Here is a 56,295-nt window from a genome sequence, read left to right as displayed (position 1 = left end):
GCATCGCAAACGTCAACATCGGCCCCTCGGGCGCCGAAATCGGTGGCGCCTTCGGTGGTGAAAAGGAAACCGGCGGCGGCCGCGAATCCGGCTCGGACAGCTGGAAGGCCTATATGCGCCGCCAGACCAACACGGTGAACTACGGCCGCACTCTGCCACTCGCCCAGGGCGTCAAGTTCGACATCGAGTAAAGCTATGGAGGGGTCGGCAGCCAACCGCCGGCCCTTCTTTCCTGCGACAATGGTCCATGCGCCAGGCGCTGGCCTTTGATCATCGGATGAGTGAGACTGAAGCAACCGTCAGACATGAGGGATGCATGACAGTCGAGGACCAGTCCGCCGCCATCGCCTTTCTCCGCGATCCCGAGAGCCATGGCATCACCTCGTCTGTCGAGGTGATCGAAACCCATATCTCCCTCATCTTCCTGGCCGGCGACAAGGCCTACAAGCTGAAGCGCGCGGTGAAGCTGCCCTATGCTGACTTCTCGACACTCGATCTCAGAAAACGCTACTGCCACAGAGAAGTGGAGCTGAACTCGCGAACCGCGCCGGAAATCTATTCCGGCGTCAGGGCGATCGGCCGCGACACGACCGGAAAACTCGCTTTCGACGCCGAAGCATCACCCATCGACTACGTGGTCGAAATGCACCGCTTCTCCCAGGACAAGCTGTTCGACAGGATGGCGGAAGCCGGCAACCTGTCCAAGACCTTGATGGAAGAAACGGCCGAACGCATCGCGGACTTTCACGGCATAGCGGAGGTGCTGCACACAGGCAGCGGCCGGGCCAACCTCGCCGCCGTTCTCGATATCAACCATGCCGCTTTTTCCGCGGTGTCTCTGTTTTCGGCCGACGAGACCAATCTGGTGAACTGCCTCTTCCGTGAGGCCCTCGACCGCCACGCTTCATTGCTAAACGAACGTGAGCGCCAAGGCATGATCCGTCACTGCCACGGCGACCTTCATCTGCACAACATCTTCCTCGGGCCCGAGGGTCCGCGCATGTTCGACTGCATTGACTTCAACGAAAGCCTTGCAACGACCGACATCCTCTATGACCTGGCTTTCCTGTTGATGGACCTCTGGCATCGAAACCTGCCGGATTATGCCAGTGCCGTGGTCAATCGCTATCTTGACCGAACGGGCGACGACGCCGGCTATGGGCTCATGCCTTTCCTCCTCGCCTTAAGGGCCGCGATCCGCGCTCATGTCGGCGCGACACTGGTGCGCGACCTCGGAGACCGCTCCGGGCACGACGCGGAGGAAGCGATTGCCTATCGCAATTTGGCGCTCGACCTGCTGCAGCGAAAGGAGCCGGTACTGGTCGCGATCGGGGGACTGAGCGGCTCTGGCAAATCCACCCTCGCCGAAGCCATGGCGCCCCGTCTGGGGCTCGCTCCCGGCGCGCGCCTGCTCGAGAGCGACCGCCTGCGCCGCGTAATGCTCGGCCATCCTCGGGGACATCCCATGCCTCAGGAAGCCTACAAGCCGGAAGTATCAGCACGCGTCTATGCGACCCTCGCTGAAAAGGCGGATGTGGTTCTGAGGTCGGGCGGCTGCGTCGTCGCCAATGCCGTCTTCGCCCATGCTGACGAGAGAACGGCAATCGAGGCGGTCGCGCGGGCGAACCATGTGCCGTTCGTTGGACTGTGGCTGGAGGCGGACCCGGCTGTTCTCAGAGCCCGCGTCGAGGCCCGACCGGTTGTCGACTCGGACGCCACAGTGGGCGTGCTCGACAAGCAATTGCAGAGCGGTACCGGTCTGATCGACTGGCATCGTATCAATGCAGCGAGACCAGCGGCATCTGTTGCCCAGGACGCGCTTGGTTTGGTTGCCGCCTGCAAACTCAGCGAAGGTTGAAGCGCACGGGCGCCGTGATCGTCTTGTTCACGCCGACAGGAGGGGCCGGCACCGGCGAAGCCGCACGCACCATGTCGAGAACCGCGTTGTCGAGCGTCGGATAGCCCGATGAGCGAGACAGGGAGACGGAAAGAACATTGCCGGAATCGTCGATCCTGAACCGGACATAGACGGTGCCTTCTTCCCGGTTGCTGCGGGCAGCACTCGGGTAACGCTTGCGGCGCTCAAGATGCGACATCAGCCGAGACTGCCATCTCGCCGGGGAGACACTGCGACCGGCACCGCTGGCAGTGGCAGCGGCCGCATTGCGGGCCGATTGAGCGACCTCCGCCTTGGCCGTTCGGGCCGCCTGCGAGGCGGGAGGCGTGGCCTGCTTCTTGACCACTTTCTTCGGTGCCGGTTCCTTCTTCTTCTCGATCTCCGGTTTCGGTACCGGCGGACGCAGCATCGGGATCGGAACCTCGACATTCTCCAGTTCCGCCATCAGCATCTGCTCGATCGGATCGATCTCCGGCAGAGGTTCCGGTAGCGGCTCGGGCTCGATCAGCGGCGGGACTTCGGGCTGAAGCTCTGCGACCTCAGGCTCCGGTTCTGGCTCCGGAGGCGGCGGCTCAGGGAGGGGCTGCTCCACAGACTCCGGAATGGGCTCCGGCAGCGGCTCGCTCGTTGCGGTCTTCACCTCTTCCGCATCGACCTGTTCGGTCGAGATCTCGGTCTCGTCGGTGATGACGGCCTCGGGTTCCGGCGCAAGTTCGATCATGATCGCCGGCGGCGGCCCACTATCGGCCATCACCATGTCCGGTTCGCGCAACAGAACAGCCACCGCACCCGCATGGGCCGTGGCGATCAGCACGCTGGCCGTTGTCCACAACAGCCCCTCACCAAGGATCCGTTTCGTGGAGCGAGGCTCGATCATGGTGCGGGTCCTACGGGCTCTGCCGCTGCTGCAGCACCGTCAGGCGCCGGCGTGGCAGCAACCGCTTCAAGCCCCACCAGAGCGATCTTCAGGTATCCCGCATCCCGCAAGAGGTTCATGACCTCCATGAACTGACCGTAATCGACCGTCTTGTCGGCACGCAGGAAGATGCGCGCGTCCTTGTTACCTTCGGTCATCCGGTCGAGCGACGTGCCGAGCGTCTCGCGTGCGACGGTATCGTTTCCAAGCGCCAGACTCATGTCTTCCTTGAGCGTGACATAAACTGGCTCGTCGGGACGTTCGGCCGGCTTCGCCGTGGACGCCGGGAGATCGACATTGACATCGACCGTCGACAAGGGTGCCGCGACCATGAAGATGATCAACAGCACCAGCATGACGTCGATGAAGGGCGTCACGTTGATCTCGTGGTTCTCCGCCAGATCGTCGCCAGAACCGTTTTCCCTGATACCACCGGCCATTGGTTTACTCCGCCGCCATCGCCATGGACTTGGTCGCCTGGGCGATGCGGGCACTCTTGCGGAAGTCGAGATCACGGCTCACCAGTCGCTCGATGCCGGCACCGGCATCGGCGAGAAGCTGGCGATAGCCCGTCACGGATCGTGCAAAGACGTTGTAAATGATGACAGCCGGAATGGCCGCGACGAGACCGATGGCTGTGGCCAGCAGCGCTTCTGCGATACCCGGCGCGACGACGGCAAGATTGGTAGTCTGCGTCTCGGCAATGCCGATGAACGAATTCATGATACCCCAGACCGTGCCGAACAGACCGACAAAGGGTGCTGTGGAGCCGATGCTGGCGAGAACGCCCGTGCCCTTCGACATGCGGCGTCCTGCACCGGCTTCGATCCGCGCCAGCGCCGAGCCAACGCGCTCCTTGACGCCTTCGCCACCCACCTGATCGATCGCCGCATCGGAAAGGCTGACCTCATGCTGGGCGGCACGCACCATGGTCGCCACCACGCCACCGCGATTTTCGAGGGCTTGGAGGGCGTCACGCAATTGGCGGGCATTCGCGACGGCCTTGAGCCCGCGCTTGGCGCGCGCCCGCGCACCGAAAAGCTGCAAAGATTTCGCAAGCCACACCGTCCAGGTCAGAACCGAAGCCACAGCCAGCGAAATCATCACTGATTTAACCACCCAATCGGCAGCCATGAACATGCCCTCAGGCGAGAGATCATGCGGCATGGTCTTCATCGGCGGTACATCCGTGCCCGTGTCGGCGGGGACCGCATCGACCTCGGAGGGAAGAGCATCCGTCGGAGATTGCGCGGCTTCGACGCCGGTGGCAGCAGCATCGGCCGGCTGCACGGGAGAAGGAGGCGTGGCAGCGTCGGAGACTGGGACCTGCGGGCTCGGAGTAGCAACGGCCTCAGGTGCTGGTGGAGAAGCCTCACTGTTGGGGTTCGCAGGCGAAACGGGAGCGGCCGTCGCTGCCGGAGGCGTGGAAGCGTCGGGCTGCGTTACGACGCGAGGCGACGTTGCAGAGCTTTCACGTGTAGCCGGCGCAGCTGTCGCGCCAGTCTGAGGCGAGACGACAGGTGTTTGCGTGGCCGCCGGAGCCGGCTGCTGCGCCTGCACCAGTGATGCAGACAGAAGAAAAGTAAGAAGAAGGCCAAATCGCTTCAGCGAAGGTCCCGAATGGTTGAGCGACATTGGGAGCTCCTTATGAACTTGTGATACAAAACAGGCGCTCATCCCGCGCCGTCACGCTGCCTTCCCCATATAAAACTTGATAAACGGTGACAAGTAATAAAACAACCAAAGCGCGGTTTTCCCGGCGTCGCAATCGCTCCTTGGCGATCAGCTGCCTTTTTGCCGCTCGCGCTCGTAGAGATCGACGACATCCTTCTGGCGGCAGAGCTCCGTGCCCGGCGTCATGACAGCCGCAGCACCGGCCGCCTGGCCGAAACGGAAGGCGTCGCCGATAGCGTAGCCCTGGGCCAGTGACCACACCATGCCCGCGACAAAGCTGTCGCCAGCCCCAGTCGCAGAATTGACCGGCACATCGATCGCCGGCAGGCGAATGATCTCGTCGGCAGAGGCAAGGATCGCACCGTCGCCCCCGAGGGTGACGGCGATATGTTCGGCAGCGCCCGTGCGGACATGCGCCTGCGCTGCTGCCCCCACCTCCTCATGCGCCAGCTTACGCCCCAGGATGGCTTCGAACTCACCGAGGCTGGGCTTTACCAGGAACATCCGCGATCGCGACAATGCCTGCGAAAGCGGAGCTCCGGACGTATCGAGGACGAACCTGCCACCCCGCGCCGCGACGAGATCCGCAAGACGCACATAGGTGTCATCAGGCACGCCCCTCGGCAGGCTGCCACTTGCGACGACATAATCGGCATCGCTAGCTGCGACCGCATCGAATACGGGCTCGAGCTCTGCCTCGGTTACCAGCGGGCCTTCCGGCACGAAACGATATTCGAGATTGGTCGAGGTCTCATGCACGGCAAAAGCCACCCGAACGGGATCGTGAATCCGGAATGTTCGCTCCATGATCGGCAGGGGTTTCAACATGGCCTCAAGCAATTCGCCCGTGGCCCCGCCTGACAGGAACATCAGCTCGCATGTCCCGCCGAGGGTGACGATGACGCGGGCGACATTGATCCCGCCGCCACCTGGAAATTGCTGTTGATTATAGGTTCGGGTCTTGTGGGTGTGACGCACCACCTCCGCGTCGCTGGAGATGTCGATCGCCGGATTGAGTGCGAGGCAAAGGATTTTGGTCATAGAAGGGGCCACCATGGAAAAGTCGGAGTGCCAGACTGCAACAAAGCTACGACAGATCTAGGACAGCCAGGGACCTGTCCGCAACCCGATCGAAAGCCGCAGGTGCTCAACTGATGGGAGATCACCGCGTTCCCGATTGCCCAGATGGTGAACACTGAGGTATTGCCGCGGGGCATTGTCTTTGGCGCCTGAGACATTACCTTCCCAACGCATTCACCGAGGAAAGCAGCATGTATACCGGCATCGTCCAGACAGTCGCCCCGATCAAATCCGTCATCCGCCATGATGGCTACACGACGTTCTACGTCGAATTCCCTGAGCGGCTGATGGTGGATCTGCAATTGGGTGCAAGTGTTTCGGTCGAAGGCGTATGTCTCTCCGTAACCTCGATGGAGGGCACTGTCGTCACTTTCGACGCCATGGACGCAACGCTCGAGCGCACCAATCTGGGCACGCTTCAGGCCGGGGACCGCGTCAACATCGAACGCTCGGCCAAGCCGACCGACGAAAATGGCGGCCACAACATTGCCGGACATATCGCGACAACTGCCGAACTCGTGGCGTCGAAGATGGAAATGCCGGGTGCGTTCATCCGTTTCCGCGTGCCCGAGGAATGGGCGAAATATGTCTTCAAGCGGGGCTATCTTGCCGTGAACGGCGCAAGCCTTACGGTGGCGGAGGCCGAAGACGACACATTTACGATCAACCTCATCCCGGAAACGCTGCGCCAAACCACGTTTCCACGTTACAAAGCTGGCGATGCCCTGAACATCGAGGTCGATCACCAAACCATGGTGATGGTTGATGTGGTTGAGCGCACGCTCGAACGCTTGATGTCCAAGCGCGCCTGACGCGATATTAGTGCTGCCCACCCGGTCGCGGCGGCGGCACGTCGTTCAGGATGGAAACCAGAACCTTCCCGTAGTCTGCAGGCTTCGGTGCGCAAAGCTCCGGCGGTATGCCGTTCTGCTCGATCTCCCGGATGGCTGATCCCGAGACGATGCGAAACGGTATTCCGCTGCGGCGCAAGCGCTGAACGATCGGCGTCACGTCCCCATCACGAACCTTGAAGTCAAGGATCGCCCCAGAAATGTGCTCGTTTTCGAGAATTTCGAGCGCGTCTCGGACCGTTTCGGTCGTGATGACATTGACCCCGGCGCGCGCAACCGCGTCGGCGGCGTCCATGGAAATGAAGACATCGTCTTCGACAATGAGGATCGTATCGATGGCAAGGGGCTGTCTTGGTCTCATCTTCGTTCTCCTTTTGCCACCACAACGCCCACAACCCCTGTTTGTTCAGATTTTCATAAATTGCCAAACGATATGGTAAACATAGACTTAACAGCCCAAGCAAAGCACATGTTACTCGCATAAATGGAACCTGCGGCCCGATGGAACATCCCTGCGAAGCCACGCGTTTCCCATGCCGGAAACCACGGGAGATCATCCATGCAGATCATCGGAACGGAAGTCATTGAAGGCCACGATGCAAAAGGTGGCTTTGTCGTCGAATTCCTCGGAGACGGTGGCGAGAAGGTATCGGTCCATATGGCACAGTCTGAAAACGGCGGCCTGAACCGAGACAACGCCCTGCAGAAGGCACAAGTTCTGCTCGTGCAGGCGAGCCGCTTCGGCGCAACCGCCGAAAGCGAAGGCGGTGACGGCGCCGATGAACCGAGCGATGCGGTCGAAAGCCTGCGTCAGGAGCAGCACGAAAAGGTTGACAGCAAGAATAGCGAGTCAGCACTGCAGGAGGGTCTCGAAGATACCTTCCCTGCAAGTGATCCCGTATCTGCGTCCTATACATCCACCATTGCCAGCGACCGGAAACATTGATCCTGAAGGAAATCGGTACCGTCAGGAATTCGGCAAATGCCCTCTGAACTGAACAGCTTCGGCACCGCGACCACTCTGGAACTGTCGGCCATCGTCATCAGGCTACTGATCGCGATGGTCTGCGGTGCCTGTATCGGCCTGGAGCGCGAATGGCGCAGTCACGCTGCCGGCTTGCGGACCCATATTCTCGTCTGCCTGTCGGCGGCGATCGTGGCAATCCTGACGATCGAGATCGCCCATCACGGCGCCTTCGATCGGGAAGAGATCCGACTTGACCCGCTCCGTCTGGTCGAAGCAGTCACCGCAGGTGTCGCCTTCCTTGCGGCTGGAATGATTGTCTTCAACAAGGGAGAAGTGAAAGGTCTGACGACGGGCGCTGGCCTCTGGTTTGCCGGTTCCATTGGCCTCTCTTGCGGTCTCGGTTTTTGGCAGATCGGCTTTATTGCAAGCGGTTTTGCGCTCGGCGTGCTTTGGCTATTGCGGCTGATTGAACACCGACTGCCGCTTCCTCCCGAGCGCGACTGAAGTCGCGCTCGGCAAGGCGATCCTACCTCAACAGGCTCTGGCCACCATCGACCCAGATCGGCGTTCCGGTCACATGGCGCGATGCATCAGACGTGAGAAAGCCAATCACATCGGCCACCTCCTCTATCGTGCCGGGTTCCCCACCCGTCAAAGGAATGTCGCCGTCAGGGAAGGTCACCGGCACCTCGGTCTGATCCTTCTTGCGAATACGCGTATTGTCGTCGATTTCGGTCTCAATCGCGCCCGGGCAAACTGCATTGATCCGGATGCCATGGCGCCCGAGCTCGAGCGCCAACTGCTGCACCATGGCAAGTTGGGCGGCCTTGGTCGCCGAATAGGCTGTTGCACCCGGTGAGGTGAACGTGCGGGTCCCATTAATCGAGGAAATCACCACGATCGAGCCACCGTTCTTCTTCATATGCGGCACAGCGTGATGCAGGGTGAGATAGGTGCCGCGCAGGTTGATCGCGATCGTCTTGTCGAATTCCTCGGGCTTGAGGTCATCGATCGGCGCCCAAGTGCCGTTGATCCCGGCATTTGCGACGACGATGTCCAGCCACTTTCGTTCGTTGACCAGTCGCGCCAGCGCCTCTTCCATCTCCTTGTGATCGCTCACATCGGCAACCAGCACCATCCCCTCGCCACCGGCCCCACGGATTTCGGCGAGCGTTTCGTCCAACTCCTCTCGGGTCCGCCCTAACAAGCCGACGAAAGCTCCACTCTCGGCCAGATTGAGAGAGGCTCCCTTGCCGATCCCGGAGCCTGCTCCAGTCACCAGGGCGGTTCTCCCTTTAAGTTCGTCGCGGCTCATGACTTGCCCTCGACATGCTCAGGCTTGCCCTGACGCTTCGTCGAGGCGAGCTCTTCAAGCTCTTTCTTGCTCATGCTCTTTTCCATGCTGCGCGACGCGCCCTTGAGATCGGACACCTTTGCCTCGCCCCGTTTTGCGGCCAGTGCTGCGCCAGCCGCTTTCTGCTGCGCCTTAGATTTCGCAGGCATCTTTGCCCCTCCTGTTCGGTTCAATCTCGCTGCGAGGCAAACCGGCCAAGGAGCTGAAAGTTCCTGCCGGAGAAGGGCTTGGAACAAAGCTTCGCGTTCGGGAATTAAGCTGCGCAACTCCAGACATCAGAGGATCAGATGGACGCCATGAGCACGCATTTTCATGTCACGCCGGGCGAATGGCACAGTCTCGGCGCGTGCTTCGATGGAGAGGGCACGAACTTTGCCCTCTTTTCCGCCCATGCGGAACGCGTTGAGCTCTGCCTGTTCGATGACAGCGGCAGCGTCGAGATCGCTCGCCTCGAGCTTCCGGAATACACGAACGAGGTCTGGCATGGCTATGTGCCGGGCGTGAGGCCTGGCCAGCTTTATGGCTACCGAGTTCACGGACCCTACGAGCCGGAAAACGGTCATCGTTTCAATCCGAACAAGCTGCTCCTCGACCCCTATGCCCGGGAAATCGTCGGCGATTTCGCCTGGTCGAAGGCCCATTTCGGCTATGATTTCGACGCGGAAGAAAAGGATCTCTCCTTCAACGCACTTGACAGCGCGTCATGCTCGCCGAAATGCCGGGTCATTGATCCGAACGAAAGCCGCATTTCAAACGGCTTCGCCCGTATCCCCTGGGCCGAAACGATCGTCTACGAGACCCATGTCAAAGGCTTCACCAAGCTTCATCCCGCGATCCCTGACAATCTCAGGGGCACGTTCGAGGGACTCGGCCACAAGGCAGCGGTCGACTACGTAAAGAGCCTCGGCATCACCTCGATCGAACTCCTGCCGGTGCATGCCTTCCCGGACGACAGCCACCTGATGGACAAGGGGCTTCATAACTTCTGGGGTTACAACACGATCGGTTTCTTCTCGCCCGCGAGCCGGTATTACGGTCCCAAAGGCCTGCTGGGCTTCCGCGACATGGTGCGCGCTTTCCACGATGCCGGGATCGAAGTCATTCTCGACGTCGTCTACAACCACACGGCTGAAGGCAATGAACTCGGCCCGACGCTCTCCTTCAAGGGCATCGACAATTTCTCCTACTACCGGACGATGCCGGACAACCATCGTTACTACATTAACGACACGGGCACCGGTAACACGGTCAACACGTCCCATCCGCGTGTCCTGCAGATGGTGATGGACAGCCTGCGTTACTGGGCGGAGGAAATGCATGTCGACGGCTTCCGCTTTGATCTCGGCACCATCCTTGGCCGAGAGCCGGAAGGTTTCGACCAGCGCGGTGGCTTCTTCGACGCCGTCACCCAGGATCCGGTCCTGTCGAAGGTGAAGCTCATCGGCGAGCCCTGGGACATCGGCCCCGGAGGCTATCAGGTCGGTGGCTTCCCGCCGGGCTGGGCCGAATGGAACGACAAGTATCGCGATTCAACCCGCGAGTACTGGTTAAACGCCGACAACACCTCTCAAGACTTTGCTGCCCGCCTCCTCGGCTCAGGCGACATCTACGACCTGCGCGGCCGTCGCCCTTGGGCAAGCGTCAACTTCATCACCGCCCATGACGGCTTCACCCTGAACGACCTTGTTTCCTACGACCAGAAGCACAACGAAGCGAATGGCGAGGACAACAACGACGGCCATGACCATAATCGCAGCCACAATTACGGCCACGAAGGCCCGACGGACGATGCGGAGATCAATGCGATCCGTGACCGCCAGAAGCGCAACCTCCTGGCCACCCTGTTCTTCTCCCACGGTACGCCCATGCTGCTGGCAGGCGACGAATTCGGCCGCTCGCAGATGGGCAACAACAACGGCTATTGCCAGGACAGCGAGATCAGCTGGCTGCACTGGGAACACCTTCCGCAGACCTGTGAAGACCTTCGGGAATTCACACGCCGGCTGATTGCTCTCCGCAAGGAGCAACCTCTGCTGCGCCGCTCGAACTGGCGCGATGGCATGATCATCGACTGGTACCATGTCGAAGGCGGCCATCAGGAAGCCGAGCACTGGTACGATGGCAACCCGCTGGCATTGAAGCTCCTGAGGCCGGACCTCGAAAGCGAAGAGGGTGTATGGCAGGAGGTGCTTTTGCTCTTCAATCCGGTCGCCGAGGACATTGATTTTGTCCTTCCTGAAACCGGCGGCGGGAATTGGCAACTCGAGCTCACGACCTTCGACGTGGAGAGACACGGCGATATCGCGGAAGAGGGCAAGGCCTTCAGGCTGGAGGCGCGGTCGCTGGCTCTACTCAGACGCGCCTGACCGACACGTTCAGTCGTCAGAAGCGCGCTGAAGCACCTCGAAATCATAAAGCTGCCCGGCAACGGAAATGCGCCGGGCAGAAATCATCACGGGGACGACCTCTCCGGACGAATGGCGGATCTCGCCACGCATGCCCGCATAGCCGCCATCGCGATCGAGCAACGTGAGACGCTCGGCACGAGCCTCGCTTCCCGAGACGACGCCGGACGCGACCATCTCGCTGCCGCGGATCTCGTCCCATGTCTTGCCGATGAGATCGAGATAGGCCTGGTTCACTCTGACATAGCGGGAGCTTTTCTGGCCGATGCTGGAGATCGAAAACGCAACGGGCGAGAGTTCGAAGAGAGCCTGGATGACGGGACCAGAGAGCGCATTGGTCTCGGCCATTTCGATCGTTTCGCGGGACGGCAATCTGTCCTCGCCGGTTGCCATCATCTCGTAGTCGGCCGGCATGGCCAGCTCGTCACGCAGCACGGCCACCAGCCGCCACAGGTCGACTTCCATGAAGAATGATTTATGGGCTTCGTCGACCTGCTCCAGACGCGCGGGCAATGACGCAACAGCATCCGACAGTCGTTGCATCTCGCGCGGATTGCGGGCCGCGTCGCGCAGGGCTCGTAGCTTGTCCAAAGCGATGCCGTGAAGGGTCTCATAGGCTCCCTGCAACGCCGTTGCACGCTCGGCTTCGACATCGTCGAGCGGACGTGTTCCATCCGCGACCGGGAGTGATTCAAGCAAGGCCCAGACCGTGCGCTCCTCGGGACATTCCTCCACCTCGGCAGTCCCCTGCGGAGCATAACGAATGAGACTGAGAACGGTGTCGATGCCGAACCGGTTCACGTCGGCAGGCAGGACCTTTCCATCGCTGCCCTCTTCGAGCGCGGTCAGCCGGGTCGGTCCACCATTGTCGTCGAAGTAGATGCAGACCTCTGAGATCGCATCCGGGAAATCCAGCCAGGGGTGTTCGCTCCGGAACGCCGCGAGCGCAGAGTGGTCGAGCACTGTTAGAGCATACATGACGCGTCCTCCACAACCGGCCGTAGCGTACAGCAAAAGGCATCCTGCCTCATAGGTCAGGAATCGCCAAACACAAGCATAATGCAAACATCGCGGCTTCTGAATGTGTTTCTAGCCACGGACAAGTATATGAATGTTTAAGCTGAAATCTTGGAGTTTCGGAGGTGGCGCAAGAATGCGACAGTCCGGCGCCCAAACCCATAAATAGTCAGGGACGCCGGACTGCTGGAGCTCGATCGAGCAATCAGAAGAAAGCCTGGATACCGGTTTGCGCACGTCCAAGGATCAGCGCATGCACGTCATGCGTGCCTTCATAGGTGTTCACGGTCTCCAGGTTCTGCGCATGGCGCATCACGTGATATTCGATCTGGATGCCGTTGCCGCCGTGCATGTCGCGGGCCATGCGGGCGATGTCGAGCGCCTTGCCGCAATTGTTGCGCTTGACGATCGAGATCATCTCAGGCGCGAACTGGTGTTCGTCCATCAGACGGCCGACGCGCAGCGATGCGAGCAGGCCAAGCGAGATTTCAGTCTGCATGTCGGCCAGCTTCTTCTGAAAGAGCTGCGTGCCGGCGAGCGGCTTGCCGAACTGCTTCCGGTCGAGGCCATACTGGCGGGCACGGTGCCAGCAATCTTCGGCCGCGCCGAGAACACCCCAGGAGATGCCATAGCGGGCGCGGTTGAGGCAGCCGAAGGGGCCCTTGAGGCCGGATACATTTGGCAGAAGCGCATCTTCGCCAACTTCGACGCCATCCATGACGATTTCGCCGGTGACGGAAGCGCGCAGCGAAAGCTTGCCGCCGATCTTCGGCGCCGACAGACCCTTCATCCCCTTTTCGAGAATGAAGCCGCGGATCTCGCCGCCATGCGCTTCCGACTTCGCCCAAACGACGAAGACGTCGGCGATCGGCGCATTGGAGATCCACATCTTCGAGCCGCGCAGGCGGTAGCCGCCCTCGATCTTCTCGGCTCGGGTCTTCATGCCACCCGGATCGGAGCCGGCATCCGGCTCGGTCAGGCCGAAGCAGCCAATGAGCTCGCCGGAAACCAGACCTGGCAGATACTTGTCCTTCTGCTCTTCCGAACCATAGGCATAGATCGGATAGATGACGAGCGAGGACTGCACGCTCATCATCGAGCGATAACCGCTGTCGATCCGCTCGATCTCCCGCGCCACGAGGCCATAGGACACATAGTTGGCGTCAGCGGCGCCATACTTCTCGGGCAGCGTGACGCCGAGAAGACCGGCCTTGCCCATCAGGCGGAAGAGTTCAGGCTCGACCGTTTCACCGAGATAGGCGTCCGCAACCCGCGGAGCAAGCTCGGCTTCGGCAAAGGCCGCGGCCGCATCCTGGATCATCCGCTCGTCCTCGCTGAGGATCTCGGACATCAGGAAAGGATCACTCCAGGAAAAGGGTCGCATCTCGCTCATCGGTCTCATCCATTTGTTTCGTTATGCCAGATTGCTCATGTCGGAGCGCAATTCAAGCCATGTTTACTCATGTTGCTATTAGGTCTATTCATATCGCATGCTCACACATCAACGCCGCTTTCTGCCCTCGACAAGTGCGCTCGCCGCCTTCGATTCCGTCGCCAAGCTCGGCAGCTTCTCGGCCGCCGCCAACGAGCTGGCGCTGACACAAGGGGCGATCAGCCGCCAGATCGGCCTTCTCGAAGACCAGCTCGGCGTCAAGCTCTTCGAACGCACCAATCGCGGTGTTGAGTTGACGCCCATCGGCCGCACATATGCGAAGGGCATCGGTGATGCGCTGGCCACGATCCGCACGCTGTCGCTGGAGGCCATGGCGACGCGCGACGACACCCATCTGCGCCTCGCCATCCTGCCGACATTCGGCACCCGCTGGCTGATGCCGCGCATGCCGGACTTCCTCGCAAAGAATCCCGCCATCATCATGGACTTCGCCACCCGCATAGGCCAGTTCGATTTCGAAGGCTCCGGTCTCGATGCCGCGATCCATATCGGTGAACCAAACTGGCCAGGCACCGATTGCCAGTTTCTGATGCACGAACTGGTCGTCCCAGTGTGCAGCCCCTCGTTCCTCGCCGACAACCCGGTGAACCGGCCGGAAGACCTGCTCGCGAAACCGCTCTTCGACATGGCGTCCCGCCCGCGGGCCTGGGAGCACTGGTTTTCAAGCCTCGGCATCAGCGAGGGTCGCGGCGGCGGCATGCGCTTCGAGCAGTTCTCCAACGTCGTCCAGGCCTGCCACGCAGGTCTGGGGATCGCGCTCGTCCCGACATTCCTGATCGAGCCGGAACTTTCAAGCGGGCAGCTGGTCCGCGCCTGGGATCACGAGGTGAAAAGCGCAAGCGCTTACTACCTGGTCCGACCGCTCTCGAAGATGGCCTATGGGCCGGCCAGCACCTTCGCAGCATGGATCCTGGAGCAGGCAAGAAGCTTCAGCGAGCGGCGCCCCGCGAGTGCTTGAGGACCACCCAGAAATGACTCAGCACCTGTGTCCTGTGCCGATTGACAAGCCCCTGTCATGAGCAAAGACTACCCTTCGAAGCCCATGATCAGGCTCGGAGGGGACCATGTTCAAGCACCGTTTTTCGGGATTTCTCGCACTCGCGCTGGCTCTCGTTCCCCTATCTGCTCCCGTCGGCGCCCAGGACATCAGGACGGTCGAGCGGGTCGAGAATGCCGACTATTTCGGCTTCGATCTCAGGACGGAGAAGAGCGTCTCCATCGACGAATGCGAGGCGAGCTGCATTGGCGACGCCTCCTGCCGCGCCTTCACGTACAACCCGAAGGTCAACTGGTGCTTTCTCAAATCGGACTACGACCAGCTGAACAGCTTCCCGGGCGCGATCGCCGGTCGCATAGTCGTGCAGACGGCGGAAGAGGATATCGGCGCGCCACCAGCGCTGACCTTCGTCTCGGACTATCTGAGATCGGAAGCCCGCAATCGCCGCGACACTCTATCGGTCGCGGCTGAACAAGAGGGTTTGGGACGTGATGCCCTGATCGAGACAGGGCGCGCAGCCTTTGCCAGTGGCAACAACGACTATGCCATTCTCTCCCTGAAGGGTGCGTTGGCGATCGACGCAGACGACGCATCCCTCTGGCTCGAAATGGCCCGCATGGCCAATACCGTCGTCAACAATTACGGCATGGCCAATGAGGGTGCGACGGCAGCCATCAACGGCTATCTGCTGACCCGGGGTGCCTCGACCCGCGCCGACGCGCTTGCCACGCTGGCGAAGTCTCTCGAGAACAGCGAAAACTGGCGCCCGGCGCTGAGCGCCTACAAGGCAAGCCTCGAGCTCGCATCGAATGCGCAGGTGCGCGCCGCCTTCGAAGACCTGCGCTCTCGCCAGGGTTTCCGCGTCGTCAACAACACGGTTGATTCCGACAGCGCCTCGCCGCGCGCCTGCGTCGAATTCTCCGAACAGCTGGTCAAGCGCGGCGTCGACTACTCGTCCTTCGTCACCCTCGACGGCAAGACGCCGAAGGCGCTCGAAGCGAAGAACAACCAGATCTGCGTCGAGGGCCTGGAGCATGGCGGACGCTACCGCCTCGCACTCCGTGCCGGCCTGCCCTCATCGGTGGACGAAAACCTGGAAGCCCCGGTCGAACTCGAGGTGTATGTCCGCGATCGCAGCGCAACCGTGCGCTTCACCGGCGACAGTTTCGTTCTCCCCTCCTCCGCTCGTCAGGGCATTCCGCTCGTCTCTATCAACACGGACAGCGCCAACCTCGAACTCTATCGGATCGGCGACCGCAACATCGCTCCGCTGCTGGCATCCTCGCAGTTCCTCACCCAGATGGACGGCTACACCGCCGGCCGCGTGAAGGATGAACTGGGCGAACTCGTCTGGCAGGGCTCGGTCGAGATCGCCAACGAGCAGAACAAGGAGATCGTCACCAGCATTCCGCTGCAGGAAGCGCTGCCGACCCGCAAACCCGGCATCTATGTGATGACTGCGGTCTCCCCGACCGGTGTCACCGAGAACTGGGACAGCCGCGCGACGCAGTGGTTCGTGGTTTCCGACATCGGCCTCTCGACCTTTGCCGGCACCGATGGGCTGCATGTCTTTGCCCGCTCGCTGGCATCGGCCAGCCCACTTGCCAATATCGAGCTGCAGCTGATCGCCAAAAACAACGAGATCCTTGCGACCGCGACCACCGACGCCGAAGGTCGTGCCCGTTTCGACGCCGGCCTCGTGCGCGGTGGCGCAGCGCTCGCTCCGGCCGTCATCGCGGCCCGCAGCGGCGCCGAAGACAACGTGTTCCTCGACATGACCCGCGCCGGCTTCGACCTCTCTGACCGAGGCGTCACGGGTCGCCCGGCACCGGGCCCGGTCGACATCCTCGCCTGGACCGAGCGTGGCATCTACCGTCCCGGCGAGACAGTGCACGCGGCAGCGCTGGCCCGCGACACCAATGCCGATGCCATTGCCGGCCTGCCACTGACTTTCCTTTTCTCACGGCCCGACGGGGTCGAGTTCCGCCGCATGGCAGTGTCAAGCGAGACGCTGGGGGGGTATGCCGTCGAACTGCCGATCCTCGCCAACGCCATGCGTGGCACCTGGAAAGTCGCAATTCACACAGATCCCGAGAAGCCGGCCATCGCCCAGTTGACATTCCTCGTTGACGATTTCGTGCCGGATCGGCTCGATCTCAAACTATCGAGCGAGGCTACGGCAATCTCGACCGAGGAGCCGGTGACCGTCTCCGCCGATGGCCGTTACCTCTATGGCGCGCCGGCGGCCGGCCTCACGCTCGAAGGCGAAGTCGTGATCCGCCCGACGACGAGCCATCCGGACTTCGACCGCTACAGCTTCGGCCTGGCGGACGAAGAAGGCATCGAAGACATGCGTTTGCCGCTTGAAGGGCTTGACCCGCTGGATGAAGATGGCCTCGCCGAAATCGAGGTTGCCCTGACCGATCTGCCCTCGACGACACGCCTCCTGAACGCGGATATTGTCCTCCGTCTGCGCGAAAGTGGTGGCCGCGCGGTCGAACGCAAACTAACCCTTCCCGTCACGCCGCAAGGGTCCGTCATCGGCATCAAGCCGGAATTCGAGGGCGAGGTCTCCGAAAACTCGAATGCTGCCTTCAACCTGATCGCGCTTGGCCCCGATGGCCAGCGTCAGGCCTTGGCCGGTGCGAACTGGAAGCTGATCAAGCTGGAGCGAAACTACCAGTGGTATCGCGATGGTTCCTCTTGGCGTTATGAGCCGATAACGACGACCAAGCTCGTGGCCGATGGCACCGTCGATATCGTGGCGGAAGGCACCCCACTTTCAACACCGGTGACCTGGGGCGCCCATCGCCTGGAGGTCGAGCAGGGCGACGCCGTCACCAGCGTCGACTTCGATGCTGGCTGGTTCGTCGCTGCAAGCTCAACCGAGACACCCGACGCGCTGGAGATCGGCCTCGACAAGCGGGCCTACAAGGTCGGAGATACAGCAAAACTGAAGATCTCGCCGCGTTTCGCAGGCCAGGTGATCGTAACCTCCGGCACGGATGCGCTGATTTCCACCCAGGTTGCCGAAGTCCCGGCCACCGGCACGGAAATCGAAATTCCAGTGACTGCGGATTTCGGCGCCGGGGCCTATGTGACCGCGACCCTTTTCCGCCCCGGTGACGCCGAGGAAAGCCGCATGCCGGCGCGTGCGATCGGTATTGCCTGGCTCGCCGTCGATCCGGGCGCCGACAAACTCGCGATCAAGCTTTCGCCGCCGGAAAAGACCCTGCCCCGCCAGCCGCTGGAAATCCCCGTGGAAGTCACCGGCGCCGGCATCGGCGAAGAAGCCTATGTCATGGTCGCCGCCGTCGACGTCGGCATTCTCAACCTCACCCGCTATGAAACGCCGGACCCGGAAGCCTATTATTTCGGCCAGCGCCGTCTAGGCCTTGAACTGCGCGACCTCTATGGCCGCCTGATCGATGGCTCGCTGGGCGCAACCGGACGTCTGCGCACCGGTGGTGACGGCGGCCAGATCGCCCTGCAAGGCAATCCGCCGCGCGAAAAGCTCGTGGCCTTCTTCGCTGGACCCGTGAAGCTCGGTGCAGATGGCAAGGCAACAATCTCCTTCGACATCCCACAATTTAACGGCACAGCCCGTGTCATGGCCTGGGCCTGGTCGAAGACAGGCGTGGGCCACAGCGAGACGGACGTGATCATCCGAGATCCGATCGTCATCACGGCAAGCCTGCCGAAATTCCTCGCCCCTGAGGACGAAAGCAGTCTTCGTCTGGACATCGCCGCGACGGACGCTCCATCCGGCACTTATACGCTGGCCGTGACAGGCAACGGTCCCGTCAGTATCGGAGGATCGGAAAGCCAAGAGGTCACGCTGACGGCGGGTGAAACCACCACCGTCACGCTGCCGCTCACGGCCAACACGCCCGGCGACGGCGCCATCGACATCGCGCTCTCGGGTGCCGACGGCATTGCTATCAGCCAGTCGCTCGACCTGCCGGTTCGTCCGGCAACGCTGCCGATCACCGAGCGTCAGGTCATTGCGCTGGCACCCGGCAAGAGCCTGACCATCGATGGCGACCTGCTCGCCGACAGCCTGCTGCAGGGCGCCTCTGTCAGCCTCAATGTCGCCCGTGCCGATGGCCTCGACATTCCGGGCCTGCTGATGGCGCTCGACCGCTATCCCTATGGCTGCGCCGAACAGACCACCAGCCGCGCGCTGCCGCTTCTCTACTTCGATGAACTGGCCAAGCTATCCGGCCTGCCGGAGGACGAGGCGATCAACAAGCGCGTTCAGGACGGCATCCTGCGCGTGCTGGCCTATCAGTCCTCGAGCGGATCCTTCGGCCTCTGGGCACCCGGTTCCGAAAGCCTCTGGCTCGACGCCTATGTCACCGACTTCCTGACCCGCGCCCGCGAGCAGAAGTTTGACGTGCCGGAAGAAGCACTCGTCCAGGCGCTGCAGAACCTGCAGAATCGCATCGCCTATGACAACGACATCCGCACGCGCGGAAACGAGATCGCCTATGCGCTATACGTGCTGTCCCGCAGCCGCAAGGCTTCACTCAGCGATCTGCGCTACTACGCCGACACGATGCTCGGCGACTTCCCGACGCCCCTGTCGAAAGCCCATCTGGCAGCGGCACTCTCGCTCTACGGTGACAGCGAGCGAGCCAACGCCGTTTTCCTCGATGCCACCGGCATGAGCGAACAGGCCCGTATGACGCCGGTCAGCTTCTCCCGCTCCGACTACGGCTCGGCGCTGCGCGATGCAGCAGGCGTTCTGGCACTTGCCGCCGAAAGCCGCCCGGTTCCGCCTGTTGTCCCGATCCTCGCAAAGGTCGTGGCCCACGAGTGGAAGGCGAAGCAGACACTCAGCACCCAGGAACAGACCTGGATGCTGCTTGCCGCCCGCGCACTCCAGCAGGACGACGAGGGGCTGACGCTTGAGGTTAATGGTGCCGAAAAGACCGGCGCCTATGCCGCCACGATCCCGGGCGACGCGCTCCTTGAGGCGCCGCTGACGCTGACCAATACCGGCCTTGATCCGGTGAGCGCAGCGGTCACCACGGTCGCAGCCCCGGCTCTGCCACCGGCAGCCGGCGGCGAAGGCTTCGAGATCAGCAAGACCTACTACAGTCTGACCGGCGAAGAGGCCAACATCACCGAGGTTACTCAGAACGAACGCTATGTCGTGGTGCTGGAGGTGACGGAAGCGGATGACTGGCCGGCCCAGCTTCTGGTGACCGATCTGCTTCCCGCCGGCTTCGAGATCGACAATCCGAGCCTGGTCGACAGCGCCGTCCTCGCCAACTTCGACTGGATCGGCGAGACCGAAACGGCGCATCTCGAATTCCGCAGCGACCGCTTCGTGGCGGCGATCAATCGCGGCGAAGGCGAAAACGGCACCATCACGCTGGCTTATGTCGTTCGCGCCGTCACCCCCGGCACCTATGACATCCCCGCAGCCAGCGTCGAAGACATGTATCGCCCGCAGTTGTCGGCGCGCACGGCAGCCGGTGCGATGACGGTCTCGGCCTTACCCTGATGGGCCGTTTGAGGCGCATAGGGATCAGCATCGGGGCGGTCGCCATCGCGGCCACCGCTTTGCTTGTTGCGCTCGATTGGGCAGACAGAAACTACCCTCCCCCGCTGGACGCAGCGCGGGAGGTATCGACCGAAATCCTCGATCGTGACGGCCAGCTCTTGCGCGGCTTCGCGACCCGAGAGGGCCTGTGGCGATTTGAGACCACAATCGATGACGTCGATCCCGCCTTGCTGAAGATGCTCATCGCCTATGAGGATCGCCGCTATCAAAGCCATTCCGGCGTCGATGTCCTGGCGCTCGGTCGCGCCGCCTGGCAGCTTGCCGCGAACGGTCGCATCGTTTCCGGTGCCTCGACGCTTTCCATGCAGGTGGCCCGCCTGATCGAACCGCGCAGGGAACGCTCGCTCAGCGCCAAGCTCATTCAGATTGCGCGTGCCATTCAGATCGAGCGGCGCCTGTCGAAGACGGAAATCCTCAACCTCTATCTCACCCACGCGCCCTATGGCGGCAATCTGGAAGGCGTGCGCGCGGCAAGCCTTGCTTGGTTTGGCAAGGAACCCAAACGCCTGTCGACCGCAGAGGCTGCTCTCCTCGTTGCCCTGCCGCAGCTGCCCGAAAAACGCCGCCCGGACCGCTACCGCGACAATGCACTCGAAGCCCGCAAGCGGGTTCTGGAGCGCGCACGCGAGGCCGACGTCGTCGACGAGACGGAAGTCGAGCTGGCGCTCAACGCCTCGCTGCCGACCATGCGCCGTCAGTTACCTGCGCTGGCGCCCCATCTCGCCGAAGCCGCTCGGCGCAAGGCACCCGAGGCCAGCTCCCACCAGACCACCATTCTACGCCCGGTCCAGGAGATCCTGGAAAAGGTGGCGCTCGAAGCAAGCCGCAAGCTCGACCCCAAGGTCTCGCTCGCTCTGCTGATGGCCGATGCTAGTACCGGGGAAATCGTCGCTGAAGTCGGCGCCGCCGACTATTTCGATGCATCCCGCTCCGGCTGGATCGACATGACACGGGCAGAACGCTCGCCCGGCTCGGCGCTGAAACCCTTCATCTACGGCCTCGCCTTCGAGCAGGGGCTGGTGGCGCAGGAAACAATCATCGAGGATCGTCCTGCCGACTTCTTCGGCTACCGCCCGAAGAATTTCGACATGCAGTATCAAGGCGACGTCAGCATCCGTCAGGCGCTGCAATTGTCTCTCAACGTACCCGCTGTCCGTCTTCTCGATGCTGTTGGTCCCTCGCGCCTGATGGTGCGCCTGCGCCGCGCCGGAGTGAAACTAAAGCTGCCGCCGAACGAAGCGCCGGGCCTGGCGATTGCGCTGGGCGGTGCAGGGATCACACTGAAAGACCTCGTGCAGCTTTACGCCGGTCTCGCAAACCGCCAACAGCCGGTCCGGCTGGGGGACGGCATCCGCGACTTGGCCGAACAGATGGACGAAGAGCCACTTTTCGAACCCTCTGCGGCCTTTACCGTCGCAGACGTGCTTGGCGACGTTCTCCCGCCGACCGGAAGCCCGCCTGCCGGCATAGCTTACAAGACGGGCACCAGCTACGGCTATCGTGACGCCTGGTCGGTCGGCTATGACGGGCGCTATGTGCTTGGCGTCTGGATTGGCCGCCCCGACAATGCCGCCGTCCCCGGCATATCGGGTTATCAGACCGCAGCCCCCATCCTCTTCGAAGCCTTTGCCAAATCCGGCCTTGCCGGAACGCCCCTGCCTCGCGCCCCGACTGGTGCAAACCGCCTGGCGGCATCGGATCTGCCGCAATCGCTTCGCCGCTTCTCGGTCAACGCCAACGGCCTTATCACCGTCTCCGCGCGAGAGCGGCCGCCCCAGATTGTCTACCCCCTGGAGGGTTCGGTTCTCGAACGCGGCAAGGGCGCGGATGGTGAGGCTTTACCGGTCGTCATGAAGATGCAAGCCGGACGCGCGCCCTTTCGGTGGTTGGTCGATGGCAAACCGATGCGTGAATCCACGCGCCGCAGAACCGGCGAATGGCATCCGGAAGGCATCGGGCAATCGACCCTGACCGTAATCGATGCGGAAGGGCGCGCTGCTTCAGTCAATGTCTTCGTCCTGAATTGACGCATCTGTTGCTGCCAGCCGTGATCCGCCGCAGGACAGCTCGCGTAGAGGTTCCCGTTAACCCATTTGAACGGGAGATCTTCGTTATGACCAGCAGCATGCGTGCCGGACTGATCACGCTCCTGACGATCGCGTTCATCGCCCCGGCAGCGATGGCCAATGAACGCTTCACAGCATCCGCCATTCAGGATGAAATCATCGGCAAGAGGATCTACCTTGCCGTACCCTTCGGCGGCGAATTCCCGCTGAACTATCGTCCCAACGGCCAGGTAGACGGTTCGGGCGAAGCCCTCGGCCTCGGCCGCTTCGCCAAGCCCAATGACAAGGGGCGCTGGTGGATCAATGGCGATCGTCTCTGCCAGCAGTTCACCAGCTGGTACAAAGGCGAGCCCATGTGCTTCGAGCTGATCCGCACCGGCGACAAGCGCCTGAAATGGATCCGCGACAACGGCCAGACCGGCACGGCGCGCATCGGCAACAGCATCTGACGCGGCTTGTCGCACCATCCCCCGGTCCCTATTTTGAACCTTGGAACAGAATGGGGACTGGAATGGCAGATCTGCGGAGCCGCCCGATCGGCGCGACAGCGACACTGGGGCGAAGGGGTTATCCGGTCATCAGTTCCGCGACCGGTGGCGCGCTCGAAATCGTCACCGGACCGACCGAGGCCGGCTTCAACCCACTCGACCTGCTCTTTGCCTCGCTTGCTGCCTGCATGAGCATGAGCGCAAGGATCGCGGCCCGGGAACTGGGTTTAACAGGTGATTTCGAGAGCCTGCAGGTCGCAGTAACAGGAGAGAAGGCGCCAGACGAACCCTCGCGCTTCGCTTCCATCATCGTCTCGCTGACGTTTCAGGGTGCTCTTGATCCTCATGACCAGTCGAGGATTGCGCATCGCGCCGAAGAAATCTGCACTGTCAGCAATAGCCTCGCAGTTCGCCCCCAATTACGGATCGGCTCCGCCTAGCGCGAGACGCTCTAACGTGATGGCATCAGGCTCTCCGCCACAGAACACATCGAGAGCCTCGCGGAAGATGGCAGCGTCGTCAGGATCGGCAGCGGCGGCAAAGAGCGTCATGGACGATCGAAACTTCATGTCGTCGGGTTGCCCGAAAATCTTCAGAAGGCTTTGGTCACGATGCGCCAGAACGGCCCGGGTGGCGTCTCGTAGACGCACTCCGAGGATCGGATGCACGAGATAGGCACGCGCCTCATGGAGCGACCTCAAGGCAAAATGCTGCGCAGTGGGCGATCGGCCCAAGCCCTCCAACTGAGGGAAGATGAACCACATCCAGTGACTGCGCTTGCGGCCACCCTGCAGTTCCCGAAGCGCCTGCGCGTAGGTGTCCCGCTGCGCGTCCATGAAGCGCTGCAAGTCGACGGGAGAATGATCTTCATCCATATAAGCCTTCCTCCTCTAGCTTCCGCGGTGATCGGCAAGGCCATCGCCAATGCCTGATGCGATCAACTATTCCGCCCTACGCGCCTTAAATCTTGACGTCGGACCAATGTTCGTTAACAAGAATGTGAGGCGCCGTGATTTCAGCATCACCGCGCCCGAACCTGGTGCCGGGCCCCTCTGGCGAGAGTTTACGGCGCTCTCGTGATGTCGGTACCGCCAGCAATTTCAGCCGGCGGATTCTAGAACAATGAACACTTGGATCATGCTTCATGCGAAGGCGTGCAGGACGCTTCGCACCTCCACCACTTCTGTGTCCTCTCATCTGGAGGACCGCACATGAGTACGTCAGCAGCAACAGGTGCCAACTCTACGCTCGGCTACTTCCGCTGGGCCTTCATCGTCACCGCAATCGGACTTGTCATGGGGGCGGCTCTCGGATGGCAGATGAGCGGCACCGTCACCGGCATGATGACCATCTTCTTCATCTGCTCGGTCCTGGCCGTGCTTGAAATCTCGCTATCCTTCGACAATGCGATCGTCAACGCCAACAAACTCAAGGACATGACGCCCGTCTGGCAACGGCGCTTCCTGACCTGGGGCATCCTCATCGCCGTCTTCGGCATGCGCATCATCTTCCCGCTGTTGATCGTTGTGATCGCGGCGCAGATCGGCCCGATCGAAGCGGTGATCCTCGCCGCCCGCGAGCCCGCGGAATATGCTCGCATCATGAACGATGCGCATCTGCCGATCGCGGCCTTCGGTGGTACCTTCCTGATGATGGTCGGCCTCACCTACTTCTTCAACCAGGAGAAGGACATCCACTGGATCGAGTGGCTCGAAAGCCATATGGCGCGCTCCGCCTCCATCAAGGGCATCGAGATCGCACTCGTGCTGCTGCTGATCCTGCTGTTCTCGAACCTCCTAGAAGGAGAGGAAGCGACGACCTTCGTCTATTCGGCGATCTATGGTCTGGTGACCTTCCTCGCCGTCGAAGTTCTCGGCGGTCTGCTCGACGCCTCGCAGCGGGCCATGAGCGAAGCCGCAAAGGGCGGCCTTGGCGCTTTCATTTATCTCGAAGTGCTGGATGCCAGCTTCTCCTTCGACGGCGTCATCGGCGCCTTCGCTCTGACGCAGAACCTATTCATCATCGCGATCGGCCTTGGCATCGGCGCCATGTATGTGCGCTCCATGACCATCATGCTCGTCGAAAAGGGCACGCTCGCCGAGTATCGTTATCTCGAACACGGCGCCTTCTACGCGATCCTGATCTTGTCGGTGATCATGTATGTGCAGACGCTGGTCCACATCCCTGAAGTCATCACCGGTCTCGGTGGCGCGGCACTCATCGGCATCTCGCTCTGGTCCTCGATCAAGTACAATCGCCATGAGCGGGAGGAAGAGCATCGTCTCGCCAGCGAAGCCGTGGCGGAGCATATCTGACCGAGAACGGTTGAGAAAAGTAGGAAAGGCCGGCCTTTGCCCCGGCCTTTTTCGTTTCGGATGGGCGGAGTGTCACTCCGGGCCGGCATCCGTCTTTTGGGATCCGATCTCCGGCAGCGATCCTGTGCCCGGCGTCTTCATCGGATCCTGCAGTTCCTTCTTGTCGTGCGGACCCGCCGCGGGCATGTCTTCTGCGTGAGACTTTTCTCCTTCGACTGGCCGCTTGCGCGAATTTTTGATGTCTTCCGTCATGGATGTCTCCTTTGCTGGGACACGGGAAACCTGCAGGCAAGCGCAGAGGTTCCACCCATTCCGCACCATGTCTCCGGAACCGACTGTGGACGACGACGTTCGATAGAGATGTGAAGAGGAGGAGAACCGGCATGACCAGCGCAAAGACCGCCGAACCGCACGACGTTCAAAGGCCCCACCGGGACAGCGACACCCGGGGCACTCGCCTCGAACCGTCAGAACGAGACGACGCTGACGACCTTGAAGAGGGACCGACCGAACAGGGCGTCGATCTCGATCCCAAGCGCCGGATAGATTGAAGATCATCGCCATGAACACAGCCAATCCCCAGCTGGAAGGCCTTTACCTTGCGATCTCTGCTCTTGTCCGTCGCATGATCGACAAGGGCCTGCTCGACGCTGAAGACCTCCATCAGGCAATGGCCGAGGCCCGACAGGCGGCAGAGCAGGATCTGCAGACGTCCTCGCTCTCCGACGCCAACCGCAAGGCGGTCCTTTTTCCGATCGACCTCTTGGACCAGGCCGACGGCGACGTCGAAAGCTTCCGCGCGCTGGTCCGGCGGATCGCAGCGCGCCAGTAGTCCACGAAACCCGGACAGGCAATCTTGGCGTTGGCCCCAAGCCCTCCTACATCTTCGCGATGACAGGAGAGCCAATCCGATGACCAGCACCGAGCCGCAAGACAGCATCCCAGCTGAAGCCGGTGTGGCGTCCACGCGCCTTGCCCGGTTGAGGGCTCATGCGGCAGAGAGGGGTGCGGTCAGCCTGGATGAACTGATGTCGGCCATGGGCCGAAGCAGTATCGCCTTTGCAATCCTGATCCTTTCGCTCCCGGCGCTGACACCCATCCCCGGACCTTTCGGGCTGGTGTTCGGCAGCTGCCTCGCCATCGTGTCGCTCCAGATCATCGCCGGCTACCGGCGTATCTGGTTGCCGCAATTTCTGGGGCGGCGACAGGTGTCCGGAGCAACCATCGATCTCATGGTTCGCTATACGGCGCCATTGGTGTTGCGCGTGGAATCCCTCCTGCAGAACAACCGGATGCGGCGCTTTGCCGGACCGCGTGCTCAGGCATTTCTTGGGATCCCGGTCCTTCTGCTTGCCATTGCGGTGGCTCTACCGATCCCCTTCGGCAACATGTTGCCCGTGGCGGCCCTGGTGATGATCGCGCTTGGCCTCATGGAGCGCGACGGTCTGGTGACAATTTTGGGATTGGGAATGGGCGTGATTGCACTCGGGGCGACCGGCGGTCTCGTGTATGCAGCAGCCTGGGGGCTGGGTTCGATCGTCGGCCCATAAAAAAATCTTCTCGGCAATGGAATAGGATCGCCATTGGCTCCGTATACTGGGGCATGACGACGAACACGAACCCGTTCAATGTGATTGGCCAGGTCGCAGCTCTGCGACGCTACGCCCGTTCGCTCGTCAGAAACCCGGACGAGGCGGAAGATCTCGTTCACGATGCCCTTATCCGGGCCTTGGAGCGCCGATCGACCTTCAAGAGCAGTGGCAGCATCCGCAACTGGCTGATGTCGATCCTGCACAACACCCATATCGACCGGCTTCGCCGGGAGCGTGCTGCCAATCGCCGACAGGATGCGGCCGTGGAGCTGGCCGACATCGTGGCGCCTGCCGGTCAGGAGTATTCGGTACGGCTCGCACAGGTGCGCGACGCGTTCCTGTCGCTGCCGGAAGACCAGCGCGAGGCGCTGCATCTCGTGGCCATCGAAGAGCTCTCCTATCAGGAAGCTGCCGATGTCCTGAATATCCCCGTGGGTACGCTGATGTCCCGCGTGTCCCGTGCCCGCGCCCGACTGAGGGCGATGGAAAGCGGCGAAGACGCGAACCTCGTGCCCCATCTCAGAATCGTTGGAGGAAACCCCGATGACCAGCAATGATCCTGTAATCGAGGCCGACCTGCACGCCTATGTCGACGACCAGCTGGATGTCGGCCGCCGTATCGAAGTCGAGGCCTACCTGTCGGAAAATCCCGCTATCGCTGCGAAGGTCATGGCCGATCTGCGAGTCCGCGACGAATTGCGGCTGGCGCTTGCCGGCATGCCGGCGGCTGTTCGCCAGGAAACACGCGATGCGGCTCGGGTACTGGAAAGCGCCTTCAACCGTCCCCGCACGATCGACGTGATGCGGCGTGCGGCAGCCGTCGTGCTGCTCGTGGGCGCCGGCTGGATCGCCCATGGTTGGATCGCCCCTGGCAGTATCGGCGAAGTCGTGGCCTCCGTGCCGCCGCCGCAGTTCGTCGAAGAGGCCATGCGCGCGCATCAAACGGCAGAATTACGCGAACAAATGCGCTCGCAGACCGAAACGAGCCGTTTCGACCCGGCCGAAATCCGCTCTGCAACGGCCATCGTGCTTCCGGCCATGCCAGAGGACTGGACCGTGCGTGACGCCCAGATCTTCCCGTCGGCCTACGGTCCGAGCGTCGAACTGGAGGTCCAACCCGAATCCGGTGAGAGGCTGTCCCTCTTCGCCGTCAGGCCTGGCAATTTTGCTGTTCAGCAGGTGCTGCTGAAACAGGAAGGCCAGACCAACGCAGCCTATTGGCAGATCGGCGAAGTCGCCTACGCGCTGATCTCCGAAACAGAAACCGCAGACAGGCTTGCCGAGGAAGCTCGCAAGCTTGCCCGCACGCTTTACTGATCCATCCAAGGAGGTAACTGACTATGGATCCCATCCAGAACCGCTTCGGCTACGGCGCTCAGGCCCAGTCCGCGGCACTCTTCGACGAAGGCCTGCGCAAGCACATGCTGCGCGTCTACAACTACATGGGCCTCGGGCTGGTCATCACCGGCATCGTCGCCTTTGTTGTCAGCCAGACCCCGGCGCTCTACGTGCCGATCTTCTCGACCCCGCTGAAATGGGTCGTGATGCTGGCGCCGCTCGCCTTCGTTTTCTTCTTCTCGTTCCGCATCCACGCGATGTCGGCCGCAACCGCCCAGCTGACCTTCTGGGCCTTCGCTGCCGTGATGGGTCTGTCGCTGTCGTCGGTCTTCCTGGTCTTCACCGGGACCTCGATCGCCCGCACCTTCTTCATCACGGCGACGATGTTCGGTGCGATGAGCCTCTACGGCTACACAACCAAGCGTGACCTCGCGCAGTTCGGCTCGTTCCTGGTGATGGGCCTGATCGGCGTGATCATCGCCTCGATCGTCAACATCTTCTTGGGGTCCAGCGCCCTGCAGTTCGCGATCTCGGTCATCGGTGTCTTCGTCTTCGTCGGCCTGACCGCCTGGGACACGCAGAACATCAAGCAGCAGTATGCCGAGAACTTCGATCAGGAGAGCCAGCAGAAGCTCGCCGTCTTCGGCGCTCTGTCGCTCTACCTCAACTTCGTCAACCTGTTCCAGCTGCTGCTGAGCCTGACCGGCCAGCGCGAAGAATGAGATAAAAACGCTTCGGGAGAACGCTTTGAAAAGAAAACGCCCGGGTTTCGACCCGGGCGTTTTTGCGAGATGAGAGCAAGCCTGGCTCAGACAATCCCGCTGGAACCGCCCTTGACCGCAGGACGTTCCGCCGCAACGCGAGCGCGGTAACCGCTGGCGCGATAGGCTGCCACCGGATCGATGGCACCGCCCGCCCGCAGACGGGCCTCTGCGAGGATCGGTTCGACATCTGTCCGATAGGCCCGCTTCAAAGTCTCGGAAGCCATCAGCGCATCATTGTCGTTCTGGTAGCCCTCCAGTTGCGCCCGATTGACGAGTAGCGCCTGCGCATAGGCACGACGGATCTCGTTGGCGCTGGAAATCAGGCTCTCGATCGGATCCGTCACATTGTGACTCTGATCGATCATATGGGCGGGATGGAAATCTTTCACGCCACGATGCTCGGCATCCACCAGCTCGTTGAACACGAGGAAGAGGCGATAGGGTTCGACTGATCCAGCGTCGAGGTCGTCGTCGCCATATTTGCTGTCGTTGAAGTGGAAGCCGCCGAGCTTGCCGAACTGGATGAGCCGCGCGACGATCATTTCGATATTCGTGTTCGGAGCATGATGCCCGAGGTCGACAAGGCAATAGGCTTTTTCGCCGAGCGTCTGCGCGATCAGGTAGTTCGTGCCCCAGTCCTGGACAACGGTCGAATAGAAGGCCGGCTCGTACATCTTGTGTTCGGAGAACAGCCGCCAGTCGTCCGGCAGCGCCTTATAGATGTCCCGCATCGCGTCGAGATAGCGCTCGAACTGGCGGGTGAAGTTGCTCTGCCCGGGGAAGTTGGATCCATCACCGATCCAGACTGTCAACGCCTTGGAACCGAGTGCCCGACCGATCTCGATGCATTCGAGATTATGTTCGACCGCCTGACGCCGCGTCGCTGCGTCCACATGGCTGAGCGAACCGAACTTGTAGGAATGCGCCTGATCGGCGCCATCCGAGAATGTGTTGGAATTCATCGCATCGAAGCCGAGCCCGAGCGCATCCGCCTTGGCCTTCAGCTCTGTCGGGTCAGCCTTGTCCCAGGGGATATGCAGCGAGACCGTCGGCGTCGCTCGCGTCAGCTGCTGGATGACGCCGCAATCGTCGAGCTTGTCGAAGATATGACGCGGCTCGCCCTGCCCCGGAAAGCGGGCGAAACGTGTGCCCCCGGTCCCGACACCCCAAGAGGGAACGGCGACGAAGAAGTCCGCGACTTTCGCCGTGACTTTCTCGATATCGATCGAGCTCCGTGCGAGCTTCTCGCCGAGCGCCTGAAAGTCGCTGCGATGGGCGCCTTCCCGCTTCTGGTTATCAGCGGCAACGATGTCAGCGGCTATTCGGATTTCGCTCATTCTTTCCTCCACCTCGCGCGAACGATTGTCACCGAAGCGCGTTTATCTGCAGTCACACACGAAAATCGGAGCCAACATGGACGTTGTTCGCATTCTGCTTGCCATCCTCCTGCCGCCCCTCGGCGTCTTCCTCCAGGTCGGCATTGGCCTGCATTTCTGGCTGAACATCCTGCTGACGCTCTTCGGCTATATCCCAGGCATCATCCATGCCATCTGGGTCATCATCCGCAAGTAGGATCCCCTCGCGACGCAAGCGCCGCGAGGGCTCGGGAGATCAGCGCGGAAAGCTCTGCGCGTTGCCGGCATCGACATTGATGATGTTGCCGGTGGATTTCGCCGAGAGATCGGAGGCGAGGAAGTAGATCGCCTCCGCGATGTCTTCCGGGAAGACATTCAGCTTCAGCATAGAGCGGTTGCGGTAGTGCTCCTCGAGATCGGTGACTTCGATCTTCGAGGAGGCCGCCCGCTGCTCGCGCCATTCGCCATTCCAGATCTTCGAACCGCGCAGAACAGCATCCGGATTGACCGTGTTCACCCGGATGCCCGCATCTGCGCCTTCAAGTGCCAGGCAACGGGCGAGATGGATCTCGGCCGCCTTTGCCGTGCAATAGGCGGAAGCGTTTGGCGATGAGGCAAGACCATTCTTCGAGGCAACGAAGACCACGTTGCCGCCGAGCTTCTGACGCCGGAACAGCCGAAAGGCCTCGCGCGAGACGAGGAAATAGCCGGTGGCCAGGATGCTGATATTCTTGTCCCACATCGCAAGCGTCGTATCTTCGACCGGTGCAGACGAGGCAATCCCCGCATTCGAAACGAGAATGTCGACGCCACCAAATTCCACGCAGGCTTCGGCAAAGGCGCGGATAACCGCATCCTCGCGCGTCACGTCGAGCTGAACCGAGCGGACCACATCCACCCCATGTCTGTTCGAGAAGTCGGCGCTTGTCTGCTCAAGTGCCGCCGCGTCGATATCGGCCAGCACCACGCAGGCACCTTCCGCCATCAACCGGTCGGCCGTTGCCCTGCCAATGCCGCCAGCACCACCGGTGACGAAGGCAACGCGACCGGCCAGGCTCTTCGGCTTCGGCATACGCTGCAGCTTTGCCTCTTCGAGCAGCCAGTATTCAATGTCGAAGGCTTCCTGCTCCGGCAGCCCCTGATATTCGGAGACCGTCGATGCGCCGCGCATGACGTTGATCGCATTGACGTAGAACTCACCGGCAATGCGGGCCGTCGCCTTGTCCTTGGCAAAGGACAGCATGCCGACGCCCGGGACCAGGAAGATCACCGGGTTAGGATCGCGGATCGCAGGCGAATTGCCGTGTTTGCAGGTCTCGTAATAGCGGGTGTAGTCGGCGCGATAGGCTTCGAGCGCTTGGTCGAGGCCTGCGAGAACCGCCTCCACATCGGGCCTGGTAGGATCGAAATCGACGATCAGCGGCCGGATCTTGGTGCGCAGGAAATGGTCGGGGCAGGAGGTGCCGAGGCTACCGAGCGGCTGCAGGTTCTTCGAATTGACGAATTCGAGCACGGCATCCTGGTCATCGAAATGGCCGAGCTTGCGCTCGCCCTTGCCGATGCGGCCGCGGATCTCGGGCATCAGGCGCGCGGCAATGGCGCGTCGCTCTTCGGCCGGCAGGCTCTTCGATACCGCGCCGCCGAAGATCGTCTTGCCTTCCGTCTCCTTGGCAAACCACGCGATCGCCTTGTTGATGATCTCGAGCGTCAGCAGGTAGCAGTCCTTGGCATCGTTTGCCCAGGTGAACAGGCCATGGCTTTCGAGCACGACGCCCTTTGCAGTCGGATTGGCGTTCACGAAGGCTTCAAGATCAAGGCCGAGCTGGAAACCGGGACGCCGCCAGGGCAACCAGCCGATCTCCGAGCCGAAGATCTTCTGCGTCAATTCCTTCGAATTCTTCGAGGCCGCAATCGCGATGATCGCGTCCGGATGCATGTGATCGACATGGGTGAAGGACACGAAACCATGCAGCGGCGTATCGATGGAGGCCGCACGCGGATTGAGGTTGAAGGTGCAATGCGGCAGGAAGCCGACCATGCGGTCTTCGTCATGCACACCCTGATAGATCCCCTTCAGCGCTTCCAGCTTGTCCTGGTAAAGCGTCGCGAAACCGTCGAGCTTGATCGTTCCGACGTCACCGCCGGAGCCCTTGACCCAGAGAACCTTGACCGTCTGCCCCGTCAGCGGATCGATTTCCATCACCTTGGCAGAGGTATTGCCGCCGCCGTAATTGGTGATGCGCTTGTCAGCACCCAGCAGGTTGGATCGATAGAGAAGCTTGCCGGGCTCATCGAGCGTGGCGGCATAAGCATCATCCCAACGGTTTTCGAGAAGGCGGGTTTGGCCCGTCATGACATCCTCCCTGCATTGATTTTCATGAGCAGTCAGCGACGGCTCATCTCCTTCTTGATCGCAGATATCGCGCAGCCCTCGCCCGATTGTCAATCAATTTCGATCATTTCTTTTCATGTTGCGCTGCAGTATTATTATTTTTGATCGTTTCTGATTGACAGCGTAAAAACATTGCGAATAAATCACGGTCAGGAGGACCCCATGCACGAACGCGAACGCCATCGCATTATTCTGAGCGCGATCCAGGAAAAGCCTGTGATCACGGTGCAGGACATTGCCGAGCTGACCGAGGCTTCAGAAGCCACGATCCGCCGCGATATCGCGTCTCTCCATGTGCAGGGAAAGCTGAGACGCGTCCGCGGTGGCGCCGAAGCCGTGCACCCGCCGCAGCTTGGAAACCTCGCAGCACGCCCCTTCCGCGTATCTGAATCGGTCAACATCGACAAGAAACGCGCAATTGCGCGCTCAGCGGTCGATCTCTGCGAGGAAGGCGATTCGATCATCATCAACGGCGGCACGACCACCTTTCAGATGGTGCATTTCATGTCGGCCCGCCGCCTGCAGGTCATGACCAATTCCTTCGCAATCGCCGAACACCTCGTGAAACACTCGAAATGCACGGTCTCGGTTCCGGGCGGCGCGATCTATCGTGACCAGAGCCTGATCCTGTCACCCTTCGAGAATGATGCGATCCGCAATTTCTATGCCCGCCGCATATTCATTGGCGCGCAGGGCATCAACGCCCACGGCGTGATGGAATCGGATGCACTGGTCATCCAGAGCGAACAGAAGCTAGTGCGCCAGGCCGAAGAACTGATCGTCATGGTCGACTCTAGCAAATTCGCCAAGCGGTCGAGCCTGATCCTGTGCGCGCTCGACAAGGTCTCGACGATCATCACCGACGACGCAATTTCCGACGAGGCGGCCGCCATGGTCACCGACGCCGGCGTGAAGCTCATAACCGTGAAGCCGATGGCTTCAGCGGCAAGGGAGGATACCTCGTCGGTCGCTTAAGAGGAGACGGCCGGGAGGGAGGGAAAAGCAGTTCATCAACCTGGGAGGAAAACATGAAACTGACAAAGATTCTGCTGGCCAGTGCCGCCATTGCACTCGCCACCATGGGCTCGGCGGCACAGGCCGCTGACATGAAGATCGCGCTTGTGGTGAAGTCACTTGGCATCGGCTTCTTCGAAGCCGCCAACAAGGGCGCACAGGAAGCCGCCGCGGAACTCGGCGGCGTCGAAGTCATCTATACCGGCCCGACCTCGACCACGGCCGAAGGCCAGATCGAAGTCATCAACTCGCTGATCGCCCAGGGCGTCGATGCCATCGCGATCTCGGCCAACGACCCGGACGCGGTTGTCCCAGCCCTCAAGAAGGCCATGGACCGCGGCATCAAGGTTATCTCCTGGGATAGCGGTGTCGCGCCTGAAGGCCGCATCATGCATCTCAACCCGTCGTCCAATGCGCTGATCGGCAAGATGTGCCTGCAGCTCGCCGCCAACCACCTGCCGGATGGCAAGGGTGACTTTGCGATCCTGTCCGCCACCACCACCTCGACCAACCAGAACATCTGGATCGAGGAAATGAAGGCACAGCTGAAGGACTTCCCCGGCCTGAACCTCGTGACGACAGTTTATGGTGACGACCTGGCCGACAAGAGCTACCGCGAAGCAAACGGCCTTCTGACCTCGCAGACCAACGTCAAGGTCATCGTCGCCCCGACCACCGTTGGTGTTCTGGCTGCTTCGCAGGCCGTCAAGGATGCCGGCAAGATTGGCGACGTTTATGTCACCGGCCTCGGCCTTCCCTCGGAAATGGCGGGCGCCATCCAGTCGGGTGCCACCAAGGAATTCGCCATCTGGAACCCGATCGACCTCGGCTACTCCGCAACCCAGATTGCCTATCGCCTCGCCAAGGGTGAAACCGATGCCGCTCCGGGTTCCGAAATCGAAGCCGGCCGCATGGGCAAGATCAGTGTCGGAGACGGCGGCGAAGCGGCCATGGCAGATCCCTTCGTCTACGACGCCTCGAACATCGAGGAATTCTCCAAGATCTTCTGATCTCGGCGGACCAGACCCGGCGGCTCAAGCCGCCGGGATTTCACTCATTCGGTAAGCACATGATAACCGTTCAATCTGCCAAGCTCGCGGCGGGCGCGATCCCGGCTGGCGAGCCCATTCTCGAAATGCGGGGCATTTCCCAGATCTTTCCGGGCGTCAAGGCGCTCGACAAGGTCGACATCGCCCTCTACCCGGGCAAGGTGACCGCGCTGATCGGCGAGAACGGCGCCGGCAAGTCGACGCTCGTCAAGATCCTGACCGGCATCTATCGCCCGAACGAAGGCGAGATCCTGATCGACGGCAAGCCGACCACCTTTGCCAACGCTCAGGAAGCCATCGACGCCGGCGTCACCGCCATCCATCAGGAGACGGTGCTGTTCGATGAGCTCACCGTCGGCGAGAACATCTTCCTCGGCCACGCGCCGCGCACGCGTTTCGGGCTGATCGACTGGCGCACCATAAACGAGCGGTCCCGGCAGCTGATGAAGGCGCTGGAAAGCGACATCGACCCGACCACCAAGCTCAAGGACTTCTCAATCGCCCAGCGCCATCTGGTCGCGATTGCCCGCGCGCTCTCGGTCGATGCCCGCATCGTCATCATGGACGAACCGACGGCCGCCTTGTCACGCAAAGAGATCGACGATCTCTTCCGCATCGTCGAGGGTCTGAAGCGCCAAGGCAAGGCCATCCTCTTCATCAGCCACAAGTTCGACGAACTCTATGAAATCGCCGACAACTACGCCGTCTTCCGCGATGGCCGCATGGTCGGCTCAGGCGTGTTGAAGGACACGCCCCAGGACGAGATAGTGCGGCAGATGGTCGGCCGCGACGTCCACGACGTCTTCCCGAAGACCGAGGCTGTCATCGGTGCACCTGTTCTGAGTATCCGCGGCTACAGCCACGAGACCGAATTCCGCGACATCAACTTTACCCTGCGCAAGGGCGAGATCCTCGGCGTCTACGGTCTCATCGGTGCCGGTCGCTCCGAACTCTGCCAATCGATCTTCGGCATCACCCGACCGAAATCCGGCACGATCGAGCTCGAAGGCCGCGAAATCACCGTTCGCAACACCTCTGATGCGATCACCGCCGGCATCGTGTATGTGCCCGAGGAACGCGGCCGCCATGGTCTGGCGCTCGAACTGCCCATCTACCAGAACATGTCTCTGCCCTCGCTGATCCGAACATCGGTCTCGGGCTTCCTGAAGGCGGCCAACGAGCTGAAGCTCGCCCGTCGCTTTGCCGAACGGCTCGATCTGCGCGCGGCGGCCCTCTCGGTGCCGGTCGGCACGCTCTCGGGCGGCAATCAGCAGAAGGTGGTGATCGGCAAGTGGCTCGCCACCTCGCCAAAGGTCATCATTCTCGACGAACCAACCAAGGGCATCGACATCGGCTCCAAGGCCGCCGTCCACGGCTTCATCTCGGAACTCGCCAGCGAAGGCCTTTCGATCATCATGATCTCGTCGGAACTGCCCGAAATCCTCGGCATGTCGGACCGCGTCATGGTCATGCGCGAGGGCCTGCAGGCCGGCATCTTCGAACGCGAAGGCCTGACGGCCGAGACGCTCGTGCGCGCCGCAACTGGCAATGCGTGAGGAATGACCATGCAGAAACTGCTTAAAAACCGTGAAATGCTGCTGGCCCTGATCATCATCGGCATGATCCTTAGCTTCACCACGCGCGCACCCAATTTCGCGTCGCCTGCTAACCTTGCGAACATCTTCAACGATACCTCGATCCTGATCATCCTGGCACTTGGCCAGATGGTCGTGATCCTGACCAAGTCGATCGACCTCTCGGTCGCCGCCAATCTCGCCTTTACCGGCATGGCAGTCGCCATGCTCGACAGCACCTATCCGGGCCTGCCGCTGGCGCTCCTCGTGCTCATCGCAATCGGCATTGGTGCCGCACTCGGCGCCATCAACGGCTTCCTCGTCTGGGCCCTGCAGATTCCGCCGATCGTCGTGACACTCGGCACGCTCACCATCTATCGCGGCATGAGCTTCGTGCTCTCCGGCGGCGCCTGGGTCAACGCCCACCAGATGCAGCCGGATTTTCTCGGCGTGCCGCGTCTGCCGTTGCTGGGCTTGCCGATCCTCTCCTGGGTGGCGATCGCAGTCATCCTGCTGATAGGCTTCATCCTCGCCCGCACCCCATTCGGCCGCTCGACCTATGCCGCCGGCGGCAATCCCGTCGCCGCCATCTATGCCGGCATCGACGTCGGTCGCGCACGCTTCCTCGCCTTCGTGCTGTCGGGCGCGCTGGCCGGTCTTTCGGGGTATCTCTGGGTCTCGCGTTATGCGGTCGCCTATGTCGATATTGCCGCCGGCTTCGAACTCGATAGCGTCGCTGCCTGCGTCATCGGCGGCATCTCAATTGCAGGTGGCATCGGCACCGTCATTGGCACGGTTCTCGGCGCCCTCTTCCTCGGGGTCATCAAGAACGCCCTGCCCGTTATCGGCATCTCGCCCTTTGCCCAGATGGCGATCTCGGGCATCGTCATCGTGCTCGCCGTCGTCTTCAACGCCCGCGCCGAAGCCAAGAAGGGCCGCATCATCCTGCGCGATCGAGCCGCCGGAAAGGAGGTGACCGCATGAGCACCGCAACCGAACAAACCAAGCGCGTCATCCCCGACCGTCTCGAAACACCGTTGCGCCGACTGCTCGGCAGCTGGGAAGTCCTGCTCTTCTGCGTGGCGGTGCTGATCTTCATCGCCAATTCGTTCGCCTCGCCCTATTTCCTGAATGCCTGGAACCTGTCGGACGCCACTTTCAACTTCACCGAAAAGGCGCTGATTGCCTTTGCCATGGCGCTTTTGATCATCGCCGGAGAGATCGACCTCTCGGTTGCCGCGATCATTGCGCTCGCATCGACCGCCATGGGCTATGCAGCACAGCTCGGCGTCGGCGCACCTGGTCTGGTCGCGATCGGGATCACCACCGCCCTTGCCTGCGGCGCCTTCAACGGCCTGCTGGTTGCCGGCCTGAAGCTCCCCTCGATCGTCGTGACGATCGGCACGATGAGCCTTTTCCGCGGCATTTCCTATCTGGTCCTGGGTGACCAGGCCTTCGGCAAATATCCTGCGGACTTTGCTTTCTTCGGCCAGGGCTATGTCTTCTGGGTCATCTCCTTCGAATTCGTGCTCTTCCTGGTGATGGCACTGCTCTTCGCCATTCTGCTTCACCGGACGAATTTCGGCCGCCATGTCTATGTCATCGGCATGAACCCGCTGGCAGCGCGCTTCTCCGGCATTCCGGTCGAGCGCGTGAAGTTCACCCTCTTCCTGCTGACCGGCCTGATGAGCGGTATCGCCGCCGTCTGCCTCACCTCGCGCCTCGGCTCGACCCGCCCCTCAATCGCTCAAGGCTGGGAGCTTGAAGTTGTCACCATGGTCGTGCTCGGCGGCGTCTCCATCCTCGGCGGTTCCGGCACCATCGTCGGCGTCGTCATCGCTGCCTTCGTCATGGGCCTCGTCACCTTCGGCCTTGGCCTTCTCAACGTGCCGGGCATCGTCATGTCGATCTTCATCGGCCTACTCTTGATCATCACCATCGCCCTGCCGATCGTCGCCCGCCGGATCAAGCATGCGAGGAACGCGCAATGAGCGAGACCGAACGCCACGTCTTCAAGATGAAGCTCAATCCCGGCATGGAGGCCGAATACAAAAAGCGCCATGACGAGATCTGGCCTGATCTTGTCGACCTGCTGCACGAAGCTGGTGTCAGCGACTACACGATCCATCTCGATCAGGAGACGAACCTTTTGATCGGCGTGCTCACCCGGACGAAGACCCACGGCATGGCGGCGCTTCCCTCGCATCCGGTGATGAAGCGATGGTGGGCCCATATGGCCGATATCATGGCAACGAACGCAGACAATTCGCCCTGGGCGGTCGACCTGAAACCCGTCTTCCATATGCCATGAACCAATCCTTCGAACGCATCGCCGTCATCGACATCGGCAAGACCAATGCAAAGGTGGTCCTCGTCGATGGAAGGACTGGCACCGAACTGGCCGTGCGGAAAACGGCAAACCGGGTCATCTCCAGCCCGCCCTACCCGCATTTCGATGTCGAGTCGCTCTGGGCGTTCCTGCTGGGGTCTCTGAGGGATTTCGCCGCCGGACCTGGCTTCGACGCCTTGTCGATCACCACGCATGGCGCATCGGCAGCCCTGCTGAACAACGAGGGCGGCCTTGCCCTGCCGGTGCTGGACTACGAACATCTCTACCCACACGAGACAATCGAAGCCTATGGCAAGCTGCGGCCGGATTTTTCGGAAACCTTCTCGCCAGCCCTCACCGGGGGCCTGAACGTCGGGGCGCAGTTGCACTATCAGAAGACAACGTTCCCGGACCGGTTCGACAAGGTCGCAACGATCCTCACCTATCCGCAGTACTGGGCATATCGCCTGACGGGTGTTCCCGCCAACGAGCGGACCTCGCTTGGTTGCCACACCGATCTCTGGCATCCATTTGAGGGTCGGTATTCGGATATGGTCGACACACTTGATATCCGCGAGCGGATGGCACCCCTGCGCTCCGCTTTCGATGCGCTCGGGCCTATCAGACCCGAAGTGGCCGACGCCATCGGCCTAAACGTCCCGGTGCCCGTCTATTGCGGCCTCCACGATTCCAACGCGTCCCTATTGCCGCATCTCGTCGGCTTCGGCAGCCCTTGCACTGTCGTCTCGACGGGAACTTGGGTGATCTGCTTCGGCGTCGGCGCCAAGCCGCACGGACTGGATCCTTCGCGCGATACGCTGGTCAATGTCGACGCCAATGGTCACGCCGTTCCCTCGTCCCGCTTCATGGGTGGCCGCGAATGGGACCTTCTCACCCGCGACATGGCGGTCGTCCCCATGGAGGAGGAACTAACTGCAGCGGCAACGGTGATCGACGCAGGTTCGATGATCCTGCCGAGCGTGGTCAAGGGTACCGGCCCATTCCCGGATTCGCATGTCCGTTGGCTCAACGAGCCGCAGACCACGGCCGAACGACTGGCCGCGGCCAGCCTTTACGAAGCCCTGATGACGCAGACCTGCCTCGACCTCATCGAGGCAGAGGGGCCGATTATCGTCGAGGGTCCATTTGCCGCCAATCAACTCTATCTCCGGGCGCTCCACACGCTGACGAAGCGCCCGGTGCACGCATCGGAAGCATCCACCGGGACGGCGATCGGCGCGGCCTTGCTGACCGGGATCACGCTCGACGTCAAAATGCGGAGCATCGTCGACACGCTAGACGGACTGGACGATTATGCCCGGGAGTGGCAATCCAGGGCCGGTAAAAACTAGGCCGTGACGCAGATCGTCCGGTGCGGACAATCAACGGTTACACGCTGATCCGGGTGTTCAGAAGACTAAAGCGTGACGATCAGCACCGCTATGAAGCCGATCGAAACAGTCGCGACGGCCATCGCGACCCGCTGCCGGCAAGCCTCGACGGAGCGCCAGGATTTGGGTTCACCGAACAACTTCGAGATCGCATGTGACATGGCAGTCTCCCACGAACGGAGCCACTCATTGGCTCCGGCTGATATTGACACATTTTCGTCATAATCCACGCCGCGTCAACAATCACGACTAGATTGGTATTCTAAAGATGGCCGGTTTCGAAAAATTCCTCCCTGTGTTGAGCCGGGTCGTTAACCGATCTCTCCCGAGGCAGGTTAGCAGCAAGTCTCGGGCGAAACGTCACGCCTGTGGCCTTGTCAACTGACGGCCCATCAGCCAATACAACTGTTGAATTGTCAGACAACATGACAGACGACAGTCGTACGCTTGTAAGGAGGAGCCATGACAACGCACACGACAGATGAGGCTTCTCGAAGGGGACTGGGACTCGCCGGGATGGCAGGCCCCGCGGTCATGCTGCTCGGCATGCTGCTCTTTGCAATGAACGATGCCATGGGCAAATGGCTGGTGGCAAGTTACGGCCTGGGTCAGGTCATCCTGATCCGCAGCATTGCCGCACTTCTGATCCTTGCCCCCTTTCTCTGGATGGCCGGCCGGAAGCCGGTCCTCGAGGCGGAGCGACCCTGGCTGCAGTTCATGCGCGTCGTTTTCTCGACACTGGAACTCTTCTGTTTCTACTATGCGGTCATGTATCTGCCGCTGGCCGATGTCATGACCTACTGGCTCGCAGCCCCGATCTATGTGGCGGCGGCAGCGCCCTTCCTGCTTGGAGAAAAGGTCGGCTGGCGGCGCTGGACCGCGATTGCAATCGGCTTCATCGGGGTCGTGATCACGCTCGAGCCATCGAGCGCCATGTTCACCGCGCCCGCTCTGATCTCGATCATCGGCACCGCCGCCTTCGCCTTCATGATGCTCTCCGGCCGCAGCCTGCGCGGCACGCCGGACAAGACGCTTGTACTGTTCCAGACGGGTGGAGCCGCAGTGGTTGGCCTCGTTGCTGCACCCTTCGGCTGGACACCGATCACGTCGGCGAATGAAATCCTGCTGCTCGGACTTCTCGGCATTGTCGCCATGAGCGCGCACATGCTGGTCAACCGCGCCTTGAAGATCTCGGACGCAGCGACCGTCGCGCCGCTCCAGTACACCTTGCTGCTATGGGCGGTGGTCTTCGGCTATTTCTTCTTCGGCGAAGTGCCTCGACTGACCATGATCGTCGGCGCGACCCTCATCGTCGGATCGGGCCTGTTCATCTTCTTCCGCGAGCAACAGTTGAAGAAGCGGGACAAGGTCCTGCCCTCCGTCCCCGAATGATCAACTAAAAAGCCCGCAGCGGTCTCCCGCTGCGGGCTTCTTCTGGTGCGGCGCCCAAGGGCGCCACGACCAGGGAGGTCACTTACGGACTTCGGCGAGCTTGGCGAGAATGTCGTCCACCACTTCAGCGCCGATCGTGTCCTTGTGCTTTTCATAGACAACCATGGACTTTTCGCGGATGCGCTGCTGCTCTTCCGGCGAAAGCGTGTTCACCTCAAGACCAGCTGCTTTGATCTTCTCCAGCGACTGCTTGTTGAGATCGGCGATAACCGAACGCTCGACGTCGCGACCAACCGTTGCGCATTCACGCAATGCTGCCTGCTCCTCCGGCGTATAGGTGTCGAAGATCGCCTTGGAGAACAGGAAGAGGAACGGCGTATAGGCGTGGTTCGTCTCGGTGACGTATTTCTGCACCTCAAAGAACTTTGAAGTATCGATCGTCACATAGGGGTTTTCCTGAGCGTCGATGGTCTTGGTTTCGAGCGCCGAGAAGACTTCGCCAAATGCCATCGGCGTCGCGTTTGCGCCGAGGTTCTGGAAGGTATCGAGGAAGATGTTGTTCTGCATGACGCGAACCTTCATCCCTTCGAAATCTTCCCACTTCGTCACCGGACGCACCGAGTTGGACAGGTTGCGGAAACCGTTCTCCCAGTAGCCGAGATTCACCAGGCCAACGGCTTCGAGCTTCTGGTTCATCATCTCGCCGAATTCGCCGTCGAGCACCTGATAGGCCTCATCAGCGGAGCCGAACAGGAACGGCAAGTCGAAAACGCCGAGCGCCGGCTCGATGCCGACGAGCGGCGAGGACGATGTAACAACAGCTTCCTGCACGCCGGAACGTAGAGCCTGCGTCGCCTGAAGGTCGCCACCGAGGGCACCGCCCCAGAATGCCTGCAGCTTCAGCTTGCCACCGGACTTCTCGTCCAGGCATGACTGCATGGCTTCGATGCCGTTACCAACCGGGTGATCAGCATTGATGCCGTTCGATACGCGGATCGTGCGGTCGTTGAATTCCGCAAAAGCCGGAACGGCTCCGGAAACGGCGAGTGCCAGTGCTGTTGTTGCGAGTAGTGTCTTCCTCATGGTGTATCCTCCCTTGGATTTTAATGAGCTGGTTGAACTTCTTTCCTCACCGTAGCCATTGTGCCGGCACGATGACGATCTCGGGAAATATGACGAGCAGGACGAGAACCAGCACCTGCGCCAGCAGGAACGGAACAATGCCCGTCACGACTTTGCCAAGCGGGACGCGCCCGACCCCGCTGACCACGTTGAGCACCACGCCCACAGGCGGTGTGATCAAACCAATGCAGCAGTTCATGATGAACATGACACCGAAATAGACCGGATCGATGCCCGCCTGCTTGATGATCGGCATCAGCACAGGCGTCAGGATCAGGATGGTCGGTGTCAGGTCCAGTGCGGTACCGACCACCAGGACCAGCGCCATGATGACGAACATCAGCAGCATCGGCCGATCGATCAAAGGCTCGATGTAGCGCGTGATCTCGCCAGGAATGTTGGCTGCGGTAATCAGCCAGGCGGAGACCAGAGCCGCGCAAACTAGGAACATGATGATCGAGGTTGTCTTGGCCGCCTGCAGGATAACACGCGGCAGATCCTTTGGCTTCAACTCGCGATAGATCACCATGCCCACGAACATGGCATAGGCAGCCGCAATGACAGCCGCTTCCGTAGGCGTGACCACCCCGGCCTTGATCCCTCCGAGGATGATCACTGGCATGCCGAGGGCCCAAGCGGCACGCCCTGTGGCTCGCAAACGCTCTTTCGCTGGCGCTTTCGGCAAGGGCTTCACGTTGTCCTTGCGAACCACGATCTGCCAGGCAATGACGAGCGCGATGCCCATCAACATACCGGGCACGATCCCAGCCATGAAGAGCTGTGTGATCGACACATTGGCGGCCACACCGAAGACGATGAACGCCATTGATGGCGGGATGACGGGTGCGATGATACCCCCGGACGCAATAAGGCCGGCGGAACGCGGCACATTGTATCCCGCCTTGGCCATCATCGGAATGAGGATCGCGGCCAGAGCGGCCGTATCGGCAGCAGCCGAGCCGGAGATGCTGGCCATGATCACGGCAGCCATAATGGCGACGATGCCGAGGCCGCCGCGAATATGCCCCACGCAGGCAATCGCAAACTCGATGATGCGCCGCGACAGGCCGCCGGAATTCATCAGCTCTCCGGCCAGCACAAAGAACGGGATGGCGAGCAGCGTAAACGTGTCGGCGCCCGCGATCATGTTCTGCGCGATGATCTGGCTGTTGAACATGCCCATGTACCACATGAGCGTGACGCCGCAGAACATCAGAGCGAAAGCGACAGGAACGCCAATGGCCATGGCGCCGAGCAGCGAAGTGATAAAGACGACAAGGGTCATCAGGCGCGCTCCACCAGCTTCTCGATGCCGTGGTGTTCGCCCGCAAAGGCTGCGATTTCACTTTCGGTGACACGCCCTGTGACGAGACGGAAGAGGCGTTCGAGCGCAATCAGGCTGCAGCCGGCACCCGTGAAGAAGCCGATGCCGTAGACCCAGCCCATGGAGAGCCCGGTCACTGGTGCGCTCATGCTGGCATTGATCGGCAACTGCTTCCAGGTTCCCCAGAAGAAGATGGCGGAAACGCCGAGGATCAGGAGATTGGAGAGGATCATGCAGAGGACCCGGCCGCGCCGACCGAACAGGGCCACCAGGCTTTCAACGCCCATATGGCCATATTCGCGAAACCCGACGACCGCGCCAATGAAGGTCAACCAAACGAAGAAGTAGCGGGCCATTTCATCCGAGACCGTGAGGCCGGAGTTGAAGCCATAGCGCAAGATGACGTTGACGAACACCATGATCGCCATGCCCGACAAAAGCAGGATCAAAAGCAGTTCAAGCAGCTTGTAGAAGAGATCGACAACTCTGGTCATACGCCCTCACGCTTTGTCGAGCAGGCCGCGCTGGGCCAGGTTACGGAAAAGAGCATGCGTTCCGAAGGTCCATTCCGGGCAGGCATCCGTGCGATCGACCCAGTTCACCAGGCGACCAAGCGTCGGTGTCGCGATCTCGACGCGATCGCCAACCTCATGCGTGAAGCCAAGGCCAGCACCACGGCGATCCTTGACCGGCGCGAACATGGTGCCGAGGAACAGAACCGCACCATCGGGATATTGGTGATTGCGGTTGCGCAACTGCGCAACAAGGTTTTCCGGCGCACGGCTGATCGCTTCCATCGGACTTTCCCCCGTCATTTCAAAGCCGTCCTCGCCTCGTACGAGCAGCGAAACGCGAACCTTGCGCAGCACGTCCATCGTGAAGCTGCCATGGAAAAGCCGAACGAAGGGCCCTATCGAGCACGATGCATTGTTGTCCTTCGCCTTCCCCAGGAGCAGCGCCGACCGCCCCTCAACATCCCTCAGATTGACGTCGTTGCCGAGTGTCGCGCCGATGATCTTGCCGTCGGAACGAACGGCAAGAACGATTTCGGGCTCAGGATTGTTCCATTGGGAAATCGGGTGAATGCCGACGGAATCGCCACAGGTCACCGACGACATGGGCTGGGCCTTGGTGAAGATCTCCGCATCCGGGCCGATACCGACCTCCAGATATTGCGACCAGAGGCCCATATCCTGCAGCAGCGCTTTAACCTTCGCTGCCTGCTCGGAGCCGGCGACGAGCCCACGCAGGCTGTCGCCAAGCACGGGTGCCAGCTTCTCGCGGATGGCCTGGGCACGGCCGGCATCGCCCTTCGCCTGTTCCTCGATCACCCGCTCCAGCATGCTGTCGGCGAATGTCACACCGGCAGCCTTGACCGCTTGCAGGTCGATGGGAGCGAGCAGATGACCGGCCTCGCCGGACAGGAACTGGTCGAGCGTGCCAAGAGCCGGCAGGCTCTCCTCAGCCACCAAGCGCTCGGCGAGATCCTCCAGCTCGAACAGGCCGGAAACTGTGGGGGAGATGCCCGTCAGGTCGTAGAGGGTGCCGTTGCGCACGAATACCGGGCATGGACCTCCGGCTGCCTTCGACCACACCCTGCCCACCAGCACAGCCTGGGAGGAATCTTCCGGCAGAATATAGACGGATTCGAGACTTTGACGGCGCTGCAAGATGGACCTCCTCCTTGTCCTCCGGCATGAACGACCCTGTCGCCTGCCATATTGTCAGGATGTCTGACAACTCTTGATCCGAATTCATAGGGTCAGATTTGATGCCTGTCTACCCCGGACGACGGACTTGTGGACAAAGCTGCCGCACGAGACCGTCTCAGAACTGCTCGAGGCTGAGATCGATGCGGCTTGCCGCACCGTGCAGATGCGCGCGCATGGCCTCGCGTGCGCCAGCACCGTCCCGCTTGGCGATCGCGTCTCTCAGCCGGACGTGTTCGGCAATGGTCACTTCGACGATCTCCTCGAGCACGGCGCGGGAGCGTGCCGCATCGATCGCGAGGCTGATCCGCTCGGCGATGAAGCCGATGAACAGCGCGAAATACTCGTTGTGCGTCGCCTCGGCGACGGCACGGTGGAAGGCGAGATCGGCGACGATGCCCTGCTCTGTCCACTTCTCGGCCCCCGTCATGCGCGACAGCGCCTCGTCGATCCTCTCGAGATCCTCAGCGGTGTGGTGCACGGCAGCGAGACCGGCCGCCTCGATCTCAAGCGGCACACGCAGCTGAAAGAGCGCGCGAAAACTCTGCGGCTCGGAGAGCTCGCCATCCTTGATGCGGATCGGTCTGGCCGAGGGTTCGCTGACAAATGCGCCGACTCCCTGTCTCGTCTCGACCATGCCTTCGTTCCGCAACTGCGCAATGGCCTCGCGTACGACAGAGCGGCTGACGCCGAGCGTCTTGGCCAGAACGTGCTCGGTCGGCAATCTCTCGCCGGGCTTTAAGCGCCCCTGGCTGATCTCGTCGGCCAATTGCGCGGCAATTCGGGCCGGCAGGTGCTCACTGCGCCTGATCTGTCCGAAATTCAATTGCCCGAGGTCGATCGACATGCCCGCTGGTCTCCTTGCCACCTGCTCCGGTATTTCACGAATCCGCACCTGAATTCAATTGGCAACCGGGATTCATGATCCCTGCGGGGTCGATGGCCTGCTTGATCGCAGTCAGGAGATGCAGCTGCGTGGCCGGCACACGCGACAGAAAATCCGGTTTCTTCAGCCGACCAATACCATGCTCGGCGCTGATCGAACCCTGGAAACCATCCAGAACATCATTCACGACGCGCTTGGCCGTGTAGATCCGCTCGGCCACCTCGTCCCTGGATAGACCAGAAGGCGGCAGCACGTTGAGATGCACGTTCCCGTCGCCGACATGACCGTAGGAAACGCAGGTGCAATCCGGCAAGCGCGCTGCGATGGCCGCTTCCGCCCGTTCGACGAACTCCGGAAGACACGACAAAGGCACAGACACGTCCGTTCGCAGATGCGCGCCCCGTTTGGCCTGCCCCTCGTTCATCCCCTCGCGGAAGAGCCAGAGAGAGCGGGCCTGGCTCCGCGACGTTGCAACGACGCCGTCCAGTACCAGGCCGTCCTCGAGAACACCTTCCAGAAAACGGTGCATCAGGTCTTCGATATCCACGAGGCCGGAACCCGAGATCTCGAGCAGCACATAGGCCGGATAATCGCCGCTCATCGGCATGGCGAGATCAGGAATTGCCTCTTGCGCGAGGGTGAAAGCGATCGGCGGCATGAATTCGAAGGCTGACATGAGATCGCAGCAATCGCGTCTCGCGCGGCGATAAAGCGTGATCACGTCCGTCAGAGCGCCCATACCGAGCAAGGCAGTCGCCACCTTTTCGGCTGGCGGCATCAGCTTGACTGCGACAGCCGTAATGATACCGAGCGTGCCCTCAGCACCAATAAACAGCTGCTTCAGATCGATCCCGCGATTGTCCTTGCGCAGCGTCGAAAGCCCATCGAAGATCGCCCCATCGGGGAGAACGACCTCCAGGCCGAGAACAAGCTCTCGCGTCATGCCATAGCGCAACACGTTGATTCCGCCTGCATTGGTCGAGACATTGCCGCCGATCCGGCAGGAACCCTGCGCACCGAGCGCAAGCGGGAAGTAGAGCCCCGCATCCTCCACCTTGTCCTTGAAGTCCTGCAGGATGGCGCCCGCCTCGACGACGGCCGAAAAATCATCTGCATCGATGCGGCGGATCGCCGTCATGCGCTCGAGACTGACGACAACCTGGCTCGCCGGCGCGTCGGGAGTGCCCCCGAGAACCAGCCCCGTATTGCCACCTTGCGGCACGATCGCGAGCCCCAGCGAGCGGATGGTCCTGACGGCAACGGAGACCTCCTCAGTCGTTCGCGGACGGACAACCGCGACAGCACCGGTCGTGACATCCCCATGCCAATCCCGGCAGTAGCGCTCGACCTCGGCACCGACGATGACCATGTCAGGCCCGAGCGCCTTGATGAGGCTGGGAACCGGGTCGCCCGCCCCGCCCCACACATCCTTCCCCTCGATCACGCTTTCCACGGCCATCATCAGTCTCCCCGTCGGCCCATCTGGAGATGGACAAAGAATTTGGTTTCCACGAGAATGATATAAGGTTATCAGACAACCTTACAAATGGTTTTTGAAGAAGGCCCTTGTGCAGACGCGCGCGGGGTCAAAGAATGACATGGGAGGAGACTGTCACATGCATATTCTGGTGATTGGCGCGGCCGGCATGGTCGGACGCAAGCTGGCGCAGCGGCTTACCCGCGATGGTGAGCTGCAGGGACGGCAGATTACGGCGATGACACTCGCCGATGTCGTGGCGGCCGACGCCCCCGCCGGCTTCGACGGCAGAGTGACGATCGAAGCCGTCGATCTGTCCGAGCCCGCGTCTGCCGAGCGCCTGATCGCATCGCGCCCCGATGTCATCTTCCATCTCGCTGCGATCGTCTCTGGTGAAGCGGAACTCGACTTCGAAAAGGGTTACAAGATCAACCTCGATGGCACCCGCTACCTGTTCGAGGCAATCCGGCTTGCCCGTATGGCTGACGGCTATTGCCCGCGTGTGGTCTTCACCTCATCGATCGCGGTCGTCGGTGCACCGCTGCCCTATCCGATCCCGGACGAGTTCCACACCACGCCGCTCACCAGCTACGGCACGCAGAAGGCGATTTGCGAGCTACTGCTCTCCGACTATTCCCGGAAGGGGTATTTCGACGGTATCGGCATCCGCCTGCCGACGATCTGCATTCGCCCCGGCAAGCCAAACAAGGCGGCCTCGGGCTTCTTCTCCAACATCCTGCGCGAGCCGCTGGTCGGCCAGGAGGCCGTCTTGCCGGTCGGCGAGGATGTCCGCCACTGGCATGCCTCGCCCCGATCCGCGGTCGGCTTCCTCATCCACGGCGCAAACATCGACCTGGAAACCGTCGGCCCGCGCCGCAACCTGTCGATGCCCGGCCTCAGCGCAACCGTTGGCGAGCAGATCGAAGCGCTGCGCCGCGTGGCAGGGGAGAACGCGATCAAGCTCATCCGCCATGAGCCCGACGAGATGATCATGCGCATCTGCGCCGGCTGGGCTCCCGGCTTCGAAGCAACCCGCGCCCGCGCACTCGGCTTCACCGCCGAAAGCTCTTTTGACGAAATCATTCGAGTGCATATCGAGGATGAGCTGGGAGGCAAGCTTTGACGGGAACGGAAAACAAGCGGATCGCCTTTCTCGGGACGGGACTGATGGGCGCGCCCATGGCGAGGCGCCTGCTCGCGGCTGGTTTCCATGTCACGGTGTGGAACCGCGATAGGGCCAAGGCAGAACCTTTGGCCGCGGCCGGCGCCAGGGTTGCAGAGAGCCCGGCAGACGCCGTCTCCGGCGCAAGCGTGGTCTTCACCATGCTATCGGACGGCTCTGCGGTCGAGGATGTGCTCTTCACCAAGGGCACGGCCGAAGCGCTGGAAAAGGGCACGATCGTCATCGACACATCTTCGATCGCACCGCCAATCGCAAAAGACCATGCGAGCCGGCTCGCCGATCGCGACATCGCCCATGTCGATGCACCTGTGTCGGGTGGTGTCGTCGGTGCGGAAGCCGGCACGCTGGCAATCATGGCGGGCGGCGATGCCGATGTCATCGAGAGCCTTACGGATGTCTTCGCGCCGCTCGGGCGCGTGACCCATGTCGGCCCCTCGGGCGCTGGCCAGATCTGTAAGCTCGCCAATCAGCAGATCGTCGCGATCACCATCGGCGCCGTTGCAGAAGCCATGATGCTCGTCGAAGCTGGCGGCGCATCGCGGGAGAAGTTTCGCGAAGCGATCCGCGGCGGCTTTGCCGAAAGCCGTATCCTGGAACTGCACGGACAGCGTATGGTCGAGCGGCGCTTCGAGCCGGGCGGCCCCTCGCGCCTGCAGTTGAAGGACCTGAACGCCGTCGCCGCCATGGCCGAGACCTTTAGCCTTGAGCTTCCGCTGACCTCGGACGTTCGCGAGGCCTTCGAAGCCTTCGTTGCAGACGGCAATGGCGAACTAGACCACAGTGGCCTTCTGCTTCATCTGGAAAAAATCAACCACCGCAAAGGTGCCGCCGATGACCGAGTTTGAGAAACCGAAACGCCGCCTCCGTTCGCAGGATTGGTTCGACAATCCCGATCATCTCGACATGACCGCGCTCTACCTGGAGCGCTTCATGAACTACGGCACGACGCCGGAGGAACTGCGCTCCGGCAAGCCGATCATCGGGATCGCCCAATCGGGCTCCGATATCAATCCCTGCAACCGTCATCACTTGGATCTTGCCAAACGCGTACGCGACGGCATCCGCGACGCCGGCGGTATTCCGATCGAATTCCCGTCGCATCCGCTGTTCGAGAACTGCAAGCGACCGACGGCAGCCCTTGACCGCAACCTTGCCTATCTCGGCCTGGTCGAGTTGCTCTACGGCTATCCCTTCGATGGCGTCGTGCTGACGACCGGCTGCGACAAGACCACGCCCTCTGCACTGATGGCGGCGTCGACGGTGGACATCCCAGCCATCGTGCTCTCCGGCGGCCCCATGCTTGACGGCTGGCATGATGGCGAGCTGGTGGGCTCCGGCACCGTGATCTGGCGCTCTCGTCGCAAATATGCGGCCGGCGAGATCAGCCGCGAGGAATTCCTCGAACGCGCCCTCGATTCGGCCCCCTCTCCCGGCCATTGCAACACCATGGGCACAGCGTCGACCATGAACGCGATTGCCGAGGCACTCGGCATGTCGCTTACCGGCTGCGCTGCCATTCCCGCCGCCTATCGTGAACGCGGCCAGATGGCCTATCGGACGGGCAAGCGGGCGGTCGAACTCGTGCTTGAAAACATCCGCCCCTCGGACATTCTCACCCGCGACGCATTTCTCAATGCCATCAGGGTCAACTCGGCGGTCGGCGGATCGACCAACGCCCAGCCGCACCTGATGGCCATGGCCAAGCATGCCTGCGTCGAGCTCCTGCCCGAGGACTGGCAGGTTCACGGCTACGACATTCCGTTGCTCGCCAACGTCCAGCCGGCCGGCGCCTATCTCGGCGAGCGATTCCACCGCGCCGGAGGCGTACCGGCAATCATGTGGGAGCTGATGCAGGCCGGAAAGCTCGACGCAAACTGTCGCACGGTGACCGGCCGTACCATGGCTGAGAACCTGGAGGGACGAGAGGCGACGGATCGGGAGGTGATCAAGCCCTATCACGAGCCGATGCGAGAACGCGCGGGCTTCGTTGTGCTGAAGGGCAACCTCTTCGATTTTGCGATCATGAAGACGAGTGTCATCTCCGAGGGTTTCCGCCTGCGTTACCTGCAGGAAAAGGGCCGCGAGGGCGTCTTCGAGGGCCGTGCGATCGTCTTCGACGGCTCGGAGGATTACCACAAGCGCATCAACGATCCCGCCCTGGAGATCGACGAGGACTGCGTTCTCGTCATCCGCGGCGCCGGCCCGCTCGGCTGGCCGGGTTCGGCCGAAGTGGTCAACATGCAGCCGCCGGATCACCTCATCAAGCGGGGCATTCTCAGCCTGCCGACGATCGGCGACGGCCGCCAGTCCGGCACAGCCGACAGCCCGTCGATCCTCAACGCATCGCCTGAAAGCGCGGCGGGCGGCGGTCTGGCCTGGGTCAGGACCGGAGACGTCATTCGCATCGACCTGAATGAGGGGCGTTGCGACATGCTGGTCGGCGACGAGGAAATCGAAAGGCGCAAGGCCGAGGGCATTCCGCCCGTGCCGAAAGACGCAACGCCATGGCAGCGGCTTTATCGCCAGACGGTCACCCAACTAGCCGATGGTGCGACGATCAAAAACGCGGAGGATTTCCGTCAGATCTCCAAGACGCCGCCCCGCCACAACCACTGAGGCGCAATTCGGCCGTTCGCTTCCTTTCGGAGAAACGGTCGAATAATCAAGGGCAAGACACGTTTCATCGGGAACCGTCCGAGGGGAATTTCATTCTCCTGTCACAGACGATGGATGGAGATCCCGATGAAACCCGTTATAAAACTGCTCTCAGCGTCAGCGCTCGCCGCCGGGATGGTGATTGGTGGCGTCGTACTCGCGTCAGCCGCGCTCGCCCCGGAAGAAGACCCCCACCGATTCACCGGCCTAGACATCAAGGACCTCTGGACGATGGAGCCTGTCCGCATCGACAGGACCGCACAGAATCTGGAGCGCTTGCCACCCCGCTATGCAAGTCATGTGGTGATGGTCGAACCCGACCTGGGGGCATCGGATCAGAGTGAGCAGACGGCCACCGCAGGGCGAGGTTCTAAGGTCGGTGACATCGACACTCTCGTCACTGCGGCGATCGACGAATCGACATCCGGTTTCGGCGCCGACACGCTGCCTCCGGAGCATTTCTCCTGGTGTGAAGCACGCTATCGTTCCTACGATCCCGTCCGCAACACCTATCGCAGCTTCAGCGGCGACATTCGTCCCTGTGACTCACCCTATCAGGTCGAGATCATGGCGGAGCTGGAAGAAGGTGATGCAAGGGTCATGACCGTCAGTGCCAACGGAAGCAATCCTGGTGCTGGCATGGAGGACGAAGGCCACGTCATGGCCTGCATGGAACGCTATCGCTCCTATCGTCGGAGCGACAACACCTACCAGCCTTATGGCGGCGGCCCGCGCCAGCCCTGTCAGCTGGCGTCGTTCTGACGCTGGAAGCTCTTGGCCAGAATAAGGCCCGGCGGCGGGCTAATCGTCTGATCGCCGGCCACTTTCTCACTGATATAGCTCAGGGCATTTTGAAGCCCGTTCATCGTATAGGGCTTCTCGATTGCCCCGATCGCGCCGACGAAACCTTCCGGTATCCGTTTGACATTCCCAGTGACGAAGACGAAGGGGACCTCGCGTTCCGCAAGCCGGCGCCCGATCTCGATTCCCGAGGGACCATCGCTGAGGTGGACATCGACGAAGGCGAATTCGGGCGTGCTGGATTCGATAATGTCGAAAGCAGCCTTGCGCGATGCGGCCGTTCCGACGACGACATGGCCGGCAGCCTCCACTTCAAGCTCCAGTTCGAGGGCAAGAAGCGCCTCATCCTCGACGATCATGATTTTCAAGTGTCTGTTTCCTTTGCATCTTCGACCAGCATCGTGACCTGAACGTTAGTCCGGTAGCCTTCGACCTCCCGGGCGATCTTCGCGCCCAGCTGTTTCGCACAGGTCTCCAGCATCAACTTGCCAAAAGCCTCCTCCTCCGGATTAACGGAGACTGGCTTCGTCGTGTCCGTCACCCGGATCAAGAAATGCCCGTTGGTGCGCCGCACCTCCAGATGGATATCGCCACCCCCATCGCTCAGCCCCCGGCGCACGGCATCCAGGACCAGCTCGTTTATAATGAGAGCAAGCGGCGAAGCCTTAACAGCGGGAACCAGCACCGGCGACAGGTCGGTCGTCACGCGAATGTCGTCGCGTTTCAAGGCGCCTACCAGATCCTCGATCAGATCCTTGGCAAAATCTGAAACGTCGAAGCGCCCAAGGTCGGCGCTTGTGAACAGCTTTCGTTGCACTGTACTAAGTGCTTCGACGCGATTGAGCACCGAGAACAAGGTGCGCTTTACGAGGTCGTTTCCAGACATTCGCGCCTGCAGCTTGACGATCGAGGCGATGGTCAAGAGGTTGTTCTTCACACGGTGGTCGACCTCATGCACCAGAAGGGTCTGGGCCTTCAGCGCTTCGGACAGGTCATGCGTCCGCCGTGCGACCTCACGTTCGGCCGATTGCCGCGCCTCTGCGAGATCGAGTTCCTTGCTTTTGATCGTCGTGAAATCGAGCTGTGATGCAAAGAAATAGACCACTTCGCCGTCGGCATCCCGGACGGGGCTGACGAAAAGCGCATTCCAGAACTGGCTACCGTCCTTCCGATAGTTGAGGATGTCGATCGCAACGTCCCGCTCTGCCGCAATGGCCTCGCGCAGACGGGCAATCGCACCGCTGTCCGTTTCCGGTCCCTGCAGCAAACGGCAGTTGCGCCCGATGAGCTCATCGGTGCTGTAACCAGTCAGGTTCGAAAACGCCTGATTGCAGAAAATGATTGGGTTGTCGGGCTGGCGCGGATCCGTAATCAGCATTGGCATGCGGGTAGCCTTGAAGGCTGCCGCGAACGGATCCTCGGATGGATGGGAGGCGAGAAGGCGGTCGCCGGCGTCTTGTGCGTCGCGGCGCGAGGAGTTTTGATCAGACATTCATACCCAGTCCTGGAACAGGCCACCATCGACAACAACGGCCAAATAAAAAAGTTCCGTGCACTCTCAAAAATTTTGACGACCAGGGATTTTGAAATGCCAAGGCCGCCCGAACCCGGCCATAAGGGGCAATAGACACGGAAACGTGTTTGTCCTATCTGACATAACATAAGCCGCAACGCATAGCTCAAGGCAGCCGGATATATGTCCCACGACGAGCAACAAAACGTGATACCCGGCTTTCTCAGGAATGGCGGCCAGATGGCCGAACTTATCCTGAAACATGACTGGGCAGACGGTCTCGGCCCTATCAAAGAGTGGCCAGCCGCGCTGCGCTCGGCGCTGTCCATCTGTCTGAACTCCAGCTTTCCCACGGCCATTTATTGGGGCCCGGAAATGCGGCTCCTCTATAACGATAGCTGGGCACCCATTCCGGCAGACCGCCATCCCTGGGCTTTGGGCCGACCGGCTGCCGAAGTATGGTCGGACATCTGGGATGTTGTCGGACCGCAATTCCACCAAGTGATAACCACCGGGGAAGGCGTGACGACCTACGACCAGTTGCTGATGATGGAGCGCAACGGCGTTCCGACGGAAGGCTACTGGAACTATAGCCTGTCCAGCATACGCGACGAACACGGCAACATCGTAGGCATCTTCAACCAGGGCAACGAAACCACGGCTGCCGTCCTCGCCAGGCGCCAGACGCAGGAAGAGATCGCCAGGCTGGGGCGGCTTTTCGCGCAGGCGCCGGCCGCGATCGCCATTCTGGAGGGCCCGTCGCATACGTTCAAGCTGGTCAACCCGGCCTATGAAGACCTCGTTCAGCGAAGCAACTTGCTGGGACGATCGGTTGAAGAGGCCCTGCCGGAAGTCAAGGATCAGGGCTTTATCCACCTGCTCGATACCGTCTACGCTACCAACGAACCCTTTCAGGGCAAGGCGGTGCCGGTGGAATTCGTGCGCCCCGATGGAAAACTCCAGGGGCGATACGTGGACTTCGTCTTCCAGCCGATCACCGACACGGCGGGCCAGCCAGCGGGCATTTTCATCCAAGCGTCTGATGTCACCGAGGCGACAACGGCCATGGCCGCTCTCCGGGAAAGTGAACAGCGTTTCGAAGCCATCGTGAATTCAATCGACCAGATGATCTGGTCGACCCGACAAGACGGATACCACGACTACTTCAACCAGCGTTGGTACGAATACACAGGCGTCAGCGAGGGCTTCACCGACGGCTCGGACTGGGAAAATGTCTTTCACCCCGATGACCGGGCTGAGACCTGGGCAAAGTGGCAGCACAGCCTGGAGACCGGCGAACCGTATCACGTGGAGTACCGTCTTCTGCATCGAAGCGGCGTTTATCGCTGGGTCATCGGACGCGCCCAATGCGTGCGGGACGAGAACGGCGAGATTACCCGCTGGTACGGGACCTGCACGGATATTCACGATCTCAAGGTGGCCGAAGAAGCACGCCAGCTTCTACTGCGTGAGCTAAACCACCGCGTCAAGAATCTCTTTGCGATCACTGCGGGCATGATCAACATGACCGCAAGATCATCGACATCGGTCGCAGTGATGGCTCACTCTCTGCACGGTCGCCTGCAGGCCTTGGCGAAGGCACACCACCTGATCCAGCCGGCAATTGTTGCCGGATCGTCAATTGCCGAAACCGTAGCATTCCATACACTTCTGGAAGAGATTCTGTCCCCCCACCTGGCGGATCGCGACAGACAAGTCACCCTGAAAGGCCCGGAAATAAGCCTCGGCCCGCATGCATCGACGAGCTTTGCCCTGATCTTTCACGAGTTGGCGACCAATGCGGCAAAGTACGGCCCCTTCCGCGACGCGGATGGAAGGCTCGATGTGCGCTGGCGGATGGACAAGGACGCGCTACATCTGGAATGGCAGGAAGACGTCACCCGCCCCGAAATCAAGGCTCCAAGCCAGGAAGGCTTCGGCAGCAAGCTGGCACGAACCAGCGCAATTCATCACCTCGGCGGAAGCATCGATTTTGAGTGGCTGCCGGGCGGAGTCACCATCGCTCTCACTGCAGCCGGTGATCGGCTCGCCAAGTGAGTGGGGCTTGAAGCAATCCAGGTTCTCGTGGCGCAAAATGCAAAGAGCGCCCCGATGGAGCGCTCGCATGATCTGGCGAGGGAGTTGCCAAGATCGCTGATCTAAGGCGCTGCAGCAGCGCCTAACCTGTCATCAGATCAATAGCGCGGGAAATCCGCGGGGTTGATTCCGAGCGTCTTCAGGTGGTGATCCTTCGGACGACGATGTCCTTCGACAGCAGCCGCTGCGGAGCTTGCTGCACCGAAAACGGCGATGGCACGACCGAGGAAACCCTGCTGGATGGACTTGCGGAGGCTAGACATTTCTTTGCTCGCTTTCTTCGTTT

55 protein-coding genes (1 of these 55 cut by a window edge) are annotated in these 56,295 nt (G+C 61.3%); 32 read left to right on the top strand and 23 right to left on the bottom strand.

Going from position 1 to position 56,295, the window contains the following annotated elements:
- A protein-coding gene (gene amaB / locus ACQKP1_RS22000; protein WP_427277023.1) for an L-piperidine-6-carboxylate dehydrogenase crosses the window boundary here: on the top strand, positions 1–191 show its final stretch. It extends 1,351 nt beyond the left edge of the window; only the last 191 of its 1,542 coding nucleotides appear in the window; the start codon falls outside the window, past its left edge; it ends in the stop codon at positions 189–191.
- Positions 192–316: 125 nt separating this feature from the next.
- A complete protein-coding gene (locus ACQKP1_RS21995; protein ID WP_427277022.1) occupies positions 317–1,858 on the top strand; it encodes an AAA family ATPase in 1,542 nt (513 codons plus the stop codon).
- Here ACQKP1_RS21995 and ACQKP1_RS21990 read toward each other — a convergent pair.
- The 4 genes from ACQKP1_RS21990 to ACQKP1_RS21975 form a co-directional block, all read right to left on the bottom strand.
- Positions 1,845–2,774, bottom strand: a complete 930-nt coding sequence (locus ACQKP1_RS21990; RefSeq protein ID WP_427277021.1) for an energy transducer TonB — start codon at positions 2,772–2,774, stop codon at positions 1,845–1,847. The genes ACQKP1_RS21995 and ACQKP1_RS21990 overlap by 14 nt on opposite strands.
- Positions 2,771–3,253, bottom strand: a complete 483-nt coding sequence (exbD, locus tag ACQKP1_RS21985) for a TonB system transport protein ExbD (RefSeq protein ID WP_203018141.1) — start codon at positions 3,251–3,253, stop codon at positions 2,771–2,773. The genes ACQKP1_RS21990 and exbD overlap by 4 nt, the downstream gene beginning before the upstream one ends.
- A 4-nt stretch (positions 3,254–3,257) precedes the next feature.
- Positions 3,258–4,448 carry a tonB-system energizer ExbB gene (exbB, locus tag ACQKP1_RS21980; protein ID WP_427277020.1) on the bottom strand — a complete coding sequence of 397 codons (1,191 nt, stop codon included), beginning with the start codon at positions 4,446–4,448 and terminating at the stop codon, positions 3,258–3,260.
- Between the two features lie 147 nt (positions 4,449–4,595).
- On the bottom strand, positions 4,596–5,528 hold the full coding sequence (locus tag ACQKP1_RS21975; protein ID WP_427277019.1) for a 1-phosphofructokinase family hexose kinase: 933 nt from the start codon (positions 5,526–5,528) through the stop codon (positions 4,596–4,598).
- A gap of 230 nt (positions 5,529–5,758) precedes the next feature.
- On the opposite strand from ACQKP1_RS21975, the gene ACQKP1_RS21970 reads away from it, so the two are divergent.
- Entirely contained in the window at positions 5,759–6,379 is a 621-nt protein-coding gene (locus ACQKP1_RS21970; RefSeq protein WP_427277018.1) for a riboflavin synthase subunit alpha, read from the top strand.
- A gap of 7 nt (positions 6,380–6,386) precedes the next feature.
- Here the strand turns inward: ACQKP1_RS21970 and ACQKP1_RS21965 are convergent, their stop codons facing one another.
- Positions 6,387–6,779, bottom strand: coding sequence for a response regulator (locus tag ACQKP1_RS21965; RefSeq protein ID WP_427277017.1), 393 nt, complete (start codon positions 6,777–6,779; stop codon positions 6,387–6,389).
- Between the two features lie 198 nt (positions 6,780–6,977).
- Between ACQKP1_RS21965 and ACQKP1_RS21960 the strand changes: the two genes are divergently transcribed.
- Complete coding sequence (locus tag ACQKP1_RS21960; protein ID WP_427277016.1) at positions 6,978–7,364, top strand: hypothetical protein; 387 nt, start codon at positions 6,978–6,980, stop codon at positions 7,362–7,364.
- Between the two features lie 36 nt (positions 7,365–7,400).
- Positions 7,401–7,889 carry an MgtC/SapB family protein gene (locus ACQKP1_RS21955; RefSeq protein WP_427277015.1) on the top strand — a complete coding sequence of 163 codons (489 nt, stop codon included), beginning with the start codon at positions 7,401–7,403 and terminating at the stop codon, positions 7,887–7,889.
- 22 nt (positions 7,890–7,911) lie between these two features.
- Here the strand turns inward: ACQKP1_RS21955 and ACQKP1_RS21950 are convergent, their stop codons facing one another.
- Both ACQKP1_RS21950 and ACQKP1_RS21945 read right to left on the bottom strand, forming a co-directional pair.
- Positions 7,912–8,700, bottom strand: coding sequence for an SDR family oxidoreductase (locus tag ACQKP1_RS21950; protein WP_427277014.1), 789 nt, complete (start codon positions 8,698–8,700; stop codon positions 7,912–7,914).
- Complete coding sequence (locus ACQKP1_RS21945; RefSeq protein ID WP_006728162.1) at positions 8,697–8,888, bottom strand: DUF3008 family protein; 192 nt, start codon at positions 8,886–8,888, stop codon at positions 8,697–8,699. The genes ACQKP1_RS21950 and ACQKP1_RS21945 overlap by 4 nt, the downstream gene beginning before the upstream one ends.
- 138 nt (positions 8,889–9,026) lie before the next feature.
- Between ACQKP1_RS21945 and glgX the strand changes: the two genes are divergently transcribed.
- Positions 9,027–11,105: a glycogen debranching protein GlgX gene (gene glgX, locus ACQKP1_RS21940; protein ID WP_427277013.1), complete on the top strand. Its 2,079-nt coding sequence runs from the start codon at positions 9,027–9,029 to the stop codon at positions 11,103–11,105.
- 9 nt (positions 11,106–11,114) lie between these two features.
- Here glgX and ACQKP1_RS21935 read toward each other — a convergent pair whose 3' ends face one another.
- A complete protein-coding gene (locus tag ACQKP1_RS21935) occupies positions 11,115–12,122 on the bottom strand; it encodes a diguanylate cyclase (protein WP_427277012.1) in 1,008 nt (335 codons plus the stop codon).
- Between the two features lie 244 nt (positions 12,123–12,366).
- Complete coding sequence (locus ACQKP1_RS21930) at positions 12,367–13,554, bottom strand: acyl-CoA dehydrogenase (protein WP_427277011.1); 1,188 nt, start codon at positions 13,552–13,554, stop codon at positions 12,367–12,369.
- Positions 13,555–13,651: 97 nt separating this feature from the next.
- Between ACQKP1_RS21930 and ACQKP1_RS21925 the strand changes: the two genes are divergently transcribed.
- From ACQKP1_RS21925 to ACQKP1_RS21905, 5 genes are all read left to right on the top strand, one after another.
- The gene (locus tag ACQKP1_RS21925) at positions 13,652–14,572 is read left to right on the top strand and encodes a LysR family transcriptional regulator (protein ID WP_427277010.1); all 921 of its coding nucleotides are present in this window, start codon (positions 13,652–13,654) and stop codon (positions 14,570–14,572) included.
- Between the two features lie 106 nt (positions 14,573–14,678).
- The gene (locus ACQKP1_RS21920) at positions 14,679–20,123 is read left to right on the top strand and encodes an MG2 domain-containing protein (RefSeq protein ID WP_427277009.1); all 5,445 of its coding nucleotides are present in this window, start codon (positions 14,679–14,681) and stop codon (positions 20,121–20,123) included.
- Positions 20,123–22,210: a penicillin-binding protein 1C gene (pbpC, locus tag ACQKP1_RS21915; RefSeq protein ID WP_427277008.1), complete on the top strand. Its 2,088-nt coding sequence runs from the start codon at positions 20,123–20,125 to the stop codon at positions 22,208–22,210. Before ACQKP1_RS21920 ends, pbpC begins: the two co-directional genes overlap by 1 nt.
- A gap of 86 nt (positions 22,211–22,296) precedes the next feature.
- Entirely contained in the window at positions 22,297–22,698 is a 402-nt protein-coding gene (locus ACQKP1_RS21910; protein WP_203018163.1) for a hypothetical protein, read from the top strand.
- Positions 22,699–22,760: 62 nt separating this feature from the next.
- Positions 22,761–23,177: an OsmC family protein gene (locus ACQKP1_RS21905; RefSeq protein ID WP_427277007.1), complete on the top strand. Its 417-nt coding sequence runs from the start codon at positions 22,761–22,763 to the stop codon at positions 23,175–23,177.
- Here the strand turns inward: ACQKP1_RS21905 and ACQKP1_RS21900 are convergent.
- Positions 23,157–23,612, bottom strand: a complete 456-nt coding sequence (locus ACQKP1_RS21900) for a DUF1810 domain-containing protein (RefSeq protein ID WP_427277006.1) — start codon at positions 23,610–23,612, stop codon at positions 23,157–23,159. The genes ACQKP1_RS21905 and ACQKP1_RS21900 overlap by 21 nt on opposite strands.
- A 336-nt stretch (positions 23,613–23,948) precedes the next feature.
- On the opposite strand from ACQKP1_RS21900, the gene ACQKP1_RS21895 reads away from it, so the two are divergent.
- Positions 23,949–25,052, top strand: coding sequence for a DUF475 domain-containing protein (locus tag ACQKP1_RS21895; protein ID WP_427277005.1), 1,104 nt, complete (start codon positions 23,949–23,951; stop codon positions 25,050–25,052).
- Between the two features lie 72 nt (positions 25,053–25,124).
- On the opposite strand, the gene ACQKP1_RS21890 is transcribed toward ACQKP1_RS21895, so the two are convergent.
- Entirely contained in the window at positions 25,125–25,304 is a 180-nt protein-coding gene (locus ACQKP1_RS21890) for a hypothetical protein (RefSeq protein ID WP_427277004.1), read from the bottom strand.
- A 131-nt stretch (positions 25,305–25,435) separates the two neighbouring features.
- Between ACQKP1_RS21890 and ACQKP1_RS21885 the strand changes: the two genes are divergently transcribed.
- From ACQKP1_RS21885 to ACQKP1_RS21860, 6 genes are all read left to right on the top strand, one after another.
- Positions 25,436–25,603, top strand: coding sequence for a hypothetical protein (locus tag ACQKP1_RS21885; protein ID WP_203018169.1), 168 nt, complete (start codon positions 25,436–25,438; stop codon positions 25,601–25,603).
- Positions 25,604–25,614: 11 nt separating this feature from the next.
- Positions 25,615–25,884 carry a hypothetical protein gene (locus ACQKP1_RS21880; protein ID WP_203018171.1) on the top strand — a complete coding sequence of 90 codons (270 nt, stop codon included), beginning with the start codon at positions 25,615–25,617 and terminating at the stop codon, positions 25,882–25,884.
- Between the two features lie 79 nt (positions 25,885–25,963).
- Positions 25,964–26,602 (top strand): exopolysaccharide biosynthesis protein, encoded by a 639-nt coding sequence (locus ACQKP1_RS21875; protein WP_427277003.1) that lies wholly within the window; start codon positions 25,964–25,966, stop codon positions 26,600–26,602.
- Between the two features lie 53 nt (positions 26,603–26,655).
- Positions 26,656–27,201 (top strand): sigma-70 family RNA polymerase sigma factor, encoded by a 546-nt coding sequence (locus ACQKP1_RS21870; RefSeq protein ID WP_427277002.1) that lies wholly within the window; start codon positions 26,656–26,658, stop codon positions 27,199–27,201.
- Entirely contained in the window at positions 27,188–27,961 is a 774-nt protein-coding gene (locus tag ACQKP1_RS21865; RefSeq protein WP_427277001.1) for an anti-sigma factor family protein, read from the top strand. Before ACQKP1_RS21870 ends, ACQKP1_RS21865 begins: the two co-directional genes overlap by 14 nt.
- A 23-nt stretch (positions 27,962–27,984) precedes the next feature.
- On the top strand, positions 27,985–28,704 hold the full coding sequence (locus ACQKP1_RS21860; RefSeq protein WP_006728178.1) for a Bax inhibitor-1/YccA family protein: 720 nt from the start codon (positions 27,985–27,987) through the stop codon (positions 28,702–28,704).
- Between the two features lie 86 nt (positions 28,705–28,790).
- On the opposite strand, the gene rhaI is transcribed toward ACQKP1_RS21860, so the two are convergent.
- Positions 28,791–30,083 carry an L-rhamnose catabolism isomerase gene (rhaI, locus tag ACQKP1_RS21855; RefSeq protein ID WP_427277000.1) on the bottom strand — a complete coding sequence of 431 codons (1,293 nt, stop codon included), beginning with the start codon at positions 30,081–30,083 and terminating at the stop codon, positions 28,791–28,793.
- Positions 30,084–30,159: 76 nt separating this feature from the next.
- On the opposite strand from rhaI, the gene ACQKP1_RS21850 reads away from it, so the two are divergent.
- Positions 30,160–30,318: a YqaE/Pmp3 family membrane protein gene (locus tag ACQKP1_RS21850; RefSeq protein ID WP_203018178.1), complete on the top strand. Its 159-nt coding sequence runs from the start codon at positions 30,160–30,162 to the stop codon at positions 30,316–30,318.
- A gap of 39 nt (positions 30,319–30,357) precedes the next feature.
- On the opposite strand, the gene ACQKP1_RS21845 is transcribed toward ACQKP1_RS21850, so the two are convergent.
- Positions 30,358–32,454: a bifunctional rhamnulose-1-phosphate aldolase/short-chain dehydrogenase gene (locus ACQKP1_RS21845; protein ID WP_427276999.1), complete on the bottom strand. Its 2,097-nt coding sequence runs from the start codon at positions 32,452–32,454 to the stop codon at positions 30,358–30,360.
- 201 nt (positions 32,455–32,655) lie between these two features.
- Here ACQKP1_RS21845 and ACQKP1_RS21840 point away from each other — a divergent pair, with 201 nt between their 5' ends.
- Genes ACQKP1_RS21840 through ACQKP1_RS21810 form a run of 7 tightly spaced genes read left to right on the top strand, consistent with a single transcriptional unit; the run spans position 32,656 to position 39,811 of the window.
- On the top strand, positions 32,656–33,468 hold the full coding sequence (locus ACQKP1_RS21840) for a DeoR/GlpR family DNA-binding transcription regulator (protein ID WP_427276998.1): 813 nt from the start codon (positions 32,656–32,658) through the stop codon (positions 33,466–33,468).
- Between the two features lie 53 nt (positions 33,469–33,521).
- Positions 33,522–34,517 carry a rhamnose ABC transporter substrate-binding protein gene (gene rhaS / locus ACQKP1_RS21835; protein ID WP_203018183.1) on the top strand — a complete coding sequence of 332 codons (996 nt, stop codon included), beginning with the start codon at positions 33,522–33,524 and terminating at the stop codon, positions 34,515–34,517.
- A 59-nt stretch (positions 34,518–34,576) separates the two neighbouring features.
- On the top strand, positions 34,577–36,112 hold the full coding sequence (locus tag ACQKP1_RS21830) for a sugar ABC transporter ATP-binding protein (protein ID WP_427276997.1): 1,536 nt from the start codon (positions 34,577–34,579) through the stop codon (positions 36,110–36,112).
- 9 nt (positions 36,113–36,121) lie between these two features.
- Positions 36,122–37,114: an ABC transporter permease gene (locus tag ACQKP1_RS21825; RefSeq protein ID WP_427276996.1), complete on the top strand. Its 993-nt coding sequence runs from the start codon at positions 36,122–36,124 to the stop codon at positions 37,112–37,114.
- A complete protein-coding gene (locus tag ACQKP1_RS21820; RefSeq protein WP_427276995.1) occupies positions 37,111–38,121 on the top strand; it encodes an ABC transporter permease in 1,011 nt (336 codons plus the stop codon). The genes ACQKP1_RS21825 and ACQKP1_RS21820 overlap by 4 nt, the downstream gene beginning before the upstream one ends.
- A complete protein-coding gene (gene rhaM, locus ACQKP1_RS21815) occupies positions 38,118–38,441 on the top strand; it encodes an L-rhamnose mutarotase (protein ID WP_427276994.1) in 324 nt (107 codons plus the stop codon). The genes ACQKP1_RS21820 and rhaM overlap by 4 nt, the downstream gene beginning before the upstream one ends.
- Complete coding sequence (locus ACQKP1_RS21810) at positions 38,438–39,811, top strand: FGGY-family carbohydrate kinase (protein WP_427276993.1); 1,374 nt, start codon at positions 38,438–38,440, stop codon at positions 39,809–39,811. Before rhaM ends, ACQKP1_RS21810 begins: the two co-directional genes overlap by 4 nt.
- 65 nt (positions 39,812–39,876) lie before the next feature.
- On the opposite strand, the gene ACQKP1_RS21805 is transcribed toward ACQKP1_RS21810, so the two are convergent.
- Positions 39,877–40,011, bottom strand: coding sequence for a hypothetical protein (locus ACQKP1_RS21805; RefSeq protein ID WP_281435261.1), 135 nt, complete (start codon positions 40,009–40,011; stop codon positions 39,877–39,879).
- Positions 40,012–40,366: 355 nt separating this feature from the next.
- Between ACQKP1_RS21805 and ACQKP1_RS21800 the strand changes: the two genes are divergently transcribed.
- Complete coding sequence (locus ACQKP1_RS21800; RefSeq protein ID WP_427276992.1) at positions 40,367–41,242, top strand: DMT family transporter; 876 nt, start codon at positions 40,367–40,369, stop codon at positions 41,240–41,242.
- A gap of 78 nt (positions 41,243–41,320) precedes the next feature.
- Here ACQKP1_RS21800 and ACQKP1_RS21795 read toward each other — a convergent pair whose 3' ends face one another.
- From ACQKP1_RS21795 to ACQKP1_RS21770, 6 genes are all read right to left on the bottom strand, one after another.
- Positions 41,321–42,325: a TRAP transporter substrate-binding protein gene (locus tag ACQKP1_RS21795; protein WP_427276991.1), complete on the bottom strand. Its 1,005-nt coding sequence runs from the start codon at positions 42,323–42,325 to the stop codon at positions 41,321–41,323.
- A gap of 46 nt (positions 42,326–42,371) precedes the next feature.
- Positions 42,372–43,649, bottom strand: coding sequence for a TRAP transporter large permease (locus ACQKP1_RS21790; protein WP_427276990.1), 1,278 nt, complete (start codon positions 43,647–43,649; stop codon positions 42,372–42,374).
- Positions 43,649–44,182: a TRAP transporter small permease gene (locus ACQKP1_RS21785; RefSeq protein ID WP_203018191.1), complete on the bottom strand. Its 534-nt coding sequence runs from the start codon at positions 44,180–44,182 to the stop codon at positions 43,649–43,651. The genes ACQKP1_RS21790 and ACQKP1_RS21785 overlap by 1 nt, the downstream gene beginning before the upstream one ends.
- Before the next feature lie 6 nt (positions 44,183–44,188).
- On the bottom strand, positions 44,189–45,358 hold the full coding sequence (locus tag ACQKP1_RS21780; RefSeq protein ID WP_427276989.1) for a fumarylacetoacetate hydrolase family protein: 1,170 nt from the start codon (positions 45,356–45,358) through the stop codon (positions 44,189–44,191).
- A 157-nt stretch (positions 45,359–45,515) separates the two neighbouring features.
- Positions 45,516–46,244: a FadR/GntR family transcriptional regulator gene (locus tag ACQKP1_RS21775; RefSeq protein WP_427276988.1), complete on the bottom strand. Its 729-nt coding sequence runs from the start codon at positions 46,242–46,244 to the stop codon at positions 45,516–45,518.
- A gap of 34 nt (positions 46,245–46,278) precedes the next feature.
- Positions 46,279–47,652, bottom strand: a complete 1,374-nt coding sequence (locus ACQKP1_RS21770) for an FAD-binding oxidoreductase (protein WP_246754076.1) — start codon at positions 47,650–47,652, stop codon at positions 46,279–46,281.
- Between the two features lie 247 nt (positions 47,653–47,899).
- On the opposite strand from ACQKP1_RS21770, the gene denD reads away from it, so the two are divergent.
- The 4 genes from denD to ACQKP1_RS21750 all read left to right on the top strand — a co-directional run bounded on the left by denD (position 47,900) and on the right by ACQKP1_RS21750 (position 52,360).
- Entirely contained in the window at positions 47,900–48,883 is a 984-nt protein-coding gene (denD, locus tag ACQKP1_RS21765) for a D-erythronate dehydrogenase (RefSeq protein WP_427276987.1), read from the top strand.
- Positions 48,880–49,788 carry an NAD(P)-dependent oxidoreductase gene (locus ACQKP1_RS21760; protein ID WP_427276986.1) on the top strand — a complete coding sequence of 303 codons (909 nt, stop codon included), beginning with the start codon at positions 48,880–48,882 and terminating at the stop codon, positions 49,786–49,788. Before denD ends, ACQKP1_RS21760 begins: the two co-directional genes overlap by 4 nt.
- Entirely contained in the window at positions 49,775–51,559 is a 1,785-nt protein-coding gene (locus ACQKP1_RS21755) for an IlvD/Edd family dehydratase (RefSeq protein WP_427276985.1), read from the top strand. The genes ACQKP1_RS21760 and ACQKP1_RS21755 overlap by 14 nt, the downstream gene beginning before the upstream one ends.
- Before the next feature lie 126 nt (positions 51,560–51,685).
- Entirely contained in the window at positions 51,686–52,360 is a 675-nt protein-coding gene (locus ACQKP1_RS21750; protein WP_427276984.1) for a BA14K family protein, read from the top strand.
- Here the strand turns inward: ACQKP1_RS21750 and ACQKP1_RS21745 are convergent.
- Both ACQKP1_RS21745 and ACQKP1_RS21740 read right to left on the bottom strand, forming a co-directional pair.
- Positions 52,342–52,767 carry a response regulator gene (locus tag ACQKP1_RS21745; RefSeq protein ID WP_427276983.1) on the bottom strand — a complete coding sequence of 142 codons (426 nt, stop codon included), beginning with the start codon at positions 52,765–52,767 and terminating at the stop codon, positions 52,342–52,344. The genes ACQKP1_RS21750 and ACQKP1_RS21745 overlap by 19 nt on opposite strands.
- Positions 52,764–53,891 carry a PAS domain-containing protein gene (locus tag ACQKP1_RS21740; protein WP_427276982.1) on the bottom strand — a complete coding sequence of 376 codons (1,128 nt, stop codon included), beginning with the start codon at positions 53,889–53,891 and terminating at the stop codon, positions 52,764–52,766. The genes ACQKP1_RS21745 and ACQKP1_RS21740 overlap by 4 nt, the downstream gene beginning before the upstream one ends.
- Positions 53,892–54,152: 261 nt before the next feature.
- Between ACQKP1_RS21740 and ACQKP1_RS21735 the strand changes: the two genes are divergently transcribed.
- A complete protein-coding gene (locus tag ACQKP1_RS21735; protein ID WP_427276981.1) occupies positions 54,153–55,970 on the top strand; it encodes a sensor histidine kinase in 1,818 nt (605 codons plus the stop codon).
- A gap of 137 nt (positions 55,971–56,107) precedes the next feature.
- On the opposite strand, the gene ACQKP1_RS21730 is transcribed toward ACQKP1_RS21735, so the two are convergent.
- Complete coding sequence (locus ACQKP1_RS21730; protein WP_006728203.1) at positions 56,108–56,272, bottom strand: hypothetical protein; 165 nt, start codon at positions 56,270–56,272, stop codon at positions 56,108–56,110.
- Positions 56,273–56,295 lie beyond the last annotated feature (23 nt).

Origin of the sequence: Allorhizobium sp. NPDC080224 (assembly GCF_050281005.1) — a bacterium.
In the GTDB taxonomy this organism is placed as follows: Bacteria; Pseudomonadota; Alphaproteobacteria; order Rhizobiales; family Rhizobiaceae; genus Allorhizobium.
Note: the sequence above shows the minus strand (reverse complement) of the source record. Positions and strands in the feature narration are given on the sequence as shown.

Coding starts and splice junctions, on each gene's coding strand:
- ACQKP1_RS21905 (WP_427277007.1), top strand. CDS start 22,761: ATGGCAGATCTGCGGAGCCGCCCGATCGGCGCGACAGCGACACTGGGG.
- ACQKP1_RS21825 (WP_427276996.1), top strand. CDS start 36,122: ATGCAGAAACTGCTTAAAAACCGTGAAATGCTGCTGGCCCTGATCATC.
- ACQKP1_RS21850 (WP_203018178.1), top strand. CDS start 30,160: ATGGACGTTGTTCGCATTCTGCTTGCCATCCTCCTGCCGCCCCTCGGC.
- ACQKP1_RS21785 (WP_203018191.1), bottom strand. CDS start 44,182: ATGACCAGAGTTGTCGATCTCTTCTACAAGCTGCTTGAACTGCTTTTG.
- ACQKP1_RS21820 (WP_427276995.1), top strand. CDS start 37,111: ATGAGCACCGCAACCGAACAAACCAAGCGCGTCATCCCCGACCGTCTC.
- ACQKP1_RS21930 (WP_427277011.1), bottom strand. CDS start 13,554: ATGAGCGAGATGCGACCCTTTTCCTGGAGTGATCCTTTCCTGATGTCC.
- glgX (WP_427277013.1), top strand. CDS start 9,027: ATGGACGCCATGAGCACGCATTTTCATGTCACGCCGGGCGAATGGCAC.
- ACQKP1_RS21860 (WP_006728178.1), top strand. CDS start 27,985: ATGGATCCCATCCAGAACCGCTTCGGCTACGGCGCTCAGGCCCAGTCC.
- ACQKP1_RS21960 (WP_427277016.1), top strand. CDS start 6,978: ATGCAGATCATCGGAACGGAAGTCATTGAAGGCCACGATGCAAAAGGT.
- ACQKP1_RS21845 (WP_427276999.1), bottom strand. CDS start 32,454: ATGACGGGCCAAACCCGCCTTCTCGAAAACCGTTGGGATGATGCTTAT.
- ACQKP1_RS21955 (WP_427277015.1), top strand. CDS start 7,401: ATGCCCTCTGAACTGAACAGCTTCGGCACCGCGACCACTCTGGAACTG.
- ACQKP1_RS21920 (WP_427277009.1), top strand. CDS start 14,679: ATGTTCAAGCACCGTTTTTCGGGATTTCTCGCACTCGCGCTGGCTCTC.
- ACQKP1_RS21875 (WP_427277003.1), top strand. CDS start 25,964: ATGACCAGCACCGAGCCGCAAGACAGCATCCCAGCTGAAGCCGGTGTG.
- ACQKP1_RS21810 (WP_427276993.1), top strand. CDS start 38,438: ATGAACCAATCCTTCGAACGCATCGCCGTCATCGACATCGGCAAGACC.
- ACQKP1_RS21865 (WP_427277001.1), top strand. CDS start 27,188: ATGACCAGCAATGATCCTGTAATCGAGGCCGACCTGCACGCCTATGTC.
- ACQKP1_RS21995 (WP_427277022.1), top strand. CDS start 317: ATGACAGTCGAGGACCAGTCCGCCGCCATCGCCTTTCTCCGCGATCCC.
- ACQKP1_RS21935 (WP_427277012.1), bottom strand. CDS start 12,122: ATGTATGCTCTAACAGTGCTCGACCACTCTGCGCTCGCGGCGTTCCGG.
- ACQKP1_RS21890 (WP_427277004.1), bottom strand. CDS start 25,304: ATGACGGAAGACATCAAAAATTCGCGCAAGCGGCCAGTCGAAGGAGAA.
- ACQKP1_RS21885 (WP_203018169.1), top strand. CDS start 25,436: ATGACCAGCGCAAAGACCGCCGAACCGCACGACGTTCAAAGGCCCCAC.
- ACQKP1_RS21730 (WP_006728203.1), bottom strand. CDS start 56,272: ATGTCTAGCCTCCGCAAGTCCATCCAGCAGGGTTTCCTCGGTCGTGCC.
- ACQKP1_RS21735 (WP_427276981.1), top strand. CDS start 54,153: ATGGCCGAACTTATCCTGAAACATGACTGGGCAGACGGTCTCGGCCCT.
- ACQKP1_RS21895 (WP_427277005.1), top strand. CDS start 23,949: ATGAGTACGTCAGCAGCAACAGGTGCCAACTCTACGCTCGGCTACTTC.
- ACQKP1_RS21840 (WP_427276998.1), top strand. CDS start 32,656: ATGCACGAACGCGAACGCCATCGCATTATTCTGAGCGCGATCCAGGAA.
- ACQKP1_RS21800 (WP_427276992.1), top strand. CDS start 40,367: ATGGCAGGCCCCGCGGTCATGCTGCTCGGCATGCTGCTCTTTGCAATG.
- ACQKP1_RS21900 (WP_427277006.1), bottom strand. CDS start 23,612: ATGGATGAAGATCATTCTCCCGTCGACTTGCAGCGCTTCATGGACGCG.
- ACQKP1_RS21775 (WP_427276988.1), bottom strand. CDS start 46,244: ATGTCGATCGACCTCGGGCAATTGAATTTCGGACAGATCAGGCGCAGT.
- denD (WP_427276987.1), top strand. CDS start 47,900: ATGCATATTCTGGTGATTGGCGCGGCCGGCATGGTCGGACGCAAGCTG.
- exbD (WP_203018141.1), bottom strand. CDS start 3,253: ATGGCCGGTGGTATCAGGGAAAACGGTTCTGGCGACGATCTGGCGGAG.
- ACQKP1_RS21970 (WP_427277018.1), top strand. CDS start 5,759: ATGTATACCGGCATCGTCCAGACAGTCGCCCCGATCAAATCCGTCATC.
- ACQKP1_RS21755 (WP_427276985.1), top strand. CDS start 49,775: ATGACCGAGTTTGAGAAACCGAAACGCCGCCTCCGTTCGCAGGATTGG.
- pbpC (WP_427277008.1), top strand. CDS start 20,123: ATGGGCCGTTTGAGGCGCATAGGGATCAGCATCGGGGCGGTCGCCATC.
- rhaM (WP_427276994.1), top strand. CDS start 38,118: ATGAGCGAGACCGAACGCCACGTCTTCAAGATGAAGCTCAATCCCGGC.
- ACQKP1_RS21910 (WP_203018163.1), top strand. CDS start 22,297: ATGACCAGCAGCATGCGTGCCGGACTGATCACGCTCCTGACGATCGCG.
- rhaI (WP_427277000.1), bottom strand. CDS start 30,083: ATGAGCGAAATCCGAATAGCCGCTGACATCGTTGCCGCTGATAACCAG.
- ACQKP1_RS21975 (WP_427277019.1), bottom strand. CDS start 5,528: ATGACCAAAATCCTTTGCCTCGCACTCAATCCGGCGATCGACATCTCC.
- ACQKP1_RS21830 (WP_427276997.1), top strand. CDS start 34,577: ATGATAACCGTTCAATCTGCCAAGCTCGCGGCGGGCGCGATCCCGGCT.
- ACQKP1_RS21880 (WP_203018171.1), top strand. CDS start 25,615: ATGAACACAGCCAATCCCCAGCTGGAAGGCCTTTACCTTGCGATCTCT.
- ACQKP1_RS21945 (WP_006728162.1), bottom strand. CDS start 8,888: ATGCCTGCGAAATCTAAGGCGCAGCAGAAAGCGGCTGGCGCAGCACTG.
- ACQKP1_RS21965 (WP_427277017.1), bottom strand. CDS start 6,779: ATGAGACCAAGACAGCCCCTTGCCATCGATACGATCCTCATTGTCGAA.
- ACQKP1_RS21870 (WP_427277002.1), top strand. CDS start 26,656: ATGACGACGAACACGAACCCGTTCAATGTGATTGGCCAGGTCGCAGCT.
- rhaS (WP_203018183.1), top strand. CDS start 33,522: ATGAAACTGACAAAGATTCTGCTGGCCAGTGCCGCCATTGCACTCGCC.
- exbB (WP_427277020.1), bottom strand. CDS start 4,448: ATGTCGCTCAACCATTCGGGACCTTCGCTGAAGCGATTTGGCCTTCTT.
- ACQKP1_RS21950 (WP_427277014.1), bottom strand. CDS start 8,700: ATGAGCCGCGACGAACTTAAAGGGAGAACCGCCCTGGTGACTGGAGCA.
- ACQKP1_RS21790 (WP_427276990.1), bottom strand. CDS start 43,649: ATGACCCTTGTCGTCTTTATCACTTCGCTGCTCGGCGCCATGGCCATT.
- ACQKP1_RS21740 (WP_427276982.1), bottom strand. CDS start 53,891: ATGTCTGATCAAAACTCCTCGCGCCGCGACGCACAAGACGCCGGCGAC.
- ACQKP1_RS21805 (WP_281435261.1), bottom strand. CDS start 40,011: ATGTCACATGCGATCTCGAAGTTGTTCGGTGAACCCAAATCCTGGCGC.
- ACQKP1_RS21925 (WP_427277010.1), top strand. CDS start 13,652: ATGCTCACACATCAACGCCGCTTTCTGCCCTCGACAAGTGCGCTCGCC.
- ACQKP1_RS21990 (WP_427277021.1), bottom strand. CDS start 2,774: ATGATCGAGCCTCGCTCCACGAAACGGATCCTTGGTGAGGGGCTGTTG.
- ACQKP1_RS21770 (WP_246754076.1), bottom strand. CDS start 47,652: ATGGTCATCGTCGGTGCCGAGGTCGAGCGCTACTGCCGGGATTGGCAT.
- ACQKP1_RS21750 (WP_427276984.1), top strand. CDS start 51,686: ATGAAACCCGTTATAAAACTGCTCTCAGCGTCAGCGCTCGCCGCCGGG.
- ACQKP1_RS21795 (WP_427276991.1), bottom strand. CDS start 42,325: ATGAGGAAGACACTACTCGCAACAACAGCACTGGCACTCGCCGTTTCC.